Here is a 57,131-nt window from a genome sequence, read left to right as displayed (position 1 = left end):
CAGCGGCGGCAGTAGGCGGATCACGTTGTCGGCTGCAGGAACGGTAATGACCTCATTGTCATAACCGGCATTGACCATTTCGACGTTGGGGGTTTTGCATTTCAAACCCAGCATCAGGCCGGTACCACGCACCTCTTCGAAAACATCGGGATGGTCGGCGATCAGGCCTTCCAGCTTTTGACGCAGCATCCCTGCTTTGCGATTGACGCCTTCAAGGAATGCTGGCGTGGCCACCTGATCGATCACCGCGCAACCAACGGCGCAACCCAGCGGGTTGCCGCCATAGGTCGAGCCGTGCGTGCCTGCGGTCATGCCGCTGGCAGCCTCTTCGGTGGCCAGAACAGCACCCAGCGGAAAACCACCACCGATGCCCTTGGCAACCATCATGATATCCGGAGTGATGCCCGCCCATTCATGGGCGAAGAGCTTGCCGGTCCGGCCCACACCGCACTGAACCTCGTCCAGGATCAGAAGCAGGCCGTTTTCATCGCAGATCTGGCGCAGCGCTTTGAGTTCCGCATCGGGAACCGGACGGATACCGCCCTCACCCTGGACAGGTTCGATCATAATTGCCGCGGTTTTGTCGGTGATCGCATTGGTGACACCGTCGAGGTCTCCGAACGTGACATGCACGAAACCCGGCAACAGCGGCCCAAAGCCCTTGGTCATCTTTTCCGACCCGGCAGCCGCGATACCCGCCGAAGACCGGCCGTGGAAAGATCCGTCAAAGGTGATGATCTCGACCCGGTCAGGCTGACCTTTGTCATAGTAATATTTGCGGGCCATTTTAACCGCCAGCTCACAGGATTCTGTGCCCGAGTTCGTAAAGAACACCGTGTCGGCAAAGGTGTGCTCGACCAGTTTGTCCGCAAGCGCCTGTTGCTGCGGAATGTGATACAGGTTCGAGACATGCCACAGCGCATGTGCCTGCTCGGTCAGTGCATTGACCAGAGCGGGATGAGCATGGCCCAGCGCGTTTACCGCGATCCCGGCGCCAAGATCCAGGAAACGTCGGCCATCCGCCTTGGTCAGCCAGGCGCCTTCGCCCTTTACGAAAGTCAGGGGCGCACGGTTATAGGTCGGCAGAACGGACGGGATCATCGGATCATCCTTTTCAGATAGTTTGAGCCTTGTGAGTGATACACGTGGCCCATGTTCGTCAACTGATTTGGTGGGAAATGCGCCGATTTAGACGACGCAAACAGATCAAAGAGGCCGGTTACGCGGCAAAGCGTCGGCGTCGGAGTCGCAGGATATGTGCGTGTTTGATCATGCGGGCCGTATAGCCAGAACCCGCGCCCCTGAAAACCCTGAAATTGGCAAGCCGCAAAAATACTTGGCGCGTTGGGCATTTGATCCTTGCCATTTTACCGGCGCTGGCGCACCGCTGGGGCATGTTTGTCGCCAAAACCTATAACCCGCCGCTTGCGGCCGTGTTGATTACCGCAGCAAGCGCTTTGCTGGCAGGAACCACGTTGCTGGCCAAAGCGTTGGGAACGGACACTTTGGGTCCCGCGTTGCACCCAATGCAGATCAGTCACGGAAGGTTCCTGTTTGCCTTTGTGGTGATCGTCACTGCCGTAGGCATCATGCGCCCGCGCCTGCAACGCCCGCACTGGGGGCTGCATATTGGGCGAACCAGCTTTGGGTGGGCGGGGATCACACTGATGTTCGCCTCGGTCGCGTTCATCCCGGTTTCGGATGCGACGGCGATTTCCTTCCTCAACCCAGTGTTCGCGATGGTTCTGGCGATTCCCTTGCTGAAAGAAGGCGTCGGTCCGTGGCGTTGGCTGGCCGCTGCGGTCGCCTTGCTTGGCGCACTTATCCTGCTCAGACCCACGCCCGCCAGTTTTCAACCCGCTGCGTTGCTGGCTCTGTCTGCGGCGGCGATCATCGGGATGGAGCTGATTTTCATCAAGAAGCTCTCGGGTCGCGAAATTCCGATACAAATTTTGCTGATCAACAATGCGATGGGCCTGACGATCGCCTCAATCGCCGTCAGCTTTGTCTTCCAAATACCGACGCCGCAGCAATGGGCCGCGCTGGTTGCGATTGGGGTGCTGATGGCCTGCGCGCAAGCGTGTTTTGTGAACGGTATGGCGCGCGCCGATGCCTCATTCGTGGCACCGATCAGTTACGCGACGCTGATCTTCGCAGCGTTCTACGACTTCGCGATTTTCGGAGTTGTCCCGGACGGCATCAGCATGATCGGTTCGGTCATTATTTTGACTGGCGGGCTGATCCTAGTCTGGCGCGAGGCGCGGGCGCGTCAGGCCTAACGGCTACCCCCGCTCAGGCCTTTAGCCGATAGCCGGTTCGCAACATCTGCCATGTCAGCGCGCCAACCAAAACGGTCGCGCCAATACACACCGCGATCCCTAGTAAGGGTGAGCTGTCGGACACCCCGATCATCCCATAACGCAACCCGTCAATCAGGTAGAAAACCGGGTTCACATGGCTCAATCGGTTCAGGATCGGTGGCAACGCCTGCACCGAATAGAAAGTACCGGACAGAAACGCGAGCGGTGTCACGATAAAGTTCGTGATCGCCGCCATCTGGTCGAACTTGTTGGCAAAAATCCCGGCGAACAGACCAAGCGCGCCCATGAACGCGCCGCCCAACACAACAAAAACCAAGGCGATCAGCGGGTTTTGCGGGTAAATCCCGAGGACCAGCGCAAGGGCCGCCGCAACAACACAGGCGATCAGGACGCCCCGAACGATGCCTCCGGCCAGATAGCCCAGCAGGATCTCGAGCGGCGACAAAGGCGGCATAAGCGTATCGACGATGTTGCCCTGCACCTTCGCGATCACCATCGAGGACGAAGTATTGGCGAAGGCATTCTGGATCACCGTCATCATCATGATGCCGGGGGCTAGAAAGGTCAGGAACGGCACGCCCATCACGTCAGGCCGCCCGGGTCCGATGGCGATGTTGAAGATCAGCAGGAACAGCCCCGCCGTCACAAGCGGCGCCAAAAGCGTCTGGGTCCAGACCGCCAGAAACCGCAGCGTTTCGCGCTGGGCCAGCGTGTACAGCCCCATCCAATTGACCGCTCCGAAACGGCGTTCGCTGTGATCTGCGGGAATCTGCATCTTCTGCCCTCATCCTGATTCGAGAACCGCTTGTAACTCGGGACGCAGTGATTAGAATAGGGTGCTGAGACGAATTTCGAAGGCGGCCCGAATCCGGGGCCGCTTTCCCCTTTTTTGAAAGGAAGCGCATGTCCTGGACTGATGAGCGCGTAGAACTGCTCAAGAAGATGTGGGGCGAGGGCCAGTCGGCCAGCCAGATCGCCAAAGAACTGGGCGGCGTAACCCGAAACGCGGTCATCGGTAAGGTGCACCGCCTGGGTCTGTCGAACCGCGCAACCGGCGGCTCGCCCGCCAAGGCCGAGCCCAAGGAAAAGCCGGCACCCGCGCCCAAGGCCGAGGCAAAGCCAAAGCCCGCGCCCAAAACAGAACCCGCGCGCCCGGCCCCTGCCCCGGCCGCCGAGGCAAAGCCTGCCGTTCCGGCTCGGCGCCAGATTATCCCGGCCGGTCAACCGCTGCCGCCGCAGCCTTCGGCCAACGAAATCAGCCCCGAGGCGCTGGCCAAGGTCAATGAGATCGAGAAGAAGGCCAAGAAGCTGACCCTGATGGAACTGACCGAGAAAACTTGCAAATGGCCCGTGGGCGACCCCGCGACCGAGGATTTCTGGTTCTGCGGACTGCCGGTTGAACCCGGAAAGCCATATTGCGAGGCGCATGTGGGCGTGGCCTTCCAGCCGATGAGCTCGCGCAGAGATCGTCGGCGGTAAGGTACGGTGGGCACTCGAACTTTCGACTTGCCTCACTTACACTAACATTTTCCACTGGCCACCTGTCAAAAGATAGGTGGCCATTTTTTTCCTCGAGGAATTTCCCAATTCTACCCGCCAGCAAAAACAATATCCTATTCTGCGCCTATGCCGTGTTGATTTTTCTGGCCTATATGATGCCGCTCAATCCGTCGGTATTCACACCCAACCCGTTCGGTAGAACGCCATCGCCGTTGATACAGGTTTTGTATCTTTGCGCTTGGCTCGCCCCCTTCACGCCCCTGATCGTTGCAAGCTTCGTTTTGATGGGGATGCAGCGATTACCTGTTTGGTTGGCAAGGCTTTTAGCAGGGTGCTCGCTGATCGCTGGCCTGTTACTGACCCTGGCCGCCGGGATGTTTTCGCTGTTTTCGACCACAGAGCTGATACATGGGTTGACGCTCACGATTGCAGTGTCTTCAAGTTTTCTCATCTGGGCAGGCCACGATCACGAACCCGGCCCTTCGTGGATCGCAAAGCTCGGGATTATCGCGGCAGCAATCGCAGCTTTGTGGTCCTTGCTTACAGTGTCGATGATCCTGATCCAATCTCACTTCATCGCAAATGGATCGCCTTATTGCATTGCCCACCATGCGCAAGGTTCCCCAGTCGGCGCGATATACGAGCTACGTGGGTTTGCGTTTTACACCGAAGCGACAGGGTACAAATCCACGTCGAAATGGTACTTTCACGGCCTGATGATCGTCGATCACCCCGACAAGCAACGCATCTATAACTGGTCGCCCAGAAGATGGCGCTTCGATCTGATCGAACGCCCGGACGCACTGATCCAACCCGTCAGAAACGCTTGTGTTCCAAGCTAACCGCTACTGCGCCGGATGGGACGGTAGATCCGGCATCGGCACCCATCCCGGCAACTCGTCCGGCGCGACCGAGACGTGCAGATGCTCTGACCGGTCGCGTCCGACTTTGCGATGCTTGCGCAGCAGGAAAATCTTGCCCCAGCCGCGCCATGTTCCTACTGACGGCGCATGCGTATCTGTCGGAAAGCGGTCGCGCCAGCCTTCGGGCAGGGGCAGGCCGTGCAGCTCGGCCTTGTCCAGCATCCAGATCAGAGAAATGTTGCTGAGCGGACGCGCCTCTTCAAACCCATTCAATTGCCCACCGACGTCGCCATGGGTGCCGCGGAACCAGACCTGCTCCACATGGCCTTTGAATTCGGGGGTACATTTCCACAACACCGGCTCAAATACTTCGCGGGTCTCATCCAGTGCCATAGCGTGATAGCCGTGGCGCGTGGCCGGGCCAAGCTGGTGGTTGTGGAAGGCGTGGCGTTCTTCGGCCCAGCGCCAGAGCAGCGGCAGGCGCATGCCAAGCGCTTTGACCGTGTCCCAGACGCCCACCATCTCGATCGCCACGTCTTCATGGCAAAACTGCCGTCGGAACGCGGCTGCAGCAGCCCCGCTGGCATTGCATTCATAGTGGCGATAGGCCTGTTTAATGTTGCGCACCGTCGCGTGTTCGGCCTTGAGCAGACCGATCATGTCGATCACGCCTGCGAGGCTACGCACCCCATATGCGCCGCGCGAGTACCCGATGAAGTAAATCCGGTCGCCGGGCTTGTAACGCGACGCAAGATAGCCATAGGCGCGGCGGATTTGGCGATTGATGCCGCGCCCCATCATCACGTCCAGAGAAGACTTCCAGTTGTCCCATTGCACGCCGGATTCGTAAAACACGGATACCTGACTGCCCATCTCGCGGCACAGGCGATAGGCTTGACCCGCATGGGTTTCAAAGCCTGGCTCAAGCGTCGACATCGTGCCGTCGAGGATAATGACATGGCTGACAGGCTCGCGGTGAAGCGCCTCGGCGGAATGCTCGGACTGCAAAGGCCGTCCAAGCCATCCCAGAACCTTTCTACTCAGCCGCGACAGAACCATGCGTCAGCAATTCCCATACTCTTTGAGGTGTGAAAGGCATATCAGCCTGCCGCACCCCGTGATCCCAGAGCGCATCCTGAACCGCGTTTGCCACAGCGGCCAGCGCGCCCACGGTGCCGGCCTCTCCGCATCCTTTCATCCCCATCGGGTTAGAAGTTGACGGAACCGGCGCCGAGGTAAACTTAATCATGGGTATCTCGGCGGCGCGGGGCAAGGCGTAATCCATCAACGAAGCCGTGAGCAGTTGCCCCTGCGCATCATGCACAACATGCTCTGACAACGCCTGACCGATACCTTGGGCCACCCCGCCATGCACCTGCCCTTCGGCCAGCATCGGGTTGATAAGGTTGCCGAAATCATCGACCACGATATAGCGGTCAACCCAGGTTTCGCCGGTGTAAGAATCGATCACGACTTCGGCAACATGGGCACCGTTGGGATAGCTGCGCGCATCCAGTTCGGCGCGCGCCTCGTGCCGCAACAGGTCAGTGCGCCCATCGGCACGGGCCATCTCGGCCGCCTCGGTCAGGGTGGGCGTCAGGTTCGAACCCGGCGCGCGAAAGGTTTCGTGGTCGAAATACACATCGATTTCCTCGACCCCCATCTTATCGGCAAGATAAGGCGTGAATGCGGCGATCATGACGTCGATAGTCGCCAGGGTCGCCGTGCTTTGTACCGTGACCGAGCGCGACCCGCCCGTGCCACCGCCATGCGCCAATCTATCGCTGTCACCTTGCACCACGTTGATCTGATCCAGCGGAATCCCGGTCTGGTCCGACAGGAAATGCGCGTACACCGTCTCGTGTCCCTGCCCGTTTGACTGGGTGCCAACATAGAGATTCACGGTGCCATCCTCGCAGAACTCGACTTTTGCGTTTTCCGAAGGGTCACCCAAAATACTTTCGATATAGTAACACAGCCCCTGCCCGCGGATCAGGCCGCGGTCGGCATCGGCGGCCTTGCGGTCCGCGAATCCTTGGCTCTGTTCCTCAGCGCGGGACAGGACCATGTCGAAATCGCCTACGTCATAGGTTTCGCCCGTCGCGGTCTTGTAAGGGAAGTTCTGCGGTTTGATAAAGTTCCGGCGACGCAGCTCCCACGGGTCGACACCCAATTGCCGCGCGGCACGGTCAAGGACGCGTTCCAGCACATAGATCGCCTCGGGTCGGCCTGCGCCGCGATAGGCGTCGACCTGCGTTGTGTTGGTATAGAACCCTTCGACCCGCAGATATGTGGCCTGAACGTCGTAGACCCCCATCAGAACCTTGCTGAACAGATTGGTCTGAATCGCCTGCCCGAAATGGCTGCTATATGCACCCAGATTGACTTTGCTGTGCACCCGGTAGGCAGTGATGTTCAGGTCTTCGTCAAAGGCCAGTTCGGCAAGCGAGGTCAGGTCGCGACCGTGGTGATCCGACAGCATCGCCTCGGACCGGTCCGACATCCAGTGCACGGGCTGGCCCAGCTTCATCGCCGCAACCGAGACGCAGAAATACTCGGGATATGGCATCACCTTCATACCGAACCCGCCGCCGACGTCCGGAGTAGTGACCCGAATCTCCTCTGGCTTAAGCTTCAGCTTTTGCGCCAACTGTCCCCGCATTGCCCAAACGCCTTGCCCGCCATAAGCAAAGTGCAGCCGTCCATCGGCCCAACTGGCCCGACAGCCGCGCGGCTCGATCGACGTTATAATAACCCGGTTATCGGCGACGTTCAGCGCAACGGTATGGGCGGCGGACTGAAAGGCGGCCTCTGTCGCCGTTTCGTCCCCAAGCCCCCAGTCAAACGCCCTGTTGTCGGGAACCTCGGCATGCAGTGGCGCGCCCCCAATATCGACGTCCAGTTTTGCGGACAGATCATCGGTTTCCATCCAGATCAACTCGGCCGCGTCCCGCGCCTGCGACAGCGTCTCTGCAATCACGACGGCGACGGGTTCGCCTACGAAACGGACGCGATCTTTCGCCAGCATATGACGATCAGGCAGCGCGGTTTGCGAACCATCGCGGTTCGGCACGGCAGCGGCATTCATGACGGTGTCAATCCCGGCGGCCACAAGATCGTCCAATGCAAGGACAAAGCGCACGCCGTCCGCCTGCCGCGCGGCATCCAGGTCAAGCGCGGTTATCCGACCATGGGCGACCGGGCTTCGGAAGAACGCCGCAAACAGGGCGTTCTCGGGCACGTCGTCGTCCATGTAACACCCCTGCCCGGTCAGAAACCGCTGATCCTCGATCCGTTTGACGGGCTGGCTTCTGCCGAACTTTTCCATGCTGTGCTCCTGCCGCTGCGATACGGGGCGAGACTAGCCTGCAGCCGGGTGATGTCCATAGGGGCCTTCCCCTTCTTGCAAGCATTCGCTATTGCAGGCGCTGACCCAAGATTGATGACGCAGGACGCACCCGATGGCGATGGAAAAGACATTCAACGCGGCCGAAGCCGAGGCCCGCATATACGAGGTCTGGGAACAGGCCGGAGCCTTCAAGGCAGGCGCGAACAAATCGCGCGACGAAAGCTTTACCATCATGATCCCGCCGCCCAACGTGACGGGGGCGCTGCACGTGGGCCATGCATTCAACAACACGCTGCAGGACATCCTGATCCGCTGGCACCGCATGCGCGGCTTCGACACGCTGTGGCAACCCGGACAGGACCACGCCGGTATTGCGACGCAAATGCAGGTGGAAAAGATGCTGGCCGCCACCCAGCAACCAAGTCGCCGAGAAATGGGGCGTGAGGCGTTTCTGGACAAGGTCTGGGAATGGAAAGGCGAATACGGCGGCACAATTATCGAACAGCTAAAGCGTCTGGGCTCTAGCTGCGACTGGTCGCGCAATGCCTTCACAATGGCAGGCGCACCGCGCGATCCGCGGACGGGGCATGAAAACTCGGCCAACTTCCACGACGCCGTCATTAAGGTCTTTGTCGACATGTACGAAAAGGGCCTGATCTATCGCGGCAAGCGACTGGTCAACTGGGACCCGCATTTCGAAACGGCCATTTCGGACCTTGAGGTCGAGAATATTGAAGTCGCCGGGCATATGTGGCACTTCAAGTACCCCTTGGCGGGCGGTGAGACATATGAGTATTTGGAAAAAGATGAAGATGGGAATGTGATCTTCCGCGAGGAGCGAGACTACATTTCCATCGCGACCACGCGGCCCGAAACCATGCTGGGCGACGGCGCGGTTGCGGTTCACCCCTCGGATGAACGGTATGCGCCAATCATCGGCAAACTCTGCGAAATCCCGGTTGGTCCGAAAGAGCATCGCCGCCAGATTCCGATTATTACCGATGACTACCCTGATCCTGAGTTTGGCTCGGGTGCGGTGAAGATCACTGGCGCGCATGACTTCAACGACAATCAGGTCGCCAAGCGTGGCGGTATCCCGATGTACCGCCTGATGGACACCAAAGGCGCGATGCGAGCCGATGGCGCGCCCTACGCCAACGAGGCGGGCAAGGCCCAAGAATTCGCACGCGGCAAAGCGTTCACCGAGAATGAGATCGACGCGATCAATCTGGTCCCCGACCACCTGCGCGGCCTCGACCGGTTCGAGGCGCGGGCGAAGGTTGTCGAAGAGATCACCGCCGACGGTCTGGCCGTGATGACCCGCGCGGATGACCCGCGTCTGGGCTCGACCGCGTTGAAGCCGGATCACGAAGGTGCCGACAAACTGGTGCCGTTGGTCGAGTTCAAACCGATCATGCAGCCCTTCGGAGACCGTTCGAAAGTCGTGATCGAGCCGATGTTCACCGACCAGTGGTTCGTCGATGCCGAAAAGGTCGTTGGCCCCGCGCTGGATGCGGTCAAGGACGGCACGGTCAAGATCATCCCCGAGTCGGGCGAGAAAACCTATTACCACTGGCTTGAAAACATCGAGCCCTGGTGCATTTCGCGCCAGCTGTGGTGGGGGCACCAGATTCCGGTTTGGTATGGGCTTGATCTCTCGGCTGAAGAGTTCAAGGACGACGAAAACGACGGCAACCTTGATCTGGTCGAGTTGGGCCGCTTGCTGAACGAAGGTGGCATGCTGCATCGCGGCAACGTCATGGAATGTGCTTCGAGCCTTGAAGCCGTTACGGAAAAATTCCTCGACGACAACGCAAACATTCCCAGCCCGCTGAGCCACGCGACGGTCGTCGAAGTTGCCGACAAGCAGGAAGCGATCCATCAGTTCGCTGAGAGCCTTGCTCAGTACGCGATTGAGCAAGACCCGACCAAGCTGATTTACCCGGTTTGGCGCGACCCCGACGTTCTCGACACTTGGTTCTCGTCCGGCCTCTGGCCCATTGGAACGCTGGGCTGGCCCGAGCAGACCGAGGAACTGGAACGCTACTTCCCCACGGACGTTCTGATCACCGGTTTCGACATCCTGTTCTTCTGGGTCGCCCGGATGATGATGATGCAACTGGCCGTGGTCGATCAGATCCCGTTCCACACCGTCTACCTGCACCAGCTCGTCCGCGACGAGAAGGGCAAGAAGATGTCCAAAACCACTGGCAACGTCATCGACCCGCTGGAGATCGTGGACGAATTCGGCGCCGACGCGCTGCGGTTCACCAATGCCTCGATGGCGGCGATTGGCGGCGTGCTGAAACTGTCCCGCGAGCGCATCACCGGCTATCGCAACTTCGGCACCAAGCTGTGGAACGCCGTCCGCTTTGCCGAGATGAACGATGTCTTCACCGACGCCGTTCCACAACTCGACGTGGCCGACCTGAAACCCAAAGCCGCCGTGAACCGCTGGATCATCGGCGAAACCGCCCGCGTGCGGGAAGAGGTCGACGCGGCGCTGGAAAGCTATCGCTTCAACGATGCGGCCAACGCTCTGTACGCTTTTGTCTGGGGCAAGGTCTGCGACTGGTACGTAGAACTGTCGAAACCCTTGCTGCAGGGCGACGACGCCGAGGCCCAGGCCGAAACCCGCGCCACCATGCGCTGGGTTCTTGATCAATGCATGGTCCTGCTGCACCCGATCATGCCCTTTATCACCGAAGAGCTTTGGGGCCTGACCGGCACGCGGCCCAAGATGGTCGTCCACGCAGACTGGCCGACCTACGCAGCCGCCGATTTGATCGACGCTGAAGCAGACCGTGAGATGAACTGGGTGATCTCGGTGATCGAAAACACCCGCTCGGCCCGAGCGCAGATGCGGGTTCCGGCTGGCCTCTATGTGCCGATGCTGGTGACCGAGATCGACGCCAACGGCCAAGCCGCATGGGGCCGCAACGAGGCGCTGATCAAGCGTCTGGCACGGATCGACAGCCTGACAAAGACCGACGAGCTGCCCAAAGGCACAATCTCGATCGCCGCCCCCGGCGCGTCCTTCGGCCTGCCTCTGGCGGACATCATCGACATCGGCGCGGAGAAGGAACGACTGGAGAAAGCCAAAGGCAAACTGGCCAAAGAGCTCGGCGGCCTGCGCGGACGCCTGAACAACCCCAAATTCGTGGCCTCGGCCCCGGAAGAGGTTGTTGAGGAAGCCAAAGCCAACCTCGCCGCCCGCGAAGAAGAAGAGGCGAAACTAAACGAGGCCCTCGCCCGTCTGGCCGAAATCGCCTGATCTTCATCTTTTTCCAAATACTTAAATCCCAACCCCCGCCGATATGCCTTCGGCGGGGTTTTTGCTTATAGCGACTGCTTTTAGCTTGTTCCCAGCCGCTTGGGATTGTTAGCAAGTCGCCTAGGCAACTCTGAGGCTGCGATGGCGCGCTCTTCTCCACCCTTGCAAACAGTATCGACCGGCCTTGTGGTCGCGGTGGTTGGGTTCTTCAGCTCATTTCCGATTGTGCTGCAGGGTCTGGCCGCAATGGGCGCATCGGAGGCTGAGTCCGCCTCTGGCTTGATGATGGCCGCAATTGCGATGGGGTTGACGGCGATTGTCGTCAGCCTTTGGTACAAGCAACCGATCAGCGTGGCCTGGTCCACGCCGGGGGCCGCCCTGCTTGCAGTTTCCGCAACTCCGCTGGTCGGATTTTCGGACGCCGTAGGGGCGTTCCTGTGTGCAGGTGCGCTGACTGTTCTGGCCGGATTGTGGGGGCCGCTTGGAAGGCTTGCAGCGGCCATCCCGACGACGCTGGCGCAGGCAATGCTGGGCGGGGTTTTGTTGCCACTGTGCGTTATCCCGTTTCAAGCCGCCGCCGCTGTTCCATCGCAAGCGTTACCAGTCATCCTAACGTGGTTCATCGCCGGGCGGATCAACCGGCTATTTGCGGTTCCGGCCGCTGTGATCGCCGCGGCTATTGTCGTTGTTCTGAACGCTGGCGACGGCTCGGTCATGCCGGAACATTTGGTGGCAGCGCCTGTTCTTACAATGCCGACGTTCTCGGTCGCCTCTGCGATCGGCATCGGTATCCCTCTGTTCATTGTCACCATGGCCACGCAGAACATCCCCGGTATCGCCGTGATGCGCAGCTTTGGCTACGCGCCGCGGGCCGGCAATCTGTTCTCGGCGGTCGGTGGGGCAAGCATCCTGTCCGCCCCCTTTGGTGCCCCCGCCACCTGCCTAGCAGCGATTACAGCGGCCATGTGCTCGAACGAGGACAGCCATCCGGACCCGAACCAGCGCTATTGGTCAGCGGTCATGGCAGGCGTGTTCTATTGCCTTTTCGGGGTGTTCGCTGTGGCGATCACAGGGTTTGCCGCCCATGCCGATCCGTTGCTGATGGGCACGCTCACGGGTATCGCTCTGATCGGGGTGATGGCAAACGCCACACACGCCGCGCTTGCGGTTCCAACAGAGCGCGAAGCGGCAATCCTGACCTTTGCGATCACCGCGTCCGGTATCACTGTGTTCGGTCTAGGTGCAGCGGTTTGGGGATTGGCGGCAGGAGGTGTCGTCTATCTTGTTACCAACCGTCTCAGATGATCACTTTTCCCCGCCGCACTGGTCAAGTACATTGGAGTCATGTTGGGATCGTTTGGAAAACTGGTTGAACGCCAGATCAAAAAGGCGCAAGCCGAAGGTCAGCTGGACAGGTTGGAGGGCGAAGGTCGGCCTCTGCCCGATCGTTCGTCCGAAGCGCAAACCGATCCGGCGCTTGCGGCAGGTCATCGCATCATGGCACAGGCAGGTGTTTTGCCCGAAGAGTTCGACATCAAGAAAAAGCTGGACGACGCGCGAAAATCCTATGCTTCTCAGACCGACCCGGAAGAGCGCAAGGCAACAATGGCGCAGATTGCCGAGCTTGAGATGCGCTACAACATGGCGCGCGATGCAAGGCGGGCCTTTTTACGTTAGCACTCGTGCGCAAATGTCTAAACAGGCACCAAAACCGGGTCGTTCGATTTCGGACCAGCAGGGTCGGACTGCCACCATATTCATTTGAATTCCGGCTTGCGACCCTGCATCTGTGCCGCAATAACCTCCATCTGCTCCGGTTTGCCAATTAACGCGACCTGTTCGGAGGATTCCTCGGTCAGAACTTCAGCACGGGGTTGGGACTCGGCGACCTTGATCAGGCGCTTGGCCGCCCGGATCGCCGATGGGCTTTGGCCTGCGATGTTCTCGGCCAAAGCGATGGCCTCGGTTCGTGGATCATCCGAAAGCTTGGTGACCAACCCCCACTCTGCCGCCTGAGCAGCACCAATGGGACGCGCGGTGTAGGTCAACAGGCGCAGCACATCTGACCGAACCAGCTTTGGTAGCAAAACCATTCCGCCCATATCCGGGATCAGGCCCCATTTCATCTCCATCACCGACAGCTTTGCCTCGGGGTGGGCAATGCGAACATCAGCGCCCAGCGCCAGTTGCAGACCGCCGCCATAAGCAACGCCCTGAATGGCGCAGATCACGGGAACAGGCACGCGTCGCCAGACCAGAGCGACCTCTTGCACCTCATTGGCATCTTTGTGGCTGCGTGACATTAGCCAATCGGTTGGGTCCGTTTGCGCCATGCTGGCAAAACCGGCCATGTCGAGGCCAGCGCAAAAGCTCTTGCCCTCGCCCGACAGAACCACCGCGCGCGCGTCCGAGGCCGCAACCTCTTGCCCGGCGGAAATGATCGCCTTGATCATCGCGTCGTCCAGCGCGTTCATTTTATCGCCGCGGGTCAGTGTGACATGGGCGATGTGGTCTTTGTACTCGATGGAAACACGTGACATTTGGGCCTCCCAATTCCGGTTTGAAACACCATGCCCGGAAGGTCCGCTTAGTTCCACCTCTACGTTAGGGCAGATCCGAGACGGACATTCGCCCGAACCATGGCGAGTCCAGCGTCGTCACATAGAGCTGGTCCCCGGCGACCTTGCCGCCGGTGGTAATGCCCACGCGACCATCGGGATCCTGCAGGTTTTGCAAAATCGTCCCCTCACCATCAAACTGAATGATCATTCCCCGATGGATCGGAGCGGGTCGCACCATCGGCCCCAACCGCCAGAGCACTTTGCGCAGAAAAGGGTACGGCATCAGCGCCTCGGTGGGGACGCGCGGGCTGGCGAAAGCCATCCAATAGGTACCGTCGCCCTGCGCCTCGATATTGTCGGGATAACCGGGCAGGTTATCCAGCAGAACCTCTTGCTGGCCCGCTTTTGGCCCTGTCAGCCACAGCTTGTGCACCCGCGCCTGCCCAGTTTCAGCGATCAGCAGGAAATCTTCGTCGGGCGACAAAGCAACGCCATTGGTATAGACGAACCCTTCGGCCAGTTTTTCAGCCGTGCCGTCGGGGGAATGGCGGGCGACATAGCCCGTGTCCGATTGCTCCCATATGGTCAGAACCGATGTTGGCTTGGTCCCACCCATGGTCTCGGGGTCAAACCGGTCAGACGAATTCGAGAAATAGATCGTCCCGTCCTGCGCCACGTCCAGCTGGTTTGCATAAATCACCGGCGCGCCGTCGATCTCGGAAATCACTGTTTCCAGCGTGCCGGGCCCGGTCCACCGCATTATGCCACGAAAACTGTCTGCGATGTACAGCGCGCCCTCAGGCCCGGCTTTCAGGCCCAAGGGTCGACCGCCCAAATCGTCAACTTTGACCGGTTCGTCCCCGTCAATCTGAAAAAGCGCCCCCGACAACGAGGTCGTAAACACCGTGCCGTCCGGTATGATCGCAATGTCTTCGGGACCAATCTGACCGTCCGGCAAAGAGATCAGCTCCAGCCCGTCCAAGGCGTTGTTTTCCGCATACTCACCTGTAAAGCCAGGTGCCTCAGGCGGGTCCCAAACCACCGGCTGCACCGGGACCGGCCAGAATACCAGATAAGCGAGTCCGACGATCAAAAGACCCAAAACGATGCGCATGTGCGCTCCTCCCTGACGTGTTGGTCACAGAGTGCGAAGCATCTCTGCGCAACGCAAGCTTGCCTGTCTTGTGACCTTGCGTTTATCTGCCCCCATGACTGAGCCTCGCTATACCCCGCTTGCCCAATCCCTGCCTGCAACCGTGCCCTTTGTTGGCCCCGAAACACAGGAACGCCAGCGCGGCGCGCCGTTTGTTGCTCGGCTGGGGGCGAATGAAAGCGTGTTTGGTCCCTCGCCACGGGCCATCGCCGCGATGGCCGACACAGGCATCTGGATGTATGGCGACCCCGAAAACCACGATCTGCGCAACGCTTTGGCCGATCACCACGGCGTGACGCCCGAGAACATCGTCGTGGGCGAAGGGATCGACGGGCTGTTGGGGTATCTGGTGCGCCTGATGGTTGGCCCTGGGGATGCGGTTGTCACCTCGGACGGGGCTTACCCGACCTTCAGTTACCACGTGGCCGGTTTTGGCGGCACCCTGCACAAAGTGCCCTACCGCGACGATCACGAAGACCCCATGGCGTTGTTTGCCAAGGCGGCCGAAGTAGATGCCAAGCTGGTTTATCTGGCCAACCCCGACAACCCGATGGGCAGTTGGCTCTCTGGCGCGAACATTTTGAGCGCATTGGATAACCTGCCGGACGGGTGCCTGCTTGTACTGGACGAGGCTTATGTGGAATGCGCGCCAGAGGGTACTGCCGCCCCAGTTGCCGCTGACGATCCTCGCGTGATCCGTATGCGGACCTTTTCCAAGGTTTACGGCATGGCGGGTGCGCGCGTGGGCTATGCCATCGCGGCGCCGGGCCTGATCTTGGCCTTCAACAAAGTGCGCAATCATTTTGGGATGAATCGAGCGGCACAGGCTGGCGCTCTGGCGGCTTTGCAGGACTACGATTGGCTGGAGCACGTCCAGTCTCGTATCGCCAATGCGCGCGAGCAGATTGGCCGGATCGCGCGCGCGAACGGGTTGACCCCCCTGCCCTCAGCCACGAATTTCGTCGCCATTGATTGTGGGCAGGATGGGGCATTTGCCAAGGCCGTTCTGGATGCGCTGGTCGCGCAGGGCATTTTTGTGCGTATGCCGTTTGCCGCGCCGCAAAACCGTTGCATCCGTGTCAGCTGTGGTGAGACATCTGATCTGGAGGCTTTTGCGGCCGCCTTGCCGGTCGCGTTGGCCGCAGCCAAGGCGCAAGCTGAGTGACGGGTTAGGGGGGGCTGTCTGCCCCCCATCGCGCACAAGGCGCGACTCCCCCGAGGATATTTTGGGCCAGATGAAGACGCGGATTTAGTCGCTATGCCGCCAGCGTGGCAGCAGCGGCCTCAAGCGCGCCCTGGCCTCGGGGGATGTCCAACGCGGCCATCGCAGTTTCCACGCCACCCAACATCGCCATGACCATCTGCCCGTTCACATAGCCCATGTGACCAAGACGGAAGCATCCATCCCAATCCTCCATCCCCAGACCGATGCCGAGGGTTAAGCCCAGCTTGTGTTCAGTAAACTCTCGCAGCGGTGTGCCGCGACCGTCTGTCAATCGCAGAGCGGTCACAGCATGGCTGCGATGCCTGCGATCGGCAACATTGATCTGTAGTGCGCCACCTTGTGCCCAGATCTCGCAGGCCGCCCAGATTGCAGTTGCCAGACGTTTGTGGCGTGCCCACACCTGCTCGATTCCCTCGGCGAGGATCAGGTCCAGCGCGGCACGCAGGCCATACAAGTGATGCGTCGGTGCAGTGCCATTGAAGTACTGATAGAACAGTTCGGGGTTCGCTCTTGGCTGCCAATCCCAATACCGGGACACGCGCGGCATCGAGGCACGTTTGGCTTGTGCCTTCTCGTTGAAAAACACGAACCCTGTACCGGCTGGTGTCATCAGACCCTTCTGGCAGGCGGTGACCATAACATCGACGCCCCAGGCGTCCATTTCGAACTGGTCGCACCCCAAGGAGGCGATGCAATCCGCCATCAAGAGCGCCGGGTGACCCAGATCGTTCAACACCGCCCGCAACGCCGGAATGTCATTCCGGATCGAGCTGGAAGTATCGACGTGAACCGCCAGAACAGCCTTGATCTGATGGGCCGTGTCCGCGCGCAAAGCGTCGGCAATCCGATCCAAATCCCAGGCCGAGGACGAACCGAAGTCGATCACATCGATCTTGGCCCCGATCCCCTCGGCCATCTCGGCCCACCCATGGGTGAACCGCCCCGACGCCGGGGCCAGCACCGTTTCACCGGGCGCGATCACGTTGGATAGCGCGGCCTCCCACGTGCCGTGACCGTTGGCGATATAGATTGCCACATTGTGATCGGTGCGCGCCACACGGCACAGATCGCGGGTCAGCGCGGGCATCATCTCGATCAACTCACCGTCGTAGATATTCGGTGACGGGCGGTGCATGGCCTGCAACACCGCGTCGGGCATCACCGAAGGTCCGGGAATCGCCAGATATGCGCGCCCTTGCGCCAAAGATATAGGGTCTGTCATGGGATCAACCTGTAAGAATTGACGCCCACCCTAACGCAGCCTTTGGCGGCGTCAATCCATCAGCTTGGACGCTGAGCGCGCAAGGTTTTCGATGCCTGCCCAATCGCCATCGATGACCATTTGTTTTGGTGCGACCCAGCTGCCACCTGCACACACGACGTTGGACAAAGACAGGTAATTGCGCGCGTTTTCAGGAGACACGCCTCCGGTCGGGCAGAATTTGATCTGTGGCAGAGGGGCACCGATGGCCTTCAAAGCGGGCGCGCCGCCAGAGGCTTCGGCCGGGAAGAATTTGAGCATGTCATAGCCTTTTTCCAGCAGGGCCATTGCCTCGCTTGCGGTCGCCGCACCTGGCAGCAGCGGCAGCCCTTCGGCTTCACAGGCCGCGATCAGCGCGTCTGTTGCGCCCGGAGACACGCCAAACTGTGCACCCGCTTCTTTGGCCGCCCGCACGTCTTCGGGCGTGACCAGCGTACCTGCACCGACGACGCCGCCGGGAACCTCAGCCATGGCTCGGATCGCGTCCAGAGCCGCAGGTGTGCGCAGAGTAACCTCAAGCGCAGGCAGACCACCGGCCACCAGCGCCTCGGCCAGTGGGCGCGCCTGTGCCGCATCGTCGACGACGAGCACGGGAACGATTGGGGCCAAAGCACAGATTTCGCGGGTGCGTTGGGTTTTGGACATGGATCAAGCTCCGAAAATGCTGGCGCCGGTGTCCGCAGACCCGACATTTTGGCGGAAGGTACCGAAGAGATCGCGGCCAACGCCATGTTGGTTGCCCGTCAAATCGGCGACGGCTGGCGCGCGATCAAGGACGCCGGGGGTCAGGATCTCTAGCTCGCCCTTCACCGCATCGACACGCAGGATATCGCCATCCTGTAGGCACGCGATTGCGCCACCGTCCAGCGCCTCGGGGCAGACGTGGATCGCGGCGGGAACTTTACCGGATGCGCCGGACATGCGGCCATCCGTGACCAGCGCCACCTTTTGCCCGCGGCCCTGCAGGATCGACAGGATTGGGGTCAACGAGTGCAGCTCGGGCATGCCGTTTGCCTTGGGGCCCTGGAAACGTACGACGACAATCACATCGTCCGTGAATTCCCCGGCCTTGAAAGCGGTTTTGACCTCGTCCTGATCGTTGAACACACGGACAGGAGCTTCGACGACCTGGTGTTCAGGCGCGACAGCCGAAACCTTCATCACGCCAGTACCCAGATTGCCAGTCAGGCGAGACAAGCCACCGGTGGGCTGGAACGGGTCTTTGGCCGAACGGACGATCTTTTCGTTCAGGCTATGGCCCGCGCCATCTTCCCAGATCAGGTCACCATCCTTCAGCTTGGGTTCCTGCGTGTAACGATGCAGGCCCTGCCCCGCGACGGTCAGCGTATCGGGATGCAGCAAACCGTCTTCCAGCAGGGTGCCGATGCAGTACCCCAATCCGCCCGCGGCATGGAAATGGTTCACATCGGCCAACCCGTTTGGATAGACCCGCGCGACCAACGGCACCACGGCGGAGATGTCCGAAAAATCCTCCCAATCCAATACGATACCGCCTGCGCGCGCCATGGCGATCAGGTGGATCAAAAGGTTGGTCGAGCCGCCCGTTGCCATCAGGCCCACGATACCGTTCACAAAGGCGCGTTCATCCAGAATCTGGCAGACCGGCGTATAGTGATTGCCAAGCGCGCTTAACGACAAAGCGCGGCGCGCACCTTCTTCGGTCAGCGCATCGCGCAACGGCGTGTTCGGGTTGACGAAGCTCGAGCCCGGCAGGTGCAGGCCCATAAACTCCATCAGCATCTGGTTGGTATTTGCGGTGCCATAGAAGGTGCAGGTGCCCGGACCGTGATAGGCTGCCATCTCGGCCTTCATCAGTTCGTCGCGTCCGACTTCACCGGCGGCGAATTGCTGGCGGACCTTGGCCTTTTCGTCGTTGGGCAGACCGCTGGTCATTGGACCGGCAGGCAGGAACACAGCTGGCAGATGGCCGAACGTCTGAGCGCCGATGATCAAACCGGGGACGATCTTATCACAGACGCCCAGAAACACGGCTGCATCGTAGGTGTTGTGGCTGAGCGCCACGCCCGTGGCCAAGGCAATCACATCGCGCGAGAACAGCGACAGCTCCATCCCCGCTTCACCTTGCGTGACACCGTCACACATGGCCGGCACACCGCCCGCGACCTGAGCGGTGCCGCCTGCAGCGCGGATCGCGTCGCGGATCAAAGCGGGATACCGTTCAAACGGCTGGTGAGCCGACAGCATATCGTTGTAGGCGGTGACAATACCCAGATTGCCTGCTGTACCAGTGGCCATGGTCTGTTGATCTTCGCCCGCACCTGCATAGGCATGGGCCTGACCGCTGCAGGACAAATGCGCGCGCGCCGGACCTTTGGAACGCGCATGTTCCATCCGCTCCAAATGAGGGCCGCGCAGGTCGGCGCTGCGGTCGATGATGCGTTGAGTGACGTCGGTGATGACGGAATGAACCATGATTACCCTCCGATCTGACGCCAGCGGCGTCCATCGCGATGCATCAGCATCAGTGCTTCTTCGGGGCCGGAACTGCCCTGATCATACTTCGCCGGACGGTCGCCCCGCTCTTCCCAGCCTTGAATGATGGGATCAACCCAGGCCCAGGCGGCTTCGGCCTCATCACCGCGCATGAACAGGGTCTGATCGCCGCGGATGACATCCATCACCAGACGTTCATAGGCATCTGGTGATTTGGCCTCATCCCCCAAGGCCTCGGCAAAGCTCATATCCAGCGCCACGTCGGACAGGCGGAAACCGCCCTGCCCCGGCTCTTTGATCGTGGTGCGCAGGGTGATGCCTTCGTCTGGTTGCAAGCGGATCACCAAGACATTGCCGCGCAGAGGGCCCACGTTGGGAAAGATCGTATGCGGCGGGTCTCGGAAGAATACCGCAATTTCGGATTCCCGTGCGCGCAGACGTTTGCCCGTGCGCAGGTAAAACGGCACCCCAGCCCAGCGCCAATTTCCCAGATGGGCCTTGAGCGCAATAAAGCTTTCGGTGCGACTGGCCGGGTTTCCAACATGATCCAGATAACCGTCGGCCCCTTTGCTTGTGCGATATTGGCCGCGTGCGATGTCCGACGGTGCGACCGGTTCCAGCGCTTCGATCACCTTGACCTTTTCGTCACGAACCGAATTCGGCGAAAACTTGGACGGAGGTTCCATCGCGGTCAAACACAACAGCTGCACAAGGTGGTTCTGCACCATGTCACGCATTGCACCGGACTGATCGTAGTAAGCGCCCCGCCCCTCGACCCCAACCGTTTCAGCAACGGTGATCTGCACATGGTCGATATGGGTCGCGTTCCACAGCGGTTCGAACAATGAGTTGGCAAAGCGCAGCGCCATGAGGTTCTGCACCGTTTCTTTACCCAGATAATGGTCGATCCGATAAATCTGGTGCTCTTCAAAGCAAGCGCGCAGCCCGGCGTTCAATGCCTTGGCCGAGGCGAGGTCGTGGCCAAAGGGTTTTTCGACCACGATACGGCTGTCCGGCGTTGCCAACCCGTGATCGCTCAGCCGTTGTGCGATGCCGGAAAACAGGCTTGGACCCACAGACAGATAAAAGGCGCGCACCACGTCAGGGCGCAAGACTTTGGCAAGTTCGTCCCAGCCCGAGTCCCCCATCGCGTCCACGGGAACGTATTCCACGCGGCTCAGGAACTGATCCAGAACATCCTTTTTGAAGGCCGGGGCAAATTCTTTCATCGACGCGCGGATCAGGTCGCGAAACCCGTCGCTGTCCATATCAGACCTGGCGGTACCGATGATCTGGGCACTTTCGGGCATTTGGCCGACTTCGAACCGGTGATAGAGACCCGGCAGGATTTTTCGCTGCGCCAGATCTCCGGTTGCACCGAATAACACCAGATCGAACGGGTGTACCGGGATTACGCGTGAAACCATCCGTTGGCTCCTTTAGGTCTTGCTGGCATCTCCTGGCGCTGATCGCCTTGGGACGCGGGCACTGTTATCGCTAACATTCACGCACTGAATAGGGAAGCGCGGCTGGAAAATCAACCCAGATTCCGCAACCACTCCATCACTGATGGTCGCACCGATTGCTCACCGCGGTGACGCGCGTCGGCGATGATCTTGCGCAGCGATTGTAAGTCGGCCCGCAACAACACGCTTTTGACCGGACCAATCGACGCGGGGCGCATCGACAGCGTCCGAATGCCCATGGCAGCCAGGCACAACGCCTCGACCGGACGTCCGGCATCCTCGCCGCAAAAAGACAGGGGCGTGTTCGAAATGTTGCAGCGTTCGACAATGCGCTCGATAAAGGTGAGGAAACTGACATTGAGCGTGTCATACCGACGGCGCACCAGTTCGTTCTCGCGGTCAGCGGCAAAGAAGAACTGTTTCAGGTCGTTGCCACCGATCGAGACGAAATCGACCTCATCAAAGAACTTCTGTGGCGCAAAGGCGAGCGATGGGGTTTCCAGCATCGCGCCGACCTCGATCGCCTCGGGCAGCACGTGACCCAGTCGCTTCTCGCGCTCGATGGTCTTGTTGACTTCCCACTTGGCCTCTCGGAATTCGTCGGCCTGTGCGACAAACGGGAACATCAGGGTCAAGGGTCGGCCGTTGGCTGCCCGCATCAACGCCTGCAACTGCATCCGCATCACGCCGCGTTTGTCCAATCCGACCCGGATCGCACGCCAACCCAGCGCCGGGTTTGGCTCTTCAACATGCTTCATGTAGGGCAAGACCTTGTCCGACCCGATATCCAGCGTGCGGAACACGACGCGCTTTTCGCCCGCGGCATCCATAACACGCTGATATTGCGTCACAAGCTCGGACCGCTTGGGCATTTGGTTGCGCACCAGAAACTGCAGCTCGGTGCGGAACAGGCCTACGCCTTCGGCGCCTGAGTTTCCCAAGGACGGCAGATCCGCCATCAGGCCAGCGTTCATGACCAGATTGATCCGCTCACCGTCCCGCGTCACCGTTGGAGTATCGCGGATCGACGCATAACGTTCCTGGGCTTTCGCCTGCATCGCGATCTTGTCGCGGAACGCGGACACGACGGTATCTTCGGGGCGCAGATGGACCATGCCCTGATCGCCATCAACCAGAATATGATCACCATTCAACGCTTCGGTCGTGATATGGCCCACATGAACCACCAGCGGAATCGCCAGGGCGCGGGCTACAATTGTTGCGTGGCTGCCGACCGAGCCTTCTTCGAGCACGATGCCCTTCAGCGACCGGCCATATTCCAGCAGGTCACCGGGTCCGATGTTACGTGCAATCAGGATCGGATCGGGCGGCAGATCGGCCCCGTTGGTGGCCCCCTGCCCGGTCAGAATACGAAGCAACCGATTGCTGAGGTCATCCAGATCGGCCAGACGTTCGCGCAAGTAAGGGTCGGTTACCTGCCCCATGCGGGCGCGGGCTTGCGACTGCTCTTTCTCAACCGCCGCTTCGGCACTGAGGCCAAGGGCAATGTCCTCTTCCATCCGGCGCATCCAGCCTTTGGAATTGGCAAACATCCGATAGGCTTCGAGAACTTGCAGTTGCTCTTTGTCGCCGCCCTGCGAAATTTCAAGCATCTTGTCGACGCCCACCCGCAGCTCATCCACAGCCTCGGTCAGGCGTTCGCGCTCGCGATGGGGGTCGTCGGCAATCGGGTTGGTGACCACAACGCGTGGTTCATGCAACCAGACATGCCCCTCGGCCGATCCCTCTTGCGCCGGGCCGCCGTTGAACTGCACCGATTGCTGGTGGCGCGGGGACAGGGCCGCGCCCTCGCCCACAAACGCGCCAAGCTCGGTCATTTCTGCCAGAACCATGGCGACAACTTCCAGCGCATAGACCTCATCAGCTGAGTATTCGCGCGCATCGCGGGACTGGACGACCAGAACGCCCAACTTCTCGCCCAGACGCTGAATCGGTACACCCAGGAAGGACGAAAACCGCTCTTCGCCCGTTTCCGGCATATAGCGGAAGCCCTTGGTCGACGGCGCATCCGCAGTGTTTACGATCTTGCCGAACTGCGCGACGCGGCCCACAAGGCCCTCGCCCAGCCGCATTCGGGTTTTGTGCACCGCCTCGGGCGACAATCCTTCGGTTGCACACAGTTCCAGAGTCTCGGAATCCCGGAACAGATAGATCGAGCAGACCTCGGCCCGGATGCTGTCAGCGATCAGGCTGGTGATCCGGTCAAGACGTTCCTGACCGGCGGCTTCGCTCGCCATCTCTTCGCGCAGCCGCCCTAGCAGCTTGCGGGATTCTGTTTCGGTGCCTTCTGCCATGGCCCAACCAGTTTATGGTGTCAGGCGAGACCCTTGGCTCAAATGCTCAGGCCGCCTTGTCCAGTTCAAAGGCATCATGCAGTGCCTGAACAGCAAGTTCCATGTATTTCCTGTCGACAAGGACGGAAATTTTTATCTCAGAGGTTGTAATGACCTTGATGTTGATCCCCTCATCCGAGAGTACCTTGAACATCTTGGCAGCCACACCTGACTGCGAACGCATCCCGATCCCCACGACCGAGACCTTGCAAACATCGGTATCTGCGACCAGCTCGGCATAGTTCAGCTCGCCCGCATCCTTGATCGCCAGCAGCGCTTTTTCAGCCCGTGCAACCTGATCGGTCGGGCAGGAAAAGGTCATGTCCGTGCGCCCCTCGTCCGAGATGTTCTGCACAATCATGTCCACGTTCACGCCCTCATCGCTGAGCGCAGTAAAGATGATCGAAGCGATACCCGGGCGGTCCGCCACGGAAACAACAGTCATCTTGGCTTCGTCGCGGGAATAGGCCACACCGGCCACAACATTGGATTCCATGATATCCTCCTCGTCGCAGACCAATGTACCGGCCTCGTCGGATTGTTCTTCGAAACTTGATAGAACGCGCAGTTTCACCTTGTACCGCATCGCCAGTTCAACCGAACGCGTCTGGAGCACCTTGGCCCCCAGCGAGGCCAGCTCCAACATCTCTTCGAACGAGATTCGGTCCAGCTTGCGCGCCTTTTCACAGATGCGCGGGTCGGTGGTATAGACGCCGTCCACGTCCGTGTAGATGTCACACCGCTCAGCGTCGAAGGCCGCAGCAAAGGCCACGGCGGTCGTGTCCGAGCCACCCCTACCCAAGGTGGTGATGCGGCCTTCGGGGCTGATGCCCTGGAAACCAGCGACGACGGCAACCTTCATGCCTTCGCCAAACTTCTGGTTCAGGTTCTCGGTCGGAATTTCCTCGATCCGGGCCTGGCTATGGGCGCTGGTGGTCTTCAGCGGCACTTGCCAGCCTTGCCAGCTGCGCGCCGGGATATCCATTTCCTGCAGGGTCAGCGCCATCAGACCAGCCGTCACGTTCTCGCCCGAGGACACAACGGCATCGTATTCTCGCGCATCATACAGCGGCGATGTTTCGTCGACCCAACCCACAAGCTCGTTCGTCTTGCCGGACATGGCCGAGACGATGACGATCACGTCATAGCCTTTGGCCACTTCGACGCCGATGCGTTTCGCAGCACGGCGGATACGGTCAAGGTTGGCAACCGATGTGCCGCCAAATTTCATCACGAGTAAGGGCATGGGGGCAGGTGTCTCCGCGCCTTGGATTTCTGATCCCGAGCGTCTTATGCGAGGGGGGCCGCAAGGGCAAGAGTTCAAAACCAGTCGGATGGCGGCACCTGACCGCTTTACAACCGACCCCGAGGCTGTCAGCCTGCCACACGAATTCTATCCCAGAGGTACCTTATGTTCCGCGTTGCCGCAGCCGTCGTCCTTTTGTCTTCTCCTGCGCTGGCGCAGGTGTCCACGCTGGCCGCAACTGACGGCAAGAACGCTTTGGGAACAATCCCCTGCGCCAAAGACGGCGCAGCACTCAGCAGTTGTCACGCTGAGCTGCGCCACCACGACGATGGTACCACGACCCTTGCGGTCGGCTTGGGTGGTGGCGAAGTGCGCAGCATCTATTTCACGGATGGGGTGCCGAGCTCCAGCAGCTCTCCTTCCCGGATCAGCCATGAAACCCGTGGGGACCTGACGGTCATCTTTATTGACCCCGATGAAGTCTACGAGGTTCCAACGGCTGCGCTGAAACGTCAGTAAGCGTGCGGTCGGCCGTCCCAGGTCTCAAAACACCCGGTTGTTTCAAGTGACAGCGTGTCAAAGCGGGCGACCAGCCCGTCGGCCGCCTGATCAACGGTGATGTCGCCCTGGGCTCCGCCCATATCTGTCTGTACCCAACCAGGATGGTAAATACCCACCGCGACGCCATCACCGCGCAAATCCGTCGCCAAGTTGCGCCCAAGATTCAGCGCAGCGGCTTTGGACGCGCGATAGATGTAACTGCCGCCCGGCGCCCGCGTATGCGAGGCCATCTGTGACGACAGGATCGCGATCTTGCCCTGCGCGGCCCGAAGGTTTGGCAACAAGGCCTGCACAGTCAGAAATACGCCGGTCACATTGGTGGCAAAGCTCTGAGCCCACATTTCGGCTGGATAGCCGTCGAGGCCATGGCCCTTATCCTGGTAAACACCTGCGTTGCAGATCAACAGGTCCACCGGACGCCCGGCCAGCCCTTCGGCCATTGCAGCATGCTGCGCGGGATCCGTTACATCCAGAACGACCTGCGCGCTGCCGTCGCGGGCCGTGCCGGTCACGTCATGGCCTTGTACCCTGTAGCGATCCGCCAAGGCTTGGCCAATTCCTCGATTGGCACCGGTAATAACGAAATGCATGAGTCAGTTCGTTTTTCTGGTGGGCAGGAAAGGAAGCGGTGCGACCGGCACGCCATCTTCGATCAGGGCCTTGGCCTCATCGGGCTTGGCCTCGCCATAGATCGCGCGATCGGGCGCATCGCCCAAATGAATCTTGCGCGCTTCTTTGGCAAAATCCTTGCCAACATAGTCCGAATTCTCTTCGACCTTGCGGCGCAGCTCGGCCAGAACCTGTTCGATATCCGGCGACGGGGTGGCAACCTCAACCGGTTTTTCCTCAGGCTGCGAAGGTTGAGCATTGCGCGCCGGACGCACACGCGGGGTCATGATGGCCTTTTCAACATGCACGTCACCGCAAACCGCGCATGTCACCATGCCCGCAGCTGCCAGTTTGTCGTAAGCGGCGGCCGATTGAAACCAACTGTCAAATATATGGCCGTTGCTGCATTTCAATGCGTATTGAATCATGGTCCGTCCAAATCTCGGTAGCCAAATAGATACCGACAGACATGGCAAGATCAAGCCCTTGGCAAGGCAAGTCAGTGCAGAATTGCACCTAGTTTCCGTAACAATTGGGATAGTTCCGATGAATTAACCAAACCAGCCGCTTTTTTGGGCGACACCCATTTGCTTTTGCGTTGACCCCGTTCCGGAAAGCTTGCCGAAGTCGACGATACATAGAGGGGAAACACATCCACCATACACAGGACAGGCCCCTTGGCGCATCGGCTTTTGATATGGGCGAAACGTCCCATCGGGTCGGGCGCACAAGAGCCCCTGACGCCGGCCTCTTCCCACGCCTCCTGTGCGGCGGTCTGAGAGGGGGACAAACCATCGATCAACCACCCTTTGGGTATGATCCATCGTTTGGATTTACGCGTGGTGATCAGCAGCACCTCAAGCCGACCCTCTCTGACCCTATAACACAGGGCCGCCGATTGCCGGGCAATTCCAAGGTGTTTGCCCTTGGGCTGCAAGCGGGCTGAAAACCGTGCATCAGTCACGCCGAACCGCCTTTCAAGTCTGCTCTGTCCCTCGACGCCAACCTTTGATTTTTCAGATATTTAGCGGTTGTCCAACACCAGCGTACAATATAAAGCGGTCATTTCCAAGATATTCGAGCAGGCTTAGAGACGCACGGCCAACCTTTGTACCAGGTCCTCATGCGGGATATCGGCATCAATCGCCAAACGACGCAGTCCAAAATGGACCCGAGCCACCTGCTGGTAATAGCGCGTATAGACATAGTTCGTGCCACCGCCGGCAATAGCGCCAAGAACCGGAACCGATTGTGCCGCCAGCTTTTGGCCCAGGACAATCGACAGGCGAGGTGCGACTGCTGCGATAAGTTTCTGCATGGCCGGACCCGTCAACGTCAGACGAACCGAGAAAAAGCCCAGATCGGCCCCATCGTCGTAAGCCAATGGCCCAGCCGCCGACAAAACCTGAACGCAATCGAATTTGACGCCCTCTTCGGACGGATCAAACCCTTCCCGGGACGCAGCCCCCTGGATGGCACGCAGCAGCATGGCTGTTGTCGCAGGCAATTCCATCAGGGCCGTCGAAACGCCACCTATGCCGCCCGCTGCCCCCATCGCCGTTGCAACCGCCGTGTTGACCCAGGGTTTCTGGTCCGGGACAGCGCGACGCGAACCTTCGGCCGCATGCATTGCCAACCAGAGCGCCTGTTCGGTCGCCCCGGTCAGTCCATTACGTATGGGGTCGGGAAGCTGTTCCAACAGGTTTTCAGCCGATCCACCCAAACTGTTCAACAGCTTGACCCCCGGCCCTCCGGCAGACCGATAGTATTGGGCCAGCCGATCCAGCTCGGCCTCGGCATCCAGTTTCTCGACAACAAGTACGTCCTGCATAAAAGCCCTCCTGCGTTTAAACATCGGGGCTGAACGCTACGGTTTCAATAGTTCAGCGTGTCCAGCGGGTCACCGCACCCTGAACGTTGGACCAGACACCGGGGGTCAATTCCACCCCCAAAACCCGATCAGGGTTGGTCGGCGGCGGCATCTCCACACCCGCAAGCCGCGAGAACCCAAACCGCACATAGTAAGGCGCGTCGCCGACCAGCATCACCCTGTGCCAACCCTTTTCGCGGCCCGCCTCAAGCCCCTGATGGATCAGGAAACCGCCCAATCCTTCGCCCTGATGGGTCGGGTGAACAGCTACAGGCCCCAAGAGCAAGGCATCATGTTCACCAACATGAACAGGCCAGAACCGGATCGCACCGGCCAGAATGCCCTGTCCATCGCGCGCAACCAAAGACAGGCCGGTCACCGGCGGAACGTCATCCCGCAAACGGTATGAGGACAGCGCTTCGCGCCCGGGCGCAAAGCACAGGTCATAAAGAGCCTCGACCTCCCACCAGTCGTCGGGCTTTTCCGGCCTGATCTCGAACTGCTGCACTCCCGCCCTCTTTTCCTTGCTGGAATTCGCCCTAGCACTTCGGTACGCCTTGGGCAAACGCTTGGAGACCTTATGTTCTATCGCCCCAAAGACGGCCACGGCCTGCCGCACAATCCGTTCAATGCAATTATCACACCGCGGCCGATCGGCTGGATATCATCCCGCGACGCAGAGGGCATCAACAACCTGGCCCCTTATTCTTTCTTCAATGGGGTCGCCTACACGCCACCACAGGTCATGTTTGCCTCGACCGGCACCAAACACGATCAGAACGGGACAAAGGACAGCCTAGCAAATATCGAGGCGACCGAAGTGTTCTGCGTGAACGTCGTGGCGCATGCACATCGCGATGCGATGAACGCCAGCTCGGCCGGCCTGCCCAAACACGTGGACGAATTTGGCCATGCGGGGCTGACCCCGATCGAATGTGAAACCATCCCCTGTGCGCGGATCGAAGGCGCGCCGGCGGCTTTGGAGTGTAAGCTGACACAAATCGTCACCTTGCCCGGTGAGGCCAACCGAGTCGTATTTGGCGAAGTCACCGGCGTGCACTTGCGGGATGATTGCCTAAGGGACGGAATATTCGACGTCACCTCATTCCAACCGCTGGCGCGACTTGGATATCGGGACTACTCGGTGGTGACCGAATTGTTCTCGCTCAACCGTCCCGACGATTGAAGCCGGTCTTGGGGGCGCTGCCCCCGCTGCCCTTCGGGCAACTCCCCCGGGATACTTGAGGCCAGATGAAGTAATGGATCCTTTATTCATCTGGCGGAAAATATCCCGGAGCGCGAGGCAGAGCCTCGCAAAATCCTCAGTGGCCGCCCAGAACACCCGTGCGGACTGAGTAATCGACGGCCAGTTCGTAATCCGGGTCGTCGTCGCTGTCGACCATCAGGTGGCCGGCTTTGTTCAGCAATTTGTGGCAATCCCGGCTGAGGTGGCGCAGCATGACGCGTTTGCCTGCGGACTCGTACTTGGCGGCGATGTTCTCGATGGCCTGCAGCGCAGACTGATCCACGACGCGGCTTTCGGCGAAGTCCACGATGACGGTGTCGGGGTCATTCGGCACGTCGAACAGTTCGATAAATCCGTCGGATGAACCAAAGAACAGCGGACCTTGGATCTCATAGACCTTTGCGCCCTCTTCCGTTGCGGAATCCCGTGTGACCGCGTGGATGCGCTTGGCGTTGTTCCAGGCATAGGCCAGAGCCGAGACGATCACCCCGACAACCACGGCGACTGCAAGGTCTTCCATGACAGTCACGACGGTCACCAGCACAATGACAAAGGCATCCATCAAGGGCACCTTGCGCATGATCTTGAACGAGTTCCAAGCAAAGGTTCCGATCACGACCATGAACATCACGCCGACCAGAGCGGCCAACGGAATCTGCTCGATCAAGGGTGATGCGAAAAGGATGAAGATCAGCAAGAACAGCGCCGCTGCGATCCCCGCGATACGGGTCCGACCGCCGGATTTCACGTTGATCATCGACTGACCGATCATCGCGCAACCGCCCATTCCGCCAAAGAAGCCGGTGACAACGTTGGCCGCGCCTTGGGCGATACATTCCTGCGAAGCCCCACCGCGCTTGCCCGTAATCTCTCCGACAAGGTTCAAGGTCAGCAACGATTCAATCAGACCGATGGCCGCGAGGATGACGGCGTAAGGCAGGATGATCTCGAATGTTTCCCAGTTCAGCGGAACCATCGGGATGTGGAATTGCGGCAGGCCGCCCTCGATCGAGGCCAGATCACCGACACGGGGCACATCCAGCCCAAAGCCGATCACCAGAGCCGCAACGACGACGATCCCTGCCAATGGCGCAGGCACGATGCGCGTGATACGCGGCATGATCCAGATCACGGCCATCGTCAGAGCCACCAAACCCAGCATGGTGTAAAGCTGCAGGCCTGAAAGCCATTCACCGCCGCCCACACCGTGGCCAGTGTTTTCCATCGTGCCGGGCACTTTGAACTGGCCCATCTGCGCCAGGAAAATCACGATCGCCAGTCCATTCACAAAGCCCAGCATCACCGGATGCGGGACCAGACGGATAAACCTTCCCCAATGCATCGCACCCGCGATGACCTGCAGAATGCCCATCAAAACCACTGTTGCGAACAAGTATTCCACGCCATGCTCAGCCACCAGCGCCACCATGACAACGGCCAACGCCCCGGTTGCACCTGAGATCATGCCCGGACGCCCGCCGATCAGCGCGGTGATCAAACCCACCAGAAATGCCGCATAAAGCCCGACCAACGGGTGAACGCCTGCCACAAAGGCAAATGCCACAGCTTCGGGGACCAGAGCCAACGCAACGGTCAGGCCTGACAACAGCTCGATCCGCAGGCGCGAGACCGTCAGCCCCTCGTCCGGCATCCAGCGGAGATCGGGTTTGGCTATACGATTGGCAAAGCTTGCCAGCATGGCTCGGGGCATAAGACGTCCTGTGGGTTTGTGCGCGCGAAAGGGGCCTTTTACCCATCCTCCACGACATAAGATACCGCACCCAGCGGGACCCTGATATGCACTGTGCGCATAACTGCCACAGGAACTACACAAACCCTTGAAGCCACTTGTCAAACCATCAGCCGCCCCGCAGAACTCTGAAAACAGTTTTTCATGCGGAGAGCAGCCATGACCCAAACCAAACTAGCTATCATCGGTGGATCCGGCATTTATGACATCGACGGACTGGAGAATGCGGAATGGGTCACCGTGGAAACCCCATGGAGCAAACCCTCGGACGAGATTTTGACCGGATCGCTGAACGGGGTCGAGATGGCCTTTCTGCCCCGGCACGGGCGCGGCCACGTGCATTCTCCGACCGAGGTACCCTATCGCGCCAATATCGACGCGCTGAAACGACTGGGTGTGACGGACGTGATCTCGGTCTCGGCCTGTGGATCGTTCCGCGAACACATGGCCCCGGGCGATTTCGTGATCGTCGATCAGTTCATCGACCGGACTTTTGCGCGGGACAAGAGCTTTTTCGGCACCGGTTGCGTCGCCCATGTCAGCGTCGCACACCCGACCTGCCCGCGTCTGTCGGACGCGTGCGAGACGGCAGGTAAGGCAGCTGGGATCAACATCCACCGCGGCGGTACATATCTGGCGATGGAGGGACCTCTGTTCTCAACCCTGGCGGAATCCAAGATGTACCGCGAGCAATGGGGCTGCGATGTGGTGGGCATGACCAACATGCCCGAGGCCAAACTCGCGCGCGAGGCCGAGCTTTGTTACGCCTCGATCGCAATGGTCACCGACTACGACAGCTGGCATCCTGATCATGGCGAGGTCGACGTGACTGCCATTATTGCAACACTGACTGGGAATGCTGAAAAAGGCCGGGCTCTGGTCAAGGGTTTACCGGATCTGCTGGGGGCCGTGCGTGCGCCCTGCCCTCATGGCTGCGACAGGGCGTTGGAATATGCGATCCTGACAGCACCGGAAAAGCGCGACCCGGCCTTGTTGGCAAAGCTGGATGCTGTTGCCGGTCGGGTTCTCTGAACCGCGCACTCAGTTCGCGGTCAAGGCTTGTTGCACCTGATCCCACAGGCCGTGTGACCAGAGGTCATTATGAGTGCCGTCCGGGATGACGTGGATTTCCGCCGAATCCCCTGCCATCGCGGCCAGTGCTTCGCCATGATGCAGCGGGACTGTTTCATCTTCGGTCCCGTGGAAAATCAACGTGGGAACCATGATACCCTCGATCAAATCACGCGTCGCGAATTGATCCCGCATCAAGGCATGCACCGGCAACCAAGGGTACCTTTCCGCCGCAACGTCGACCGTTGCGGTAAACGGAGCCTCCAGCACCAACAATTGTGCGTTCGGACGTTGTTCCGCCACAGCTGCCGCCACGGCGGTTCCAAGGCTTTGACCGTGCAGAACAACCGGTACGCCGTCGCCGTCCAATTGATCATACATTTGAACGCCATCAGAGATCAGCGCCAATTCGGATGGCTCGCCGTCACTGCCCGGATAGCCACGATAGCTGGGGGCCAGCAGACCGAAACCGCTGTTCAGGATCTCTCTCATACGGTCGGCCCGATCCGCAAGGTTTCCGGACTGACCATGAAAGAACAGAACCGTCGGCGCACCCTCGGTGGCGGGCGGAGCAGACCAGGCTGTCAGCGTGACACCATCGGCCATTGTCAGCGAAACGGCCTCGACATCAGCCAGACCAACCATGTTGGGCGCGGGCAGCTCACCTTCTGGTTTGAACAGCAACGATTGCTGGTTCACATACATATAGCCGACGATGCCCGCATAGATCACTGCAAGCAGTGGCACCATCAGGATAAGCGCGCCCTTGACACGAACGCCCAGCGACGGGCGTGAATCCGGTGCGGCACCTGCATTTGTGTGATCAGTCTGAACCATCGGCTTCTCCCTGAAACATGGCCCAAGTTTGGGGACCGGCTGGCCCGTTTCAAGCCACGCGTTGCAGAGTTAATCCAATCTTTAAACTTGTTGCCCCATTGCACAGCTCGGTTTCTTTTTTCCGCGCCATCTTGAAACCGAGCGTTCTGCCCACCGATCTGTTGCACACGAAATCCCGCCAAGTCACTGGCAAACCAGAGGAATAACATGCAAAGACTTGCGGCCTTGGATGCAGCCCGCTTTCTGGCGTTCTGCGGAATGGTTCTGGTGAACTTCCGCATCGCAGCTCAGGTGGAACTTGCTCACGATTGGGCTTCGGTCCTGATCGGTTCGCTGGAAGGACGTGCCGCAGCCCTGTTTGTTATTCTGGCAGGTATCGGAATTGGTCTGTCCACAATCTCAGCTTCGCTGTTGTTGCGGCGCGCGGCGTTCCTGTTTGTTTTGGGCCTGATCAACATGACGGTGTTCGACGCCGACATTCTGCATTTCTACGCTCTATACTTCGTCGTGGGCGCGATGTTTTTGACAGCCTCAGGCGGCGTGCTGTGGCTGGGGGCCGCCGGGATCGTCACACTGGCCGTCAGTGCCACCATGATCTTCAACTACGACCTTGGTTGGGATTGGGACACGCTGACCTACACCGACCTATGGACCCTTCCCGGCTTTTTGCGGAACCTGTTTTTCAACGGCTGGCACCCGGTTCTGCCGTGGGCTGCATTTCTGCTGATCGGCATGGCCATCGGACGGTCCGAGCTACACACAAAATGCATCCAGCACCGGCTGATCATGTGGGGGTTCGGTGCCGCCGTGTTTGCGCTATTTCCACAAGTGTTGGCGACAGACCCCGATCTGGCAACTTATCTGGGCACCGAGTCCATCCCTCCGGGGCCGTTCTATATCGTTGCCGGCACCGGTTCGGCTTGTGTGGTAATCGGTCTGCTTCTGAAACTCTGGCCAATGATCGAGAGGTTGGGCATCGGCCCTGCCCTGACCGCGCCAGGCCGGCAGAGCCTGACGTTGTACATGGCGCATATCCTGATCGGCATGGGCATTCTAGAAGAAGCCGGGCTGCTGGACGGCTCGCTCAACGCGCCGCAGGTTTTTGCCTGTGCGTTGGTGTTCTGTGTCGCGTCATCAGTCTTTGCCTTGCTTTGGTTTCGAAAATTCAAACGCGGTCCGCTTGAGGCGCTGATGCGGTTTGCCACACAGCCACGAGGGGCTTGACCTTCGGCGCTGGCCAAGGCTTGCTGCGGGAAATGAAAACATAGGATTTCACATGTCCCTTGACCTTTGGCTTGCCTTTGTCGCCGCCTCTACAGCCTTGCTACTGATCCCCGGCCCGACCGTTTTGCTGGTGCTCAGCTATGCCTTGTCCAAAGGACGTAGCGTGGCGGTGGCCTCGGCGACCGGTGTGGCCGTTGGCGATCTGGTGGCGATGACTGCGTCGCTTTTGGGGTTGGGAGCATTGGTTCTGGCCTCGGCCACCTTGTTCACCGCGCTGAAATGGGTTGGGGCCGCATACCTGATCTGGTTGGGCATCAAACTGCTGCGCAGCGCGCCGTCGGGCGGTTTGGAGACTGTGGACACAGGGCGCGATGTCACAGCACACAGCGTTTTTGGCCACGCCGCCGCCGTGACCGCATTGAACCCGAAATCCATCGCGTTCTTCATCGCGTTTGTTCCGCAGTTTCTACGCCCGGCTGACCCACTGGGTCCGCAGTTCGCGATCCTGATCGCGACTTTCGTCGGTTTGGCATGGTTGAACGCGCTGGCCTATGCGCTTTTGGCCGATCGTCTGCGCCGAATGATCGGCCGTGCAGGCGTCATCACCGCGATGACTCGGTTCGGAGGGCTGACACTGATCGGAATGGGCGTGGCCACAGCGGTTCTACGCCGCCCGGCCTAGCGTGCCTAATCTTCGGCGTGTTCCTTCATGAACCCGCGAATGAACCGCCGGATTTCCCGCGCGGCCGAGGTGTCCAGTTCCTTGCACAGTTCGACAAAAGCGTCCCGTTCATCCTTGTCCAGACGCAGGACCAACTGACTGTTTTTCTTGGTTGAACCCTTACCGTCTTTCTTTCCCACGCGCCCTGTTCCCATCAAAGACTTGACTTTTTAGTCTATGCAATGTATATACATAGCATAGAAGTTGTAGTTATCGAGCAAGTAACAATAAAATAGGATTATGGCAATGAACCTTCATGTGGCTCAGGCATTTCTTTTGCGAGATCAGCGCAATTGGCGCAAACCGCACCTGTCGTGGTTACCCGCCGCGCTGTACCGCTATTACGGACTGCCCAAGGCAACGCCGGAACACCGCAAGTAAAAACGGCGGCAATCTTTTCTTGCATGACTGACCCCAATGGGCCAAACAGCCCAGCGTGTTTTGACGCCAAAGGGGTTGGTCATGTCCAGAAACAAGTCGGTCAAGGATTACATTCGGACCATCGTTGATTTCCCGCACGAAGGGATCATGTTCCGGGATGTCACGACCCTGTTTGCTGACCCGCGCGGTTTCCGCATGGCCATCGACCAGATGCTGCACCCTTATGCGGGCGAACGCATCGACAAGGTCGTCGGCCTTGAGGCGCGCGGCTTTATCCTTGGCGGCGCTATCGCGCACCAGCTGAGCGTCGGCTTTGTGCCAATCCGCAAAAAGGGCAAACTCCCCGGCACCACCATCAGTCAGGACTATAAACTGGAATACGGCGAAGCCATCGTCGAGATCCACGACGACGCTATCCAACCAGGGGAAAAGATCCTTGTTGTTGACGATCTTCTGGCCACCGGCGGCACTGCGGCGGCGGGCATCAAACTGATCGAGCGGCTGGGCGGCGAGATTGTCTCGTGTTCGTTCATCATCGACCTGCCGGAACTGGGCGGACGCAAGGTGCTTGAAGAAATGGGCATGGATGTTCACGTCCTGTGCGAATTCGAGGGGCTGTGAGCCCCAGCGCGATCACAAAAATGTGAGTGGAAATTCGAAACTCTGCTGGCTTAGCGCGAGTCATTGTCTGTTCAACTCAAACTTATCGACGCATTCAGTGATCTCTTTTTGAGAGCGGCGCGTATCCCGATTGATGCCACCCAGGGCATACCAACAAGGGAATACAAACCATGTTTCGCAAACTCGCAATCGCCGGTGTCGCAAGTCTGTTCGTGGGAACTGCCACGTACGCTGACGGCCACTCCAAGGATATCGTCGACACAGCGGTCGGCGCTGGAAGCTTTGAAACCCTCGTCGCAGCCGTACAAGCCGCCGAGTTGGTGGACACGCTGAAAGGCGAAGGCCCCTTCACCGTCTTTGCCCCTACGGATGAAGCATTTGCCGCTCTGCCCGAAGGCACGGTCGAGACCCTGCTGAAGCCCGAGAACAAAGACCAGCTTGTCGCGGTCCTGACGTATCACGTGGTGCCCGGCAAAGTAATGTCCGGAGATCTGTCTGACGACATGAAAGCCGCAACCGTTCAGGGCGGCGAGATCACGATTGATCTGGACAACGGAGTAATGATCAACGACGCGAATGTTGTTCAGGCTGATATCGAGACGTCGAATGGCGTGATCCATGTCATCGACAAGGTGATCCTGCCTGAATCGTAAGTTTTGCGAGCGGTCCGTGCCACACGGGCCGCTCCTACACCTTCAGCACTGCCCCGGGGTTCATGATACCCTTGGGATCAAGGGCGGTTTTGATCGCCCGCATGGCCGACAACTTGACCGGGTCGCCGTACCGTTCCAGATCATCGGTCTTTAGACGACCAATTCCGTGTTCAGCACTGACAGACCCCGCGAATTCATCGACCAGGTCATGAACTGCGCGTTTGATTGGCCCGCGTTGTGCATCATATTCAGATCGGTCGTGCCCAGCGGGTGGGAACACGTTGTAGTGCAGATTGCCGTCTCCCAAATGCCCAAAACAGTTGATCCGGAACGGCCCCAAGGCGCCGATGGCATCGGACCCGCGCTGGATGAACTCGGGGATACGCGAAATCGGAACAGAGATATCGTGACTGGACACTGACCCGATCAATCGGTTTGCCTCGGGGATTTGTTCGCGCACGGCCCATAGCTCTGCGCGTTGTGCTTCGCTTTGCGCAATCACTGCGTCGCTGACCAAACCGCGATGCTCAGCCGCTTCGTACAAGGCCATCAATGCCTCGGACGGTGACAATCCGCCAGACAACCCTAGCTCGATCAACACCATCCATTCGGGCTGCGTGGCAAAGGGTTGGCGGATATCTGGCAGCACCTCGGACAGAAACTGCAAGCCCTGCTTGTGGATCAGCTCAAAGGTACTGACCCCCTCGCCCAGCTGATCGCGCGCCAATGCCAGCAGATCAATCGCTGCTTCTGGCGACGCCACCTGAAACATAGCAGTCCCCACACCTTGAGGGCGAGGATACAGCTTCAGCGACGCCGCGGTGATAATGCCCAGCGTTCCTTCCGCCCCAATCAGCAGGTTGCGCAAGTCGTAGCCGGTATTGTCTTTGCGCAATCGGCTCAAGCCATGCCACATGTCGCCATTCGGCAAAACCGCTTCAAGACCAAGACATAGATCGCGGGCATTGCCATATCGCAGAACGTTGACACCCCCGGCATTCGTCGCGAGGTTACCGCCGATCCGGCACGAACCCTGCGCCGCAAGCGCCAGCGGGAACAGCCGATCTGCCTCATCGGCAGCGGCCTGCACATCTGCCAAAATAGCGCCAGCCTCGGCAATCAGAATGTTCTCGGCGGGATAGACCGCACGTATGGCCGTCATCCGTTCCATCGAAATCAGCAACGGTGCCGGGCCTTCGCCCATCACCTGCCCGCCCACAAGACCAGTGCCGCCGCCATATGGCACAACCGGGACCGAAGCGTCGCTCGCCACCCGAACCAAGGTCGCAACCTCTTGCGCCGTCCGAGGCAAGGCCAGAACGCCCACATGGCCCGCAAACCTGCGGCGCGGCTCTTCCAGGTATCGCGGGTCAATGGGTCGTAACACATCCTCGCCCAATGCAGCGCAGATTGATCGGGCGAATGTGTCGTCAGCGGCGTTAAGTGTCATGCCCTTTCCTTGCTCAAGCGGCCACGCCCCGGCAAGCCTTATTCCAGATCAATCAGGTATTGAGGCTCCAACACCACGACCGTCGGACGATCCGGCAAGTCGCGCAAGGACACCGTGATCTCGGACACGCCTTTGCGCTCGACCGGAAAGTCATTGCGTATATCGACCAAAAATCGATCCAACGAGAACCCCGAAAACCAGTGCATCGGAATAATGACCGAGCTTTTCAGCCGTTTGAGCACGGTGATCATATCGGGCAAAGGCATCGTCGTCCCGCCATCCACGGCCGCCATGACAACATCCAGCCGACCCAGCGCAGCGAACTGCTCATCCGAAGGCACGTGATGCAGATGTCCCAGATGACCGATGCACAGCCCCTCGACCTCGAACACAAAGATCGAGTTTCCTCTCTCCTCGTACCCGCCATAGGAGGACCGGATATCCGTCGACACATTGCGCACCAGCATCTCACCCAGATCCAGATAATGTTCGATCCCCTGCCCGAACTCTCCCCAACCTGGCAACACATGCGGGATGGCGGGGTCCGGATTGGCCGTCCAATGGGTGGTGTGCGCATGGTTCATCGTCACAACATCCGGGATCAGATCGGCGCTGCCGATGAAACCGGTGAAATCCGTCACCGCATTCAACCCGCCTTGGGTCTGAATAAGGAAGGATGCGTGGGCAATATAGCTGATCCGAACCGAGAATGCCGGCACCGGGTCCTGCCAGGCGGCTTTGTGAATGTACTCAATCCCCGGGGCTGCGTCCGCGATAGCGATACAATGGCTCGGCCGTCGCTCCTGCGCCACCGCCCCGCCTGCAATCATCATCAGCCCAACAACAAACCATCGCATGATCGGATTGTAGCGCAAGCGCGCGCCAAGTCATGCCCCTTGTTCATCTGGCCAAAAATATCCCGGGGGAGGCGCGGCCTGCCGCGACGGGGGCAGAGCCCCCGATGGCGCCTAACCCGCGTCCGTCTTACCGCGCCGGTCCGAGCGCAGGCTTGCATACAGCACATGTGTCCGCCAGCGCCCGTTGATCTGCAGATACGACTGCGCCACGCCTTCATATTTGAAGCCCGAGCTTTCCAGCAAGCCGCGCGAAGGCTTGTTTTCGGGCAGGCACGCGGCCTCGATCCGGCTCAGATCCAAACGGGTGAAGGCGTGATGAACGACCGCGCCGATCGCCTCGCGCATGTATCCCTGCCGCGCGAAGGACTGACCGGTCCAATACCCCAGCGTCCCCGCCTGTGCCGGACCGCGGCGGACATTGTCCAACGTTATGGCCCCTACAAGCACATCATCGGTCCGGCGGAACAGGAACAGAGGTATCGCTGTCCCACCAGCCACCGAGCGCTGTGCCCAATAAACCCGGTTGGTAAAGGATTTTCGGCTGAGATGGTCCTTGGCCCAGATCGGCTCCCACGGGGTGAGGTATTCCTTGGAGGCGCGCCGCAGCGCCGCCCAGTCGTTGAAATCGGAATGCACAGGCGGGCGCAAGCTCAGGCGCTCGGTCTCGAGTTTCAGCTTGCGTCTGCCCAATAGCATCACGCTGCACGCCTCTCCTGCAACTCAGCCAGCGATGGCGCGCCCGAGACCGGACCATACAGCGCCAAGGCAGCGGGGGCCTGTACAGCCATATTCTCGGCAAACGCCCGCACGTCTTTGGTACTGACCGCGTCGATCTTTGCGACCGTATCCTCAAGCGAGGGCACTCGACCCCAGATCTGCACCAGACGCGCCAGACGTTCTGCGCGGTTCGACGGGCTTTCCAGCCCCATCAGCATACCTGCCTTCATCTGTGCACGGGCACGAGCAACCTCTTCGGCGCTCATGTCCTCGGCGGCGCGCTTCATCTCATCAATGGTGATGGTCGCCAGTTCCGCCACCTGATCGGCCGACGTACCAGCGTAGATCGTGGTTGTACCGGTATCTGCGTAGGCCCCGGTCTGCGCAAAAATCGTATAGCACAGCCCGCGTGTCTCGCGCACTTCCTGGAACAGACGCGAAGACATCCCGCCGCCCAGAGCGGTCGAATAGATCTGGGCCGAATAAATCGCATCGTCACGATAGCCCGGGCTTTCCAGCGCCAGCGCAAAATGGGCCTGCTCCAGTTCTTTTTCCTGCCGCGCTTCACCGCCGGTAAAGCGTGCGGTTTCCGGGATCAAACCCTTACGCGGTTGCAGATGACCAAACATCGCCTCAGCCATTTTCATCAGCGCGTCGTGATCGACGGCACCGGCGGCAGACAGGATCATCTGTTCCGGGCCGTAGTGTTCCGCCACAAACCCTGACAGATCCTCGCGCGAAAACGCGCTGACGCGCTCGGACGGGCCCAGAATAGTGCGGCCCAAAGGCTGGTCGTGATAGCTCTGTTCCTGCAGCCAGTCGAAAATCACATCGTCTGGCGTGTCATAGGCCTGACCGATTTCCTGCAGGATCACGCCGCGCTCGACCTCAATCTCGCGCGGGTCAAAGACGGGGTTCAGAACGATGTCTCCGATCACGTCCATCGCCAGCGCAACGTCGTCCTTCAAGACCCGGGCGTAATAGGCTGTCACCTCGCGCGAGGTATAGGCGTTGATATATCCGCCCACATCCTCAATCGCCTCTGCGATCTGCAGTGCGGACCGTCGCTCGGTTCCCTTGAACGCCATATGCTCAAGGAAATGCGCAATCCCGTTCTGTTCGATCCGCTCATGCCGCCCGCCGGCGGTCACCCAGATGCCGATGGCCGCCGATTGCAGCCCCGGCATTTGTTCACTGACGATACGAAACCCGTTCTTCAGTTGGTCTTGTCTGACAGTCACTCAGCAATATGCCTTTTGATATGTTCCTCAAGGGTGCCCAGGTCGTTCGCAATACGGGTCACCCGTTCCGGACGTTCATACAGATCAGACATGCGGGATGGAAGAGGCGGATGTACATCGCTCGCCTTCTCGACCGCTGCCGGGAACTTCGCCGGATGCGCGGTGGCCAGTGTGATCATCGGAACGTCAGCCTTGCGGTGATCCTCGCCCACCTTGATCCCAATCGCGGTGTGCGGGCAGACCAGTTCGGCGCTATGTGCCAGAGTGTGTTTGATCGTCTCAAGCGTCTCGTCTTCTGACACGCGGCCGGAATCAAAGCTCTCGCGCAGCGCTTCCATCGCGCCCTGGCTGACGTTGAACCCACCGGTCTTGAGCTCATCCATCAACTGCGCCACAGCTGCACCGTCCTCGCCATAGGCATAGTACAACGCCCGTTCAAAGTTCGAGCTGACCTGAATATCCATCGACGGGCTGATCGAAGGGATCGTGTCGCCCTTAAAATACCCCTCGCCCGACAGGCAGCGGTGCAGAATGTCGTTCTGGTTCGTCGCCACGACCAGACGGTCGATGGGCAGGCCCATACGCTTGGCCAGATAGCCCGCGAAGATGTCGCCAAAGTTGCCGGTCGGCACGGTAAAGCTGACCTTGCGGTGCGGCGCGCCAAGGCTGACCGCGGCCGAGAAATAATACACGATCTGCGCCAGCACACGGGCAAAGTTGATCGAGTTTACCCCGGCCAGCTTCACGCTGTCCCGGAAGTCAAAATCGTTGAACATATCCTTCAGCGCGGCCTGACAATCGTCGAAATCGCCATCCACTGCCAGCGCATGCACATTGCTGTCCGCAGGTGTCGTCATCTGACGACGCTGAACCTCGGACACACGGCCATGCGGGAACAGGATGAACACATCCACTGCGTCCAGCCCACGGAACGCCTCAATCGCCGCTGAGCCTGTATCGCCGCTGGTCGCCCCCACGATGGTCACGCGATCATTGCGCCGCTTTAGGGCCACCTGAAACAGCTGCCCGATCAGCTGCATGGCAAAGTCTTTGAACGCCAGCGTGGGTCCGTGGAACAGCTCCAGCAGGAAGTGGTTCTCGTTCAATTGTTTCAAAGGCGCGCGGGCATCATGGCCGAAACCTTCATAGGCGCGCGCGATGATCGCCTTAAACTCATCTTCGGCAAACGAGCCACTGACGTATGGCCACATCACACGGAACGCGATCTCTTCATAAGACAGACCCGCCAGCGCCGCGATTTCATCCTGCGACATCACAGGGATTTCGGCAGGCAAGTAGAGTCCGCCGTCCCGAGCCAGCCCGGTCAGCATCGCCTCTTCAAAGGTCAGTTCGGGCGCTTGCCCACGGGTCGAGATGTATTTCATGTCGCGTCACTCTCAGAAGGGGCGCGGTTGCGCCACAGGAAATATCCGGTCATCGCGGCCCAAACCAGGGCCAGACCAAACCAGGTGATTGCATATTGCAAATGGTCATTTGGGATGCCCGCAGTGTCGACAGGCAAGGGCGTGATACCGGGATCGGTTTCCGACCGCGCAATCAGCAGGACCGGTTCGGCCCCAAGCGCTGCGGCCAGATTCGGAACATCGCGGGCAAACCAGATGTTGTCGTCGATATCCGGCTCGGGCGTATAGCTGTCGATCTCATCTGGCCAGTGCAGATTGCCGATGATCGTCATCGGGCCGTTCCGGCGCTCTGCGTCTTTGGCGGTCGTCGGGATAAACCCCCGGTCCACCAAAATGGTCCGCTCTGCGGTGCTAAAGGACTGAATGATCCGGTACCCCGCCCCGACCTGTTTGACCGAGACCAGAACGTGGATCTCGCCCGGCTCCATATCGCCGGTGATCGTGACCGGCAGGTACTTCTCGGCATCAGCCGAGATCGTATCGGGCAAACCAACCGGCTCGGCCGAAATCCGGCTTTCGATTTCAGCCAGCACGCCCTGCTTCCACGCCAGGCGCTGTACCTGCCATACCCCCAGCGACACGAGGATCGCCAGACCGGCAACACCAAAAATCAGCAGGAATAGAATGCGGCGCATATCAGGACCAAGTTGCATTGTTGTATGGCTCTGCAAGAGCCGGCGTCTTGTTAAGGGCTGCAGCTGCCGAAAGGCAACCTCGCAATTGTATGGGGCGCAATATTGCGCCCCGGATAGAGAAAAAGCCGCCCCAAAAGGGCGGCTTTTGCAATTTGATTGCCGTTCCGGCGTTACATCAGCGGTGCCTGACCCCAGATGTAAACCGCGAAGAACAGGAACAGCCAGACAACGTCAACGAAGTGCCAGTACCAAGCGGCCGCTTCGAAACCGACATGCTTCTCGGGCGTAAAGTCCCCCTTGAGCGCCCGGATCAGACAAACACTCAGGAAGATGGTCCCGATGATCACATGCGCGCCGTGGAAACCGGTCGCCATGAAGAAGTTCGAATAGAACTGGTCGCCACCGAATTCCCAACCTTCGTGGGCAAGAAGCTCATAGTATTCGTAGGCTTGCAGTGCGGTAAACGCGATACCCAGCACGATACCTATTGCCAGACCATTGATCAGCGCTTTGCGGTCATTGTCATGCACCAGAGCGTGGTGCGCCCATGTGATCGCACAGCCCGACAGCAGCAGGACCAGAGTGTTGATTAGCGGCAGATGGAACGGATCAACCGCATGAATGTCCGGCTGGATGTATTCGGTCCCGGCATAGTCGTACATCGGATACATGCGATGTTTGAAGAATGACCAGAACCAGGCGAAGAAGAACATCACCTCGGACATCACAAACAGGATAAAGCCGTAACGCAGGCCGATGCGGACAACCGGCGTGTGATCGCCCTGACGGCTTTCGACAACAACCTCGGACCACCAGGCGAACATGGTGTACAGAACGGCTACCAGACCGGCCCAGAACAGCCACGGCGTCACGCCGTGCATCCAAAGGACGGCTCCGAACAGCATCACAAAGCCACCGATCGCGCCGATCAGAGGCCAGATCGACGGGGCCAGAATGTGATAATCATGGTTTTTTGCTTGTGCCATCAGCGTCCCTCACCTACAGGCGTTAGTTCGTTGTTGTATCAGCCTGCGTCTCAAGGGCGGCATAGCCCTCGGGCAGGTCAATTTCGTAGAATGTATACGATAGCGTGATCGTATGAACATACTTTGCTTCGAGATCTTCGACCATTTCAGGGTCGACGAAGAAGGTTACCGGCATCTCAACACGTTCGCCGGGTTGCAGCACCTGCTCTTCAAAGCAGAAACAGGCAATTTTCTGGAAATACCCGCCCGCGGAATAGGGCGTCACGTTGTAAGATGCCTGTCCGGCAATGGGGTGATCGGTCGGATTGTATGCCTCATAAAAGGCCAGTCCGGTCTCGCCGATGCGCACTTCCATCTCACGTTCGACCGGTTTGAATTCCCAACCAAACCCTTTAGCTTTCGAGGCGTCGAAGCGGACAGTAACCTTGCGATCCAGGATATCGTCAGGCGCAGCCGCCGCCACACCGGTGGTTCCGCCAAATCCGGTGACGCGGCAGAACCAGTCGTAAAACGGAACAGCTGCCCAAGCCAGACTGCCCATCAGGACAACCACGCCAACCGTCTGCGCAACCGTTTTCTGCGGACCCGTCAAAGCCATCAGTTCTGAACCTCCTGCGTTGCCAAACTGAAGTCGGTGCCCGACACTTTGACGACCGTTAGGCCAAAGATGATCACGATGAATGCGGCCAGCGTCAGGCCGACGCCCAGATTGCGGCTAAACCGGCGTTGGTGCAGTTCGTGGGTCTTTCGCAAGCTCATGACCAACCTCCCAGACCATAGGGTTTCAGCAGCGCCTCGACCAGAATCGCACCGAAGTGCAGGAAAAGGTACAGCAGCGACAGCTTGAAAAACGAGCGTTCGACCTTGAAGTCATCAGCCTCGGCGTCATCCTCGGTCCGGCGTGCGATCTGCCATGCCCCGCGCAGGAACAGCGCGTTCAGAACGACGGCAACCGTCAGGTAGATCGAACCGCCGATGCCAGAGAAAGCAGTCCCGACCGCAAGAGCTGCCAGCAATGCGGTGTACACCAAAATATGCCGACGCGTTGCGCGGCGACCGTGTGTGACCGTCAACATCGGAACACCCGCATCGTCGTAGTCCGAACGCATAAACAGCGCCAAGGCCCAGAAATGCGGCGGGGTCCACATGAAGGTCAGCGCGAACATCAGCCACGGCTCAAGCGACATGGAACCAGTGGCCGCAACCCAACCGATAACCGGTGGGAAGGCGCCCGCGGCACCGCCGATCACGATGTTCTGCGGCGTCGAGCGCTTCAGCCACATCGTGTAGATGACGACATAGAAAAAGATAGTGAAGGCCAGGAAGGCTCCGGCAAACCAGTTGGTCGCAAGGCCCAGCATGATCACGGACAGGCCGGACAGTGCCAATCCGATTGCAAGGGCTTCACCCTCGTCCACCTTACCGGCGGGAATCGGGCGCTTTTTCGTGCGCTTCATCACCCGATCGATATCTGCATCCCACCACATATTCAGCGCGCCCGACGCACCGCCGCCGATGGCAATGAAAAGGATCGCGCAGAATCCGACAAACGGATGCACAGGAACCGGAGCCGCAAGCAGGCCGACCAAAGCGGTAAACACGACCAGCGACATGACGCGCGGCTTCAGCAAGGCAAAGAAATCGCCAAAGCTGGCCTCATCCGCGTGGGACTTGGCGCGTACCGTGCTGGCATTGATGCTTGCGTCGCTCATTTCCGGTCCTTTTGGGGCGAAAGCTGCGCGAAACACGCGCAGCTTGCATTACGTGTTGCGCGCGCTCTCAGCCCGCGCGGGTCATCACTTGGATGCAACCTGATAGGCTGCGGGTTGACCTGCATACTCTTCCAAAGCGCCTTGCAGCCACTGCTCGTATGCTTCTTCGCTGACCACTTTGACGGTGATCGGCATGTACGCATGGTCTTTGCCGCACAGTTCAGAGCACTGGCCGAAGTAGACGCCTTCTTTCTCGGCTTCGAACCACAGCTCGGCCAGACGTCCCGGAACGCCGTCCTGCTTTACGCCGAAGGACGGGATGGTCCAGGAATGGATCACGTCAGACGCGGTGACCTGCATGACAATGACCTTGCCAACCGGCACGACAACGGCGGTGTCGGTGGCCAGCAGCCATTCGTCTTCGCCATAGCCCGCATCCGCCAGTTTGGCGCGCATCGCATCGTCCAGTACGAACGGGGTCACATCTGCATCCGCAGGACGAGCGCCTTCATCCAATGTGGCCGGATGGCCCAGCAAATAGCTGTCGAATGCGAAGTCGTGATCGACATATTCGTAGGTCCAGTACCACTGGTTGCCAACGACCTTGATGGTGATGTCGCCTTCGGGAATTTCCTGCTGGTTGAACAGAACCGGCAGCGAGAAGGCACCGATAAAGACCAGAATGAGGATCGGGACAATGGTCCACGCGATCTCAACCGGTGTGTAGTGCGAGAATCGCGCTGGTTCCGGATTTGCGCGACGGTTGTAGCGCACGATGCAGTAGACCAGCAGACCCGCCACGAACACACAGATGGCCGTGATGATCACCAGAATCATAGCGTCTAACCGCTGGATCCCTTCGGCCAGGCTGGTCGCCGCTGGCTGGAAGCCCAAACCGCCATCGACCGGCTTACCAATAATTTCAAGCTCCTGAGCCATGGCGGGAAGGCTGGAGAGGGCTGTCATGAGCCCCGAAAGCATCAAAGCATTCTTCATTTTCTGTCCTGATCGTCTGATCTTTGCTTCTCTGGCGAAAAGGTGTGAATCAGTCGCACCTCTCCCGTTGTCTTTGGCCGCGTTAAAAACCATATTCCGACGGGTAGATAAAGCAAAATGCTTGCGTCAAACAGACGCTATTTTTGATCTGGATCAAACTCGAAAGGTCCCAACCCATGCCCAACGACCCGTTTCGCCCATTTGAAAGCGCTATTCCGCGGGACGAAGCACTTGCGGTTTTGCAGTCAGCCACTGCCGGGGCAGAGGATGGAGAACTGTTTGTTGAGAGGCGGAAATCCGAGTCTCTGGTCTTTGACGACGGCCGCTTGAAGACCGCATCCTATGACGCCTCCGAAGGGTTCGGCCTGCGCGCCGTTCAGGGTGAAGTCGCAGGATATGCACATTCTACCGACGTTTCGATCCCCGCCCTGAAACGCGCAGCCGAGACGGCGCGATTGGCGGTTGGCGATGGCGGCGGCACACTGGCCGATGCGCCCCGCCCCACAAACACGCGCCTTTACACGGACGAAGACCCGATCGAATCTGCCGATTTCCCGGTCAAGATTGAGACGCTGCGCGAGATCGACGCTTTTGCCCGCGATCTGGACTCCCGTGTGGTACAGGTCAGTGCAACCATTGCGGCAAGCGTTCAAGAAGTCGAAATCCTGCGCCCCGACGGGGTTCTGGTGCGCGACGTGCGCCCGATGACACGCCTGGGCGTTTCGATCATCGTTGAACAAAACGGTCGCCGTGAAAGCGGCTCGGCCGGCGGTGGCGGGCGCGTCGGGCTAGACGGGCTGATCGACGCAGCCGATTGGCAGGACAAGGCGCGTGAAGCGCTTCGGATCGCTCTGGTTAATCTGGATGCAGTCCCTGCCCCGGCCGGCGTGATGGAAATCGCACTCGGCCCCGGCTGGCCCGGCATCCTGCTGCACGAAGCAATCGGGCACGGGCTGGAAGGGGATTTCAACCGAAAAGGCAGCTCTGCATTTGCCGGTCTGATGGGCCAGCAGGTCGCCTCGAAAGGTGTGACGGTTGTGGATGACGGCACTATCCCGGATCGTCGTGGCTCGATCACCTTGGATGACGAAGGTACGCCCAGCTCGCGCACGGTTCTGATCGAAGACGGTATCCTGACGGGATACATGCAGGATCGCCAGAACGCGCGCCTGATGGGGGTTGCGCCCACCGGAAACGGACGACGTCAGAGCTATGCGCATAAACCTATGCCGCGAATGACTAACACCGTGATGCTGAGCGGCGATGCCGATCCCGCATCCCTGGTCGCTGATATCAAGGACGGCATCTGGGCCGTCGGCTTTGGAGGCGGTCAGGTGGACATCACCAACGGGAAGTTTGTGTTCTCGTGCACCGAAGCTTACCGCGTCGAGAACGGCAAGATTGGTGCCCCGGTCAAAGGTGCAACCCTGATCGGAGACGGCCCGTCTGCGCTCAAACGCATTCGCGGGCTGGGCAACGACATGGCGCTGGATCCGGGCATGGGCACATGCGGCAAGGATGGCCAATGGGTGCCAGTCGGCGTCGGCCAGCCAACGGTTCTGATGGATGGGCTGACCGTCGGCGGGTCGGCGGCCTGACACAGAATCAGCACCGCTCAGGGTTAACAGCGCGCGCCGGACATCACTGGATCGCGGTCTCTGTTTGGGCCGCTTCCTTACTCTTGCGATAAAATTTCTTCCAATTCTTTCAAACAGTTGGAAAGGAACAGCGCTCCAGTTCGAAAAATTATCCGAATAATTTGAAGAGATTCACAAGCTGTTAACCCCGCCAGCCGTAAACCAGTTCTGCAATCAGGCGGAGCAACGGATGACCGAAGAGCAGCTTTCTTCCTATCACCCCACACTCCCACCCACCACGGAAGAGGACCGGTTTTCCTGGCTTCGTCTGTTGCGCTCTCGCAAGGTTGGTCCGGCGACGTTTCGGCGGCTGCTGCGGGAACATGGCTCGGCGCAGAATGCGCTGTCCGCGCTGCCTGAAATGGCACGCGCTGCCGGAATTGATGGGTATGAAATTTGCCCGCCCGGCGTGATTGAGGCGGAACTCAGGGCGGCAAAAGCCGCGAATGCCCAACTTTTGTGCCTTGGGTCCGCCGATTTCCCAAGCGCGTTGAATGACTTGACTGATGCGCCGCCAATGCTGTGGGCAATTGGCGATGTCTCTCTGCTGAAGCGTCAGGCGATCGCTATGGTCGGCGCGCGCAACTGTTCGTCGCTGGGCACGCGCATGGCGCGGGGGTTGGCAACGGACCTCGGCAAACAAGGGTATGTCATTGTTTCGGGCCTGGCGCGCGGGATCGATACTGCTGCCCATCTTGCGACCATCGACACAGGTACCGTCGCCGTTATGGCAGGTGGGGTCGATGTGGTTTACCCGGCCGAAAACGCATCCCTCGCGGACAAGATCGCCCAGACCGGAGTGCGCGTGTCGGAACAACCCATGGGCGTCACCCCGCAAGCGCGTCACTTTCCCCGTCGGAACAGGATCATTTCGGGCCTTGCCCAAGCGGTCGTCGTGGTCGAAGCAGCCGCCAAGTCCGGCAGCCTGATCACGGCGCGGGACGCTTTGGATCAGGGGCGTGAGGTCTTGGCCGTCCCCGGGCATCCCTTTGACGCCCGGGCTGCGGGATGCAACCTGCTGATCCGCGACGGGGCGACTCTGATACGGTCGGCCGAAGACGTGATTGAAGCCCTACCGAAACAGGACGCACAGCCGATTCTCGAACCGAGCATGCCCGAGTTGCATACACTACCCTCCGTCAAAGGCGCTCCGCTGCACCAAGAGATTCTGGCGCGGCTTGGACCGTCCCCAATGGCCGAGGATCAGTTGATCCGCGACATCGCTGCTACGGCGGGTGAGATTGGCCCGGCTCTGATTGATCTGGAACTCGACGGACGTATTCAGCGTCAACCGGGCGGGTTGTTGTCATTGACTGCGTAGCTGGTCAAAGCCGAGTCTGCGCTTTTACATCCCGGTCAGGCCTTTGAAAACGCCGCGTAATTGATGTGTTCAAAGGAACGCATTGACAATTCGCCCTTGCCCTCCACATTTTGCACGATCATAGAAGGCGCACATTCTGTCGAGCGAGGTTTTCCCTTAAATGCCTGTAGTTGTTGTAGAATCTCCTGCCAAGGCCAAAACAATCAACAAATATCTTGGCCCCGACTACACGGTTCTGGCGTCCTATGGGCATGTTCGGGACCTGCCACCAAAGGATGGTTCTGTCGATCCCGAGCATGAATTTGCGATGAAATGGGAGGTCGGGAACGACAGCCGCAAACACGTCAAAGCCATCGCCGACGCCCTGAAGGAAGACAACGCTCTGATCCTCGCGACCGACCCCGATCGTGAGGGCGAGGCCATCAGCTGGCACCTGCAGGAGGCGCTGACCAAGCGCCGTTCGATCAAAAAGGACACACCGGTCAGCCGCGTGACGTTCAACGCAATCACCAAGGACGCGGTCACCGAGGCGATGCAGAGCCCCCGTGAAGTCGACATGCCGCTGGTTGAGGCCTATCTGGCCCGCCGCGCGCTGGACTATCTGGTCGGCTTTAACCTGTCGCCGGTTCTGTGGCGAAAACTTCCGGGGGCCCGGTCTGCGGGTCGTGTGCAATCTGTTTGTCTGCGCCTGATCGTCGAACGCGAGATGGAGATCGAAGCGTTCAAACCGGTCGAATACTGGTCGGTCAAAGCGCTTTTCGAAACACCGCGCGGTCAGACCTATGAGGCGCGCCTGGTCACTCTGGCCGGCAAAAAGCTGGACAAACACGATTTATCTAACGCCACTCAGGCCGAGCTGGCGGTTCAGGCCATCACCAGTCGCGCACTCAGCGTCACCTCGGTCGAGGCCAAGCCAGCCGCGCGCAACCCCAGCGCGCCCTTCATGACCTCGACCCTGCAGCAAGAGGCCAGCCGCAAGTTCGGCATGGGCGCGCGTCATGCGATGCAGGTAGCACAGCGGCTGTATGAAGCGGGTTACATTACCTATATGCGGACCGACGGTATCGACATGGCGCCCGAGGCTGTGGCTGCTGCGCGCGACGCCATTACGGATCGTTACGGTGCAGAATACGTGCCGGACAGCCCTCGTATTTACAAGAACAAGGCCAAGAATGCGCAGGAAGCGCACGAGTGCATTCGCCCTACGGATATGTCGCTTGATGCCAAGGCGCTGAAAGTCACCGATGAAGATCAGCGCAAGCTTTATGATCTGATCTGGAAGCGTACGATTGCCTGTCAGATGGCAGCCGCCCGACTGGAACGGACCACCGTCGAGATCGGCAGCGATGACGGTCAGGTCGGTCTGCGCGCTACGGGTCAGGTGGTGCTGTTTGACGGGTTTATGCGCGTCTACGAAGAAGGTCGCGATGATGTGGCCGACGAGGATGAAAAGCGCCTGCCCCAGATCATGCAGGGCGATCCTGCACGCTTTGCCAAGACCTCGTTGCGGGATCAGTTCGCCAAGGCGACGGGAGATTCGGACAAGGCTGCCATTCTGTCTGACAACGAAACCGTTCTGGCCCTGCAGCACCACACCCAACCCCCTCCGCGATATACCGAAGCTACGCTGGTCAAACGGATGGAAGAGTTGGGGATTGGCCGCCCCTCGACCTACGCGTCGATCGTGACCACGATTCAGGACCGCGAATATGTGCGCAAGGACAAGAACCGGCTGATCCCCGAAGAAAAAGGCCGGATTGTTACAATTTTCCTGCTGAACTTCTTCCGTCAGTATGTGGGCTACGAGTTCACTGCGAATCTGGAAGAACAGCTGGACGACGTCAGCGCCGGGGACCGCGACTACAAGGACCTGCTGGGCAAATTCTGGCGCGATTTTTCGGCCGCAATTGGCGAGACGTCCGAGTTGCGGATTTCCGAAGTGCTGGACAAGCTGGACGAAGCGTTGGCACCGCAGCTTTATCCGCCCCGCGAAGACGGCTCAGACCCTCGGATCTGCCCGAAATGCGGCGTGGGCCGTTTGCACCTTAAAACGTCCCGCACCGGTGGGTTTGTCGGTTGCGGCAACTATCCCGAATGCACCTATACCCGCCCCATCGCTGGCGAGGGGGCCGAAGGCGAAGAACGCCTGCTGGGCGAGGACGCAGGCGATGAGATCTGGCTGAAGTCCGGCCGTTTTGGCCCCTATGTTCAGCGCGGAGAGCCGACGCCAGAGAACAAGAAGCCTCCACGCGCCTCGCTGCCCCGAGGGTGGAGCAAGGATGACATGGACCTCGACAAAGCACTGACGCTGCTGTCACTGCCACGTCAGATTGGCGAACACCCTGAAGGCGGCATGATCAGCTCCAACTTCGGGCGGTTCGGGCCGTATCTGATGCATCAGCTGCCGGAAGAGGCCAAGCCGGTTTACGCCAACCTCAAAGACCCCAACGACGTGTTCGAGATCGGCATGAACCGCGCGGTCGAGATGCTGGCCGAGAAGCGCGCCAACCCTGGCCGAGGCCGTCGCGCAGCAGCCAAGCCGCTTAAAGAGCTTGGAGAACACCCCGATGGCGGCCCGATGCAGGTTCTGGATGGGCGCTACGGGCCATATGTGAAGTGGGAAAAAGTCAACGCGACCATTCCCAAGGACATCAAGCCCGAGGACGTGACACAGGAAATGGCCATCGAACTGGTCAACGAGCGTGCTGCTAAGAAGGGGACCAAGAAAAAGGCCGCCCCCAAGAAAAAAGCAACAACCAAGAAAACGACCAAAAAGGCGGCCACCTGACGGCCGGTTAGGTAGAAATACCACCTACCCCTTGGTTTCATTGACTTCCCCGTGACGTGGCGGCACAACCTGCCCATCACCATGTCATTGGGGGAGTTTTCCATGAAGAAAGTCTATGCCAATGCCACCGAGGCGCTCGATGGAGTGATCACGGACGGCATGATGATCGCAGCGGGCGGTTTTGGCCTGTGCGGTATTCCCGAACTGCTGCTTGAGGCGATCAAGGACTCGGGTGCTCAGAACCTGACCTTTGCCTCGAACAACGCCGGCGTCGACGATTTCGGGATCGGCATCCTGCTGCAGACCAAGCAGGTCAAAAAGATGATCAGCTCTTACGTCGGTGAAAACGCCGAATTCATGCGCCAGTACCTGAGCGGTGAGCTGGAGCTGGAGTTCAACCCCCAAGGCACTCTGGCCGAACGTATGCGCGCCGGTGGTGCGGGCATTCCCGGTTTCTATACCAAGACCGGCGTGGGCACCGTGATCGCCGAAGGCAAAGAGCACAAAGACTTCAGCGGCGAGACCTATATTCTGGAAGAAGGCATCTTTGCCGATCTGGCCATTGTCAAAGCCTGGAAAGCCGACGACACCGGCAACCTGATCTTCCGCAAGACCGCTCGGAACTTTAACGTGCCAGCTGCAACCTGCGGCAAGATCTGCATCGCCGAGGTTGAAGAGATCGTGCCCCGCGGCTCGCTGGACCCTGACGCGATCCACCTGCCCGGTATCTACGTGCACCGCATTATTCAGGGCGAACACGAAAAGCGCATCGAACAACGCACCACCCGTAAGAAGGAGGAAGCATAATGCCCTGGGATCGCAATCAGATGGCCGCGCGTGCGGCGCAAGAGCTTGAAGACGGCATGTATGTGAACCTCGGCATCGGTATTCCGACGCTGGTGGCAAACTATGTTGGCGACAAGGACATTACCCTGCAATCCGAGAACGGCATGCTGGGCATGGGCCCCTTCCCCTTTGAAGGCGAAGAAGATCCCGATCTGATCAACGCGGGCAAGCAGACCATCACCGAATTGTCCCGCACCGCCTATTTCGACAGCGCGACCTCGTTTGCGATGATCCGTGGCGGCAAGATCGCAGCCGCCGTTCTTGGCGCGATGGAGGTCGATGAAGAAGGCGATCTTGCGAACTGGATGATTCCCGGCGTGCTGGTAAAGGGCATGGGCGGCGCAATGGACCTTGTGGCAGGCGTTGGCCGCGTGATCGTAGTAATGGATCACACCAACAAGCACGGAAAGTCCAAGCTGCTGAAGAAATGCACCCTGCCCCTGACCGGCAAGAAGGTGGTGAACCGTATTATCACCAATCTGGGCGTTCTGGACGTAGTTGAGGGTGGCTTGAAGATCATTGAGATCGCCGAGGGCGTGACCGAAGACGAAATTCGCGCCGCAACCGAGGCCAACATCGTCAACTGACGCCGATCGCTGAAAAAGGCCCACCAAACTCTGGTGGGCCTTACTTCAATTCTGTGTTTGGAATACGCAGCCATCCGTAATCAGTTGAGGCGGCGTCGAACACAAAGCCCGCGCAACCTGAAACGCTGCAAGCACCTTTGGGACATAGTCGCGGGTCTCGGCATAAGGCGGTACACCGTCATGCTTACGCACAGCTCCTTCACCGGCATTGTACCCTGCCAGGACGAGAATCGGGTCGTTGCCGAATTCTTCCATCAGCCAATTCAGGTATTTGACACCCCCCGCGATGTTCTGCGACGGCTGCATACTGTCCCTAACCCCGAACCTTTTTGCGGTTGCAGGCATCAGTTGCATCAATCCCTGCGCCCCGGCTGAGCTGACGGCGTTGGTGCGACCGGCTGATTCTACCGAAATAACGGCGAGCACCAGTGCCGGTGAGACATTCGTGCCCACGGTAGAGCGCAGAATATCTACTCCGCGTTGCTGAGCGATGTCTTGCAAGGTCTGCAAACGCGGCGAGGCGACATTGGTTGCCGCCAGGGCTTTAATGGCATCGTTCAAACGTCCCGACCCAGCCTCCGCCAAGGCAGGCGAGATCCGCTCCCAGAACGCCTTGTATGACCCTGCGGGCTTTTTCCCCGCGCCCGCCGCACCCGGAACAGACGGAGGAGTGACACGCGTACGCGCAATAATCTCAGGCTCAACGATTGCGGTGCCCGTGCTGGGCGCAGACGGTGCTTTGGCGTGCTCTTCTGGTGTAATCTGAACCGTCACGCGCGGTCGGGTACCCGGCTTGGGGGCCTTGATCCGCTTGTAGACGCCCCGTGGTTCGATCTCGCTTGCCATGACCGGCACAGGGCCAGTCATCACCAATACCGCCAAACCGGCGCAAGTCATTGCGTCCCGGAGATTCATTTGCCTGCCTCGTGTTTTATCTTTTGGTTGATTTGAACCCTGAAACCGCCTGTAAAGCCAGAAAAACCCCGCGAATTGGGGCAATTTCGCCTCATTTGCCGCAATTTTGCATCGGCGCGACGTGGGAACCTCGGTCTGCGAAACTTTTTTTTCCTTTCCAATCAGCGCATTACAGGAAAAACTATCAAAAAGTTAAACTTCTTCGAAAAAAAATGGGGTTTGGCCCAATTCCTGCCACGCACAGCAGGCAATCATAGTGCCATACCGAGATGGTCGGGAGCGGACTGAGAGAGAAAGCTCTGGAAGGCCCCTAGGTTTAAGTGACTAATTTGATCCTTTAGGAGGGACGTAACATGATCAAGTTCATCAAGAACTTCCGCAAAGACGAAGACGGCGCCGTAACTGTAGACTGGGTCGTTCTGACCGCAGCCATCGTTGGCCTGGCCGCTGTTGCCTACACGCAGGTTGGTGCAGGTGCTAACGCGCTGTCAGACGATGTCGAAAAAGCTCTGACCAACGCCACTGTTGATACGGTGACAACCAAGATCACTCCGACGAAATAATTAATCTACTAAATGCTAGATGGGGGCCACGCTGCTTTAGCTGTGGCCCTTTTCTTTTGGCCCAATCAAGTTCTGGTAGTGCCATGGCGCGAAAGTTCAAAAAGTTCCCCGAATGCGAAGACGGAGCCGTTACGGTGGATTGGGTCCTTTTGACAGCAGGGCTCGTCGGGTTTGGTGCGATTGTGATTCTGAACTTTTCGGGACCACTTCAACATCTGGACAAAGAATCGGGCGACGCACTGACAAACATGGAAGTCCAGGATCCCGTCGTTGCATTTGATTTAGCCAAGTGATGCTGCGAACCCAGCTTGATTGAATGGCGCGACCCGAAAAAAGCGGGATTGTCCCCTTTTTCGACACAATTTGCCTTTACTGATAACTCAAATGGCATCGTATCCCCGTGACGAGCCAAACGAAACTAAAGTATGAGGGAACGTGAATGCGTGCTGTATTTGGACTTGTTCTGATTGTCGGAGTACTTTTGGCCGGTGGGGCGGTCTATTTGGCTCGCGACTACATCGCTCAGCATCAGGCTCAGCTGGCTCGTGAACGCCAAGCGACCCAAGATGCCCTTGCCAACGTCAAGTCGGTTCCAACAGTTGGTGTAATCGTCGCCAATCGCCCCATGAAGTATGGTGAGCGCCTAACCACCGAAGACGTGCGAACGGTAAACTGGCCAGAAGATGCGATTCCCGAAGGGGTATTCACGGATATTGCCGTGCTCTTTCCTGAAGATAGTCAGGGTGACCGTTTTGTTCTGAGGGCAATGGAAAAAGACGAAGCCCTTCTTGAGGTGAAGGTCACCAACCCAGGTGAAGCTGCCGGCCTGACATCCCGTCTCGCCAAAGGAATGCGCGCATTTGCCATCAGCGTCGACGTGTCATCGGGCGTTTCAGGCTTCTTGCGTCCGGGCGACAATGTTGATGTGTATTGGACCGGGTCATTCAGCGGGGCAGGACGAGACGGCGAGATCACCCGACTGATTCAAACCAACATCGAGCTGATCGCCGTGGACCAGACGACAGGTGAGGACCTGACCGGCACAACCATCGCGCGGACTGTTACGGTTGCCGCGACACCGGAGCAGATCGCGGCTCTTGCTCAAGCTCAGAACACCGGGCGACTGTCATTGGCACTGGTTGGTTTCGAGGACGAAACAATCGCAAGCGCAGTTGAAGTCGATCAGAGAAAACTGTTGGGAATTCAAGAAGTCGCGCCTGCGCCAGCTCCGGCTCCGGAAAGAGTCTGCACTGTGAACACACGCCGTGGCGGGGAAATTGTCATAACCGAGATCCCCTGCACAAACTAAAGTGAAATCAAAACTTTAACGTCACAAGCCGCGCCATTTACGCGGCTTGTTTCATTTCAGATGTTGCTGATTACCCACATAAGGAAAATTCCAGAAACCATTGATTATTGCAATAAATTCGCAATTCGCGCAGTGTTAACGCACATAAGGCATTAGACCTAAAACGAGGCGTGATCGGAGAGGCAGGTCACATGAAAATACATTCTTGGATAAGCGCGGCCCTGTTGGGGTTGGCGCTGGTTATCAGTTCGGTCAGCGGTGCTGCCCGGGCCGAAACACTGCGTGTCGTTAAGAACGGTACAGCGGAAACGCTGGACGTTCCTATGAATCGCGCAATTGTTGTTGAAAGCGAAACACCCTTCGCAGAGCTCAGCATCGCCAACGCTGGCATCGCTGACATTTCTTCGCTTTCTGATCGCACAATCTATGTTTTGGGTAAGGCCCCTGGTCTGACTACCCTGACCTTGTTTGACGGGGCCGGCAATTTGCTGGCCAACGTCAGGGTCCGTGTGTCACCGGATGTGTCTGAATTCAAAGAGAGACTGCGCCAAATTC

Annotated in this window: 55 protein-coding genes (2 of these 55 cut by a window edge); 23 read left to right on the top strand and 32 right to left on the bottom strand. The window is 59.2% G+C overall.

Translation table 11 applies throughout. From position 1 onward, the window contains the following. On the bottom strand, window positions 1-1,101 hold the 5' portion of the coding sequence (locus J7416_RS01080; protein WP_209222263.1) for an aspartate aminotransferase family protein. 87 nt of this gene lie to the left of the window's left edge; the window shows 1,101 of its 1,188 coding nt (coding positions 1-1,101); it begins with the start codon at window positions 1,099-1,101; the stop codon falls past the left edge of the window. 293 nt (window positions 1,102-1,394) lie between these two features. Between J7416_RS01080 and J7416_RS01075 the strand changes: the two genes are divergently transcribed. Beyond that, a complete protein-coding gene (locus tag J7416_RS01075) occupies window positions 1,395-2,279 on the top strand; it encodes a DMT family transporter (RefSeq protein ID WP_209223797.1) in 885 nt (294 codons plus the stop codon). A gap of 13 nt (window positions 2,280-2,292) precedes the next feature. On the opposite strand, the gene J7416_RS01070 is transcribed toward J7416_RS01075, so the two are convergent. Continuing rightward, entirely contained in the window at window positions 2,293-3,096 is an 804-nt protein-coding gene (locus J7416_RS01070) for an ABC transporter permease (RefSeq protein WP_209222262.1), read from the bottom strand. Window positions 3,097-3,224: 128 nt separating this feature from the next. Here J7416_RS01070 and J7416_RS01065 point away from each other — a divergent pair, with 128 nt between their 5' ends. After that, a complete protein-coding gene (locus J7416_RS01065; RefSeq protein ID WP_209222261.1) occupies window positions 3,225-3,800 on the top strand; it encodes a GcrA family cell cycle regulator in 576 nt (191 codons plus the stop codon). A 152-nt stretch (window positions 3,801-3,952) separates the two neighbouring features. Further along, window positions 3,953-4,663, top strand: coding sequence for a hypothetical protein (locus J7416_RS01060; protein ID WP_209222260.1), 711 nt, complete (start codon window positions 3,953-3,955; stop codon window positions 4,661-4,663). Between the two features lie 3 nt (window positions 4,664-4,666). On the opposite strand, the gene J7416_RS01055 is transcribed toward J7416_RS01060, so the two are convergent. Next, window positions 4,667-5,743 carry a DUF2235 domain-containing protein gene (locus tag J7416_RS01055; RefSeq protein ID WP_209222259.1) on the bottom strand — a complete coding sequence of 359 codons (1,077 nt, stop codon included), beginning with the start codon at window positions 5,741-5,743 and terminating at the stop codon, window positions 4,667-4,669. Beyond that, entirely contained in the window at window positions 5,721-8,012 is a 2,292-nt protein-coding gene (locus tag J7416_RS01050) for a xanthine dehydrogenase family protein molybdopterin-binding subunit (RefSeq protein WP_209222258.1), read from the bottom strand. The genes J7416_RS01055 and J7416_RS01050 overlap by 23 nt, the downstream gene beginning before the upstream one ends. A 133-nt stretch (window positions 8,013-8,145) precedes the next feature. On the opposite strand from J7416_RS01050, the gene J7416_RS01045 reads away from it, so the two are divergent. The 3 genes from J7416_RS01045 (at window position 8,146) to J7416_RS01035 (ending at window position 12,984) form a co-directional block, all read left to right on the top strand. Next, window positions 8,146-11,307, top strand: coding sequence for a valine--tRNA ligase (locus tag J7416_RS01045; RefSeq protein ID WP_209222257.1), 3,162 nt, complete (start codon window positions 8,146-8,148; stop codon window positions 11,305-11,307). Between the two features lie 141 nt (window positions 11,308-11,448). Continuing rightward, window positions 11,449-12,612 (top strand): benzoate/H(+) symporter BenE family transporter, encoded by a 1,164-nt coding sequence (locus J7416_RS01040; protein WP_209222256.1) that lies wholly within the window; start codon window positions 11,449-11,451, stop codon window positions 12,610-12,612. A 39-nt stretch (window positions 12,613-12,651) separates the two neighbouring features. Next, the gene (locus J7416_RS01035) at window positions 12,652-12,984 is read left to right on the top strand and encodes a DUF1992 domain-containing protein (protein ID WP_209222255.1); all 333 of its coding nucleotides are present in this window, start codon (window positions 12,652-12,654) and stop codon (window positions 12,982-12,984) included. Window positions 12,985-13,064: 80 nt separating this feature from the next. On the opposite strand, the gene J7416_RS01030 is transcribed toward J7416_RS01035, so the two are convergent. Together J7416_RS01030 and J7416_RS01025 are read right to left on the bottom strand one after the other, a co-directional pair. Further along, a complete protein-coding gene (locus J7416_RS01030; RefSeq protein WP_209222254.1) occupies window positions 13,065-13,847 on the bottom strand; it encodes a crotonase/enoyl-CoA hydratase family protein in 783 nt (260 codons plus the stop codon). A gap of 64 nt (window positions 13,848-13,911) precedes the next feature. Then, entirely contained in the window at window positions 13,912-14,982 is a 1,071-nt protein-coding gene (locus J7416_RS01025) for an SMP-30/gluconolactonase/LRE family protein (protein WP_209222253.1), read from the bottom strand. 94 nt (window positions 14,983-15,076) lie between these two features. Between J7416_RS01025 and J7416_RS01020 the strand changes: the two genes are divergently transcribed. After that, window positions 15,077-16,186, top strand: coding sequence for a pyridoxal phosphate-dependent aminotransferase (locus J7416_RS01020; RefSeq protein ID WP_209222251.1), 1,110 nt, complete (start codon window positions 15,077-15,079; stop codon window positions 16,184-16,186). 91 nt (window positions 16,187-16,277) lie between these two features. Here J7416_RS01020 and J7416_RS01015 read toward each other — a convergent pair whose 3' ends face one another. The 6 genes from J7416_RS01015 to J7416_RS00990 form a co-directional block, all read right to left on the bottom strand. Beyond that, entirely contained in the window at window positions 16,278-17,468 is a 1,191-nt protein-coding gene (locus J7416_RS01015; RefSeq protein WP_209222249.1) for an aminotransferase class V-fold PLP-dependent enzyme, read from the bottom strand. Between the two features lie 51 nt (window positions 17,469-17,519). Next, window positions 17,520-18,152: a bifunctional 4-hydroxy-2-oxoglutarate aldolase/2-dehydro-3-deoxy-phosphogluconate aldolase gene (locus J7416_RS01010; protein ID WP_209222247.1), complete on the bottom strand. Its 633-nt coding sequence runs from the start codon at window positions 18,150-18,152 to the stop codon at window positions 17,520-17,522. Window positions 18,153-18,155: 3 nt separating this feature from the next. Continuing rightward, on the bottom strand, window positions 18,156-19,961 hold the full coding sequence (edd, locus tag J7416_RS01005) for a phosphogluconate dehydratase (RefSeq protein ID WP_247744071.1): 1,806 nt from the start codon (window positions 19,959-19,961) through the stop codon (window positions 18,156-18,158). 2 nt (window positions 19,962-19,963) lie between these two features. Further along, on the bottom strand, window positions 19,964-21,409 hold the full coding sequence (gene zwf / locus J7416_RS01000; RefSeq protein ID WP_209222245.1) for a glucose-6-phosphate dehydrogenase: 1,446 nt from the start codon (window positions 21,407-21,409) through the stop codon (window positions 19,964-19,966). 110 nt (window positions 21,410-21,519) lie between these two features. After that, window positions 21,520-23,763, bottom strand: coding sequence for a phosphoenolpyruvate--protein phosphotransferase (gene ptsP, locus J7416_RS00995; RefSeq protein WP_209222243.1), 2,244 nt, complete (start codon window positions 23,761-23,763; stop codon window positions 21,520-21,522). Window positions 23,764-23,809: 46 nt separating this feature from the next. After that, the gene (locus J7416_RS00990; protein ID WP_209222241.1) at window positions 23,810-25,048 is read right to left on the bottom strand and encodes an aspartate kinase; all 1,239 of its coding nucleotides are present in this window, start codon (window positions 25,046-25,048) and stop codon (window positions 23,810-23,812) included. A 165-nt stretch (window positions 25,049-25,213) separates the two neighbouring features. On the opposite strand from J7416_RS00990, the gene J7416_RS00985 reads away from it, so the two are divergent. After that, window positions 25,214-25,567, top strand: coding sequence for a hypothetical protein (locus J7416_RS00985; RefSeq protein WP_209222239.1), 354 nt, complete (start codon window positions 25,214-25,216; stop codon window positions 25,565-25,567). Here J7416_RS00985 and J7416_RS00980 read toward each other — a convergent pair. The 5 genes from J7416_RS00980 to J7416_RS00960 form a co-directional block, all read right to left on the bottom strand. Continuing rightward, entirely contained in the window at window positions 25,561-26,199 is a 639-nt protein-coding gene (locus tag J7416_RS00980; protein ID WP_209222237.1) for an SDR family NAD(P)-dependent oxidoreductase, read from the bottom strand. The two genes, J7416_RS00985 and J7416_RS00980, sit on opposite strands and share 7 nt — an antisense overlap. 3 nt (window positions 26,200-26,202) lie before the next feature. Continuing rightward, window positions 26,203-26,646, bottom strand: coding sequence for a DUF1178 family protein (locus J7416_RS00975; protein ID WP_209222235.1), 444 nt, complete (start codon window positions 26,644-26,646; stop codon window positions 26,203-26,205). 71 nt (window positions 26,647-26,717) lie between these two features. Then, window positions 26,718-27,182, bottom strand: coding sequence for an NUDIX hydrolase (locus J7416_RS00970; RefSeq protein WP_209222233.1), 465 nt, complete (start codon window positions 27,180-27,182; stop codon window positions 26,718-26,720). Window positions 27,183-27,305: 123 nt separating this feature from the next. Further along, complete coding sequence (locus J7416_RS00965) at window positions 27,306-28,049, bottom strand: EcsC family protein (RefSeq protein WP_209222232.1); 744 nt, start codon at window positions 28,047-28,049, stop codon at window positions 27,306-27,308. Window positions 28,050-28,101: 52 nt separating this feature from the next. Beyond that, window positions 28,102-28,596, bottom strand: a complete 495-nt coding sequence (locus J7416_RS00960; RefSeq protein WP_209222231.1) for an N-acetyltransferase — start codon at window positions 28,594-28,596, stop codon at window positions 28,102-28,104. Window positions 28,597-28,668: 72 nt separating this feature from the next. Between J7416_RS00960 and J7416_RS00955 the strand changes: the two genes are divergently transcribed. Then, window positions 28,669-29,274 carry a flavin reductase family protein gene (locus tag J7416_RS00955; RefSeq protein WP_209222230.1) on the top strand — a complete coding sequence of 202 codons (606 nt, stop codon included), beginning with the start codon at window positions 28,669-28,671 and terminating at the stop codon, window positions 29,272-29,274. A gap of 136 nt (window positions 29,275-29,410) precedes the next feature. On the opposite strand, the gene J7416_RS00950 is transcribed toward J7416_RS00955, so the two are convergent. Continuing rightward, a complete protein-coding gene (locus J7416_RS00950; RefSeq protein ID WP_209222229.1) occupies window positions 29,411-31,045 on the bottom strand; it encodes a SulP family inorganic anion transporter in 1,635 nt (544 codons plus the stop codon). 198 nt (window positions 31,046-31,243) lie between these two features. On the opposite strand from J7416_RS00950, the gene J7416_RS00945 reads away from it, so the two are divergent. After that, window positions 31,244-32,116: an S-methyl-5'-thioadenosine phosphorylase gene (locus J7416_RS00945; RefSeq protein ID WP_209222228.1), complete on the top strand. Its 873-nt coding sequence runs from the start codon at window positions 31,244-31,246 to the stop codon at window positions 32,114-32,116. Window positions 32,117-32,125: 9 nt separating this feature from the next. Here J7416_RS00945 and J7416_RS00940 read toward each other — a convergent pair whose 3' ends face one another. Further along, the gene (locus tag J7416_RS00940; protein ID WP_209222227.1) at window positions 32,126-32,992 is read right to left on the bottom strand and encodes an alpha/beta fold hydrolase; all 867 of its coding nucleotides are present in this window, start codon (window positions 32,990-32,992) and stop codon (window positions 32,126-32,128) included. Window positions 32,993-33,199: 207 nt separating this feature from the next. Here J7416_RS00940 and J7416_RS00935 point away from each other — a divergent pair, with 207 nt between their 5' ends. Continuing rightward, window positions 33,200-34,216, top strand: coding sequence for a DUF418 domain-containing protein (locus J7416_RS00935; RefSeq protein ID WP_209222225.1), 1,017 nt, complete (start codon window positions 33,200-33,202; stop codon window positions 34,214-34,216). 52 nt (window positions 34,217-34,268) lie between these two features. Next, window positions 34,269-34,898 (top strand): LysE family translocator, encoded by a 630-nt coding sequence (locus tag J7416_RS00930; protein WP_209222223.1) that lies wholly within the window; start codon window positions 34,269-34,271, stop codon window positions 34,896-34,898. Between the two features lie 5 nt (window positions 34,899-34,903). Here the strand turns inward: J7416_RS00930 and J7416_RS00925 are convergent, their stop codons facing one another. Then, window positions 34,904-35,077: a hypothetical protein gene (locus J7416_RS00925; RefSeq protein WP_209222222.1), complete on the bottom strand. Its 174-nt coding sequence runs from the start codon at window positions 35,075-35,077 to the stop codon at window positions 34,904-34,906. Window positions 35,078-35,183: 106 nt separating this feature from the next. On the opposite strand from J7416_RS00925, the gene J7416_RS22750 reads away from it, so the two are divergent. The 3 genes from J7416_RS22750 to J7416_RS00915 all read left to right on the top strand — a co-directional run bounded on the left by J7416_RS22750 (window position 35,184) and on the right by J7416_RS00915 (window position 36,592). Next, window positions 35,184-35,318 (top strand): hypothetical protein, encoded by a 135-nt coding sequence (locus J7416_RS22750; RefSeq protein ID WP_280636802.1) that lies wholly within the window; start codon window positions 35,184-35,186, stop codon window positions 35,316-35,318. Window positions 35,319-35,399: 81 nt separating this feature from the next. Next, complete coding sequence (locus tag J7416_RS00920) at window positions 35,400-35,939, top strand: adenine phosphoribosyltransferase (RefSeq protein ID WP_170465492.1); 540 nt, start codon at window positions 35,400-35,402, stop codon at window positions 35,937-35,939. Window positions 35,940-36,109: 170 nt separating this feature from the next. Beyond that, on the top strand, window positions 36,110-36,592 hold the full coding sequence (locus J7416_RS00915) for a fasciclin domain-containing protein (protein ID WP_209222221.1): 483 nt from the start codon (window positions 36,110-36,112) through the stop codon (window positions 36,590-36,592). 34 nt (window positions 36,593-36,626) lie between these two features. Here J7416_RS00915 and J7416_RS00910 read toward each other — a convergent pair whose 3' ends face one another. From J7416_RS00910 to coxB, 11 genes are all read right to left on the bottom strand, one after another. Continuing rightward, a complete protein-coding gene (locus J7416_RS00910) occupies window positions 36,627-38,042 on the bottom strand; it encodes an FAD-binding oxidoreductase (protein WP_209222220.1) in 1,416 nt (471 codons plus the stop codon). Window positions 38,043-38,080: 38 nt separating this feature from the next. Further along, window positions 38,081-38,899 (bottom strand): MBL fold metallo-hydrolase, encoded by an 819-nt coding sequence (locus J7416_RS00905; RefSeq protein WP_209222219.1) that lies wholly within the window; start codon window positions 38,897-38,899, stop codon window positions 38,081-38,083. Window positions 38,900-39,010: 111 nt separating this feature from the next. Then, window positions 39,011-39,595: a GNAT family protein gene (locus J7416_RS00900; protein ID WP_209222218.1), complete on the bottom strand. Its 585-nt coding sequence runs from the start codon at window positions 39,593-39,595 to the stop codon at window positions 39,011-39,013. After that, a complete protein-coding gene (locus J7416_RS00895; protein ID WP_209222217.1) occupies window positions 39,595-40,857 on the bottom strand; it encodes a pitrilysin family protein in 1,263 nt (420 codons plus the stop codon). The genes J7416_RS00900 and J7416_RS00895 overlap by 1 nt, the downstream gene beginning before the upstream one ends. After that, complete coding sequence (gene thrC, locus J7416_RS00890; RefSeq protein ID WP_209222216.1) at window positions 40,854-42,242, bottom strand: threonine synthase; 1,389 nt, start codon at window positions 42,240-42,242, stop codon at window positions 40,854-40,856. Before thrC ends, J7416_RS00895 begins: the two co-directional genes overlap by 4 nt. Then, window positions 42,239-42,916: an SURF1 family protein gene (locus tag J7416_RS00885; protein ID WP_209223795.1), complete on the bottom strand. Its 678-nt coding sequence runs from the start codon at window positions 42,914-42,916 to the stop codon at window positions 42,239-42,241. Before J7416_RS00885 ends, thrC begins: the two co-directional genes overlap by 4 nt. 170 nt (window positions 42,917-43,086) lie before the next feature. Continuing rightward, a complete protein-coding gene (locus tag J7416_RS00880; protein WP_209222214.1) occupies window positions 43,087-43,902 on the bottom strand; it encodes a cytochrome c oxidase subunit 3 in 816 nt (271 codons plus the stop codon). 22 nt (window positions 43,903-43,924) lie between these two features. After that, window positions 43,925-44,500: a cytochrome c oxidase assembly protein gene (locus J7416_RS00875; RefSeq protein WP_209222212.1), complete on the bottom strand. Its 576-nt coding sequence runs from the start codon at window positions 44,498-44,500 to the stop codon at window positions 43,925-43,927. Then, the gene (locus tag J7416_RS00870; protein ID WP_170426686.1) at window positions 44,500-44,661 is read right to left on the bottom strand and encodes a hypothetical protein; all 162 of its coding nucleotides are present in this window, start codon (window positions 44,659-44,661) and stop codon (window positions 44,500-44,502) included. Before J7416_RS00870 ends, J7416_RS00875 begins: the two co-directional genes overlap by 1 nt. After that, the gene (cyoE, locus tag J7416_RS00865; RefSeq protein ID WP_209222211.1) at window positions 44,658-45,614 is read right to left on the bottom strand and encodes a heme o synthase; all 957 of its coding nucleotides are present in this window, start codon (window positions 45,612-45,614) and stop codon (window positions 44,658-44,660) included. The genes J7416_RS00870 and cyoE overlap by 4 nt, the downstream gene beginning before the upstream one ends. A gap of 84 nt (window positions 45,615-45,698) precedes the next feature. Further along, the gene (gene coxB, locus J7416_RS00860) at window positions 45,699-46,610 is read right to left on the bottom strand and encodes a cytochrome c oxidase subunit II (protein ID WP_209222210.1); all 912 of its coding nucleotides are present in this window, start codon (window positions 46,608-46,610) and stop codon (window positions 45,699-45,701) included. 176 nt (window positions 46,611-46,786) lie between these two features. On the opposite strand from coxB, the gene tldD reads away from it, so the two are divergent. The 5 genes from tldD (at window position 46,787) to J7416_RS00835 (ending at window position 53,789) form a co-directional block, all read left to right on the top strand. After that, complete coding sequence (tldD, locus tag J7416_RS00855) at window positions 46,787-48,208, top strand: metalloprotease TldD (protein ID WP_209222209.1); 1,422 nt, start codon at window positions 46,787-46,789, stop codon at window positions 48,206-48,208. Window positions 48,209-48,437: 229 nt separating this feature from the next. Beyond that, window positions 48,438-49,568: a DNA-processing protein DprA gene (gene dprA / locus J7416_RS00850; RefSeq protein ID WP_209222208.1), complete on the top strand. Its 1,131-nt coding sequence runs from the start codon at window positions 48,438-48,440 to the stop codon at window positions 49,566-49,568. A gap of 160 nt (window positions 49,569-49,728) precedes the next feature. Continuing rightward, window positions 49,729-52,356, top strand: a complete 2,628-nt coding sequence (gene topA / locus J7416_RS00845; RefSeq protein WP_209222207.1) for a type I DNA topoisomerase — start codon at window positions 49,729-49,731, stop codon at window positions 52,354-52,356. 102 nt (window positions 52,357-52,458) lie between these two features. Continuing rightward, window positions 52,459-53,163 (top strand): CoA transferase subunit A, encoded by a 705-nt coding sequence (locus J7416_RS00840; RefSeq protein WP_209222205.1) that lies wholly within the window; start codon window positions 52,459-52,461, stop codon window positions 53,161-53,163. After that, complete coding sequence (locus J7416_RS00835) at window positions 53,163-53,789, top strand: CoA transferase subunit B (protein ID WP_209222203.1); 627 nt, start codon at window positions 53,163-53,165, stop codon at window positions 53,787-53,789. The genes J7416_RS00840 and J7416_RS00835 overlap by 1 nt, the downstream gene beginning before the upstream one ends. 45 nt (window positions 53,790-53,834) lie before the next feature. Here J7416_RS00835 and J7416_RS00830 read toward each other — a convergent pair whose 3' ends face one another. Beyond that, complete coding sequence (locus J7416_RS00830) at window positions 53,835-54,656, bottom strand: lytic transglycosylase domain-containing protein (protein WP_247744109.1); 822 nt, start codon at window positions 54,654-54,656, stop codon at window positions 53,835-53,837. Between the two features lie 401 nt (window positions 54,657-55,057). On the opposite strand from J7416_RS00830, the gene J7416_RS00825 reads away from it, so the two are divergent. The 3 genes from J7416_RS00825 to J7416_RS00815 form a co-directional block, all read left to right on the top strand. Next, window positions 55,058-55,267 (top strand): hypothetical protein, encoded by a 210-nt coding sequence (locus J7416_RS00825; protein ID WP_209222199.1) that lies wholly within the window; start codon window positions 55,058-55,060, stop codon window positions 55,265-55,267. A gap of 439 nt (window positions 55,268-55,706) precedes the next feature. After that, complete coding sequence (gene cpaB / locus J7416_RS00820; RefSeq protein ID WP_209222196.1) at window positions 55,707-56,576, top strand: Flp pilus assembly protein CpaB; 870 nt, start codon at window positions 55,707-55,709, stop codon at window positions 56,574-56,576. Window positions 56,577-56,767: 191 nt separating this feature from the next. Then, window positions 56,768-57,131, top strand: the 5' end (the start) of a protein-coding gene (locus J7416_RS00815; protein WP_209222195.1) for a type II and III secretion system protein family protein. It continues 1,043 nt past the right edge of the window; the window shows 364 of its 1,407 coding nt (coding positions 1-364); it begins with the start codon at window positions 56,768-56,770; its stop codon lies off the right edge, out of view.

The sequence above is a fragment of the Ruegeria sp. R14_0 genome (assembly GCF_017743975.1).
Taxonomy (GTDB): Bacteria; Pseudomonadota; Alphaproteobacteria; order Rhodobacterales; family Rhodobacteraceae; genus Ruegeria.
This window is presented reverse-complemented; position numbering and strand designations above follow the sequence as displayed.

Excerpts from the sequence above, each read along its gene's own strand:
- J7416_RS01075 (WP_209223797.1), top strand. The coding sequence starts at position 1,395 with ATGTTTGTCGCCAAAACCTATAACCCGCCGCTTGCGGCCGTGTTGATT.
- J7416_RS01070 (WP_209222262.1), bottom strand. The coding sequence starts at position 3,096 with ATGCAGATTCCCGCAGATCACAGCGAACGCCGTTTCGGAGCGGTCAAT.
- J7416_RS01065 (WP_209222261.1), top strand. The coding sequence starts at position 3,225 with ATGTCCTGGACTGATGAGCGCGTAGAACTGCTCAAGAAGATGTGGGGC.
- J7416_RS01055 (WP_209222259.1), bottom strand. The coding sequence starts at position 5,743 with ATGGTTCTGTCGCGGCTGAGTAGAAAGGTTCTGGGATGGCTTGGACGG.
- J7416_RS01050 (WP_209222258.1), bottom strand. The coding sequence starts at position 8,012 with ATGGAAAAGTTCGGCAGAAGCCAGCCCGTCAAACGGATCGAGGATCAG.
- J7416_RS01045 (WP_209222257.1), top strand. The coding sequence starts at position 8,146 with ATGGCGATGGAAAAGACATTCAACGCGGCCGAAGCCGAGGCCCGCATA.
- J7416_RS01040 (WP_209222256.1), top strand. The coding sequence starts at position 11,449 with ATGGCGCGCTCTTCTCCACCCTTGCAAACAGTATCGACCGGCCTTGTG.
- J7416_RS01035 (WP_209222255.1), top strand. The coding sequence starts at position 12,652 with ATGTTGGGATCGTTTGGAAAACTGGTTGAACGCCAGATCAAAAAGGCG.
- J7416_RS01030 (WP_209222254.1), bottom strand. The coding sequence starts at position 13,847 with ATGTCACGTGTTTCCATCGAGTACAAAGACCACATCGCCCATGTCACA.
- J7416_RS01025 (WP_209222253.1), bottom strand. The coding sequence starts at position 14,982 with ATGCGCATCGTTTTGGGTCTTTTGATCGTCGGACTCGCTTATCTGGTA.
- J7416_RS01020 (WP_209222251.1), top strand. The coding sequence starts at position 15,077 with ATGACTGAGCCTCGCTATACCCCGCTTGCCCAATCCCTGCCTGCAACC.
- J7416_RS01015 (WP_209222249.1), bottom strand. The coding sequence starts at position 17,468 with ATGACAGACCCTATATCTTTGGCGCAAGGGCGCGCATATCTGGCGATT.
- J7416_RS01010 (WP_209222247.1), bottom strand. The coding sequence starts at position 18,152 with ATGTCCAAAACCCAACGCACCCGCGAAATCTGTGCTTTGGCCCCAATC.
- edd (WP_247744071.1), bottom strand. The coding sequence starts at position 19,961 with ATGGTTCATTCCGTCATCACCGACGTCACTCAACGCATCATCGACCGC.
- zwf (WP_209222245.1), bottom strand. The coding sequence starts at position 21,409 with ATGGTTTCACGCGTAATCCCGGTACACCCGTTCGATCTGGTGTTATTC.
- ptsP (WP_209222243.1), bottom strand. The coding sequence starts at position 23,763 with ATGGCAGAAGGCACCGAAACAGAATCCCGCAAGCTGCTAGGGCGGCTG.
- J7416_RS00990 (WP_209222241.1), bottom strand. The coding sequence starts at position 25,048 with ATGCCCTTACTCGTGATGAAATTTGGCGGCACATCGGTTGCCAACCTT.
- J7416_RS00985 (WP_209222239.1), top strand. The coding sequence starts at position 25,214 with ATGTTCCGCGTTGCCGCAGCCGTCGTCCTTTTGTCTTCTCCTGCGCTG.
- J7416_RS00980 (WP_209222237.1), bottom strand. The coding sequence starts at position 26,199 with ATGCATTTCGTTATTACCGGTGCCAATCGAGGAATTGGCCAAGCCTTG.
- J7416_RS00975 (WP_209222235.1), bottom strand. The coding sequence starts at position 26,646 with ATGATTCAATACGCATTGAAATGCAGCAACGGCCATATATTTGACAGT.
- J7416_RS00965 (WP_209222232.1), bottom strand. The coding sequence starts at position 28,049 with ATGCAGGACGTACTTGTTGTCGAGAAACTGGATGCCGAGGCCGAGCTG.
- J7416_RS00955 (WP_209222230.1), top strand. The coding sequence starts at position 28,669 with ATGTTCTATCGCCCCAAAGACGGCCACGGCCTGCCGCACAATCCGTTC.
- J7416_RS00950 (WP_209222229.1), bottom strand. The coding sequence starts at position 31,045 with ATGCCCCGAGCCATGCTGGCAAGCTTTGCCAATCGTATAGCCAAACCC.
- J7416_RS00945 (WP_209222228.1), top strand. The coding sequence starts at position 31,244 with ATGACCCAAACCAAACTAGCTATCATCGGTGGATCCGGCATTTATGAC.
- J7416_RS00940 (WP_209222227.1), bottom strand. The coding sequence starts at position 32,992 with ATGGTTCAGACTGATCACACAAATGCAGGTGCCGCACCGGATTCACGC.
- J7416_RS00935 (WP_209222225.1), top strand. The coding sequence starts at position 33,200 with ATGCAAAGACTTGCGGCCTTGGATGCAGCCCGCTTTCTGGCGTTCTGC.
- J7416_RS00930 (WP_209222223.1), top strand. The coding sequence starts at position 34,269 with ATGTCCCTTGACCTTTGGCTTGCCTTTGTCGCCGCCTCTACAGCCTTG.
- J7416_RS22750 (WP_280636802.1), top strand. The coding sequence starts at position 35,184 with ATGAACCTTCATGTGGCTCAGGCATTTCTTTTGCGAGATCAGCGCAAT.
- J7416_RS00920 (WP_170465492.1), top strand. The coding sequence starts at position 35,400 with ATGTCCAGAAACAAGTCGGTCAAGGATTACATTCGGACCATCGTTGAT.
- J7416_RS00915 (WP_209222221.1), top strand. The coding sequence starts at position 36,110 with ATGTTTCGCAAACTCGCAATCGCCGGTGTCGCAAGTCTGTTCGTGGGA.
- J7416_RS00910 (WP_209222220.1), bottom strand. The coding sequence starts at position 38,042 with ATGACACTTAACGCCGCTGACGACACATTCGCCCGATCAATCTGCGCT.
- J7416_RS00905 (WP_209222219.1), bottom strand. The coding sequence starts at position 38,899 with ATGCGATGGTTTGTTGTTGGGCTGATGATGATTGCAGGCGGGGCGGTG.
- J7416_RS00900 (WP_209222218.1), bottom strand. The coding sequence starts at position 39,595 with ATGCTATTGGGCAGACGCAAGCTGAAACTCGAGACCGAGCGCCTGAGC.
- thrC (WP_209222216.1), bottom strand. The coding sequence starts at position 42,242 with ATGAAATACATCTCGACCCGTGGGCAAGCGCCCGAACTGACCTTTGAA.
- J7416_RS00885 (WP_209223795.1), bottom strand. The coding sequence starts at position 42,916 with ATGCGCCGCATTCTATTCCTGCTGATTTTTGGTGTTGCCGGTCTGGCG.
- J7416_RS00880 (WP_209222214.1), bottom strand. The coding sequence starts at position 43,902 with ATGGCACAAGCAAAAAACCATGATTATCACATTCTGGCCCCGTCGATC.
- J7416_RS00875 (WP_209222212.1), bottom strand. The coding sequence starts at position 44,500 with ATGGCTTTGACGGGTCCGCAGAAAACGGTTGCGCAGACGGTTGGCGTG.
- J7416_RS00870 (WP_170426686.1), bottom strand. The coding sequence starts at position 44,661 with ATGAGCTTGCGAAAGACCCACGAACTGCACCAACGCCGGTTTAGCCGC.
- cyoE (WP_209222211.1), bottom strand. The coding sequence starts at position 45,614 with ATGAGCGACGCAAGCATCAATGCCAGCACGGTACGCGCCAAGTCCCAC.
- coxB (WP_209222210.1), bottom strand. The coding sequence starts at position 46,610 with ATGAAGAATGCTTTGATGCTTTCGGGGCTCATGACAGCCCTCTCCAGC.
- tldD (WP_209222209.1), top strand. The coding sequence starts at position 46,787 with ATGCCCAACGACCCGTTTCGCCCATTTGAAAGCGCTATTCCGCGGGAC.
- dprA (WP_209222208.1), top strand. The coding sequence starts at position 48,438 with ATGACCGAAGAGCAGCTTTCTTCCTATCACCCCACACTCCCACCCACC.
- topA (WP_209222207.1), top strand. The coding sequence starts at position 49,729 with ATGCCTGTAGTTGTTGTAGAATCTCCTGCCAAGGCCAAAACAATCAAC.
- J7416_RS00840 (WP_209222205.1), top strand. The coding sequence starts at position 52,459 with ATGAAGAAAGTCTATGCCAATGCCACCGAGGCGCTCGATGGAGTGATC.
- J7416_RS00835 (WP_209222203.1), top strand. The coding sequence starts at position 53,163 with ATGCCCTGGGATCGCAATCAGATGGCCGCGCGTGCGGCGCAAGAGCTT.
- J7416_RS00830 (WP_247744109.1), bottom strand. The coding sequence starts at position 54,656 with ATGACTGGCCCTGTGCCGGTCATGGCAAGCGAGATCGAACCACGGGGC.
- J7416_RS00825 (WP_209222199.1), top strand. The coding sequence starts at position 55,058 with ATGATCAAGTTCATCAAGAACTTCCGCAAAGACGAAGACGGCGCCGTA.
- cpaB (WP_209222196.1), top strand. The coding sequence starts at position 55,707 with ATGCGTGCTGTATTTGGACTTGTTCTGATTGTCGGAGTACTTTTGGCC.